Source organism: Paenibacillus solanacearum (genome assembly GCF_910593845.1).
Taxonomy (GTDB): Bacteria; Bacillota; Bacilli; order Paenibacillales; family NBRC-103111; genus Paenibacillus_G; species Paenibacillus_G solanacearum.
The window spans coordinates 1-57,671 of sequence record NZ_CAJVAS010000024.1 but is presented as its reverse complement, the minus strand read 5'-3'; the positions used below and the strand labels follow the sequence as shown (position 1 = coordinate 57,671).

Genomic DNA, 57,671 nt, shown 5'->3' with positions numbered 1-57,671 from the left:
CATTTTTGCAGGCGTTAAGGACGGATACGGCAATTGTATTATTCTCGATCATCTGAACGGTTATAAGACGTTGTACGGTCATCTCAGCCAAATTAACACCAGCGTCGGCAAGATCGTAGAAAAGGGCGAGAAGATCGGTTATATGGGAAGTACAGGCGATTCCACAGGTATTCATCTGCATTTCGAAGTGCAGAAGAACGGCTCGCCGGACAATCCGCTCAAATATTTGAACCGCTAATCGGTTTGACCATAAATAAAGGGCATGGAAGATGCAGGAATGCTGCGTTTTTCATGCCTTTTTTGCTTTATTAACGGACGCGAGCGTGTTTGAGGCAGAAGGGAGCGAATGCGTCCGCCGCCGATCTATGGCGTAAAGACGTATAGGGCAATGATCCCCGAAGTGTGGTAAAATAGTAGAGTCGTTGGGATGGTTCCCATTCCTGATAGGATCTGACAGGGCGGTGAAGCGAATGGCCAAAATTCTTGTTGTAGACGATGAACAGCCGATTGCGGATATATTGAAGTTTAATCTGGAAAAAGAGGGCCACGAGGTCATCTGCGCCTATGACGGAGGGACGGCTGTGGAGCTCGCATTCTCCGAGGAACCGGAATTGATATTGCTTGACTTGATGCTGCCGGTAAAGGACGGCATGGATGTATGCAAGGAAGTAAGACAGAAGCTGAATACGCCGATCATTATGCTGACGGCCAAAGATAACGAGATTGACAAGGTGCTCGGACTGGAGTTCGGGGCGGACGACTATGTGACCAAGCCGTTCGGCACGCGAGAGCTGCTGGCCCGGGTGAAGGCGCATTTGCGCAGGCAGGTGAAGGTAGCGCCATCCGCGGCTCCGCAAGCGCTGCAGGAAGAAGAGCAGCGGCAGGGCATTCGGATTCAGAGCCTGTTCATCGACACGGATACGTATGTCGTATACAAGGACGACAATCCGCTCGATCTGACGCACCGCGAATTTGAGCTGGTACAGTATATGGCCAAGAACAGCGGGCGCGTGATGACGCGGGAGCATTTGCTGCAAGCGGTATGGGGATTTGAATATTTCGGCGACGTGCGTACGGTCGACGTGACGATCCGCAGGCTGCGCGAGAAGCTGGAGGATGATCCGAGCCGCCCGGAATATATCATTACAAGGCGCGGACTAGGCTATATGATGAAGAGCGCCCGAACGAATAACGGAAGCTATTGAAGCGAGTGATATGGGGATGAAGTGGATTCGATTTTTCCAATCGATACAGGCGAAGGTCATCATCATTTACGTGCTTCTTATTTTAATTGCGATGCAGTTGATCGGCGTTTATTTTATTAGAACGCTGGAAAGCTCGCTCAAGAAAGATTTTATCGACAACCGCAACAAGCAGGCGCAGCTGCTGGCGCAGTACGCCGAGACGTACCTGATCGAGACGCAGGAGACGAAGGGCAGCGAAACGAAGAAATCGTACGCCGACCTGAATCAGTTCGTCAACAGCTTGTTCGTAATCAGCAAGGCCGAGATTCAAGTGATCGATGCGAACGGGCTGGTGCTGACGACCTCGCTCGATCAGAACCGTTCGGTCATCAACAGCAAGAATACGCAGACCGAAGTGACCCGCGCCCTGCAAGGCATCAAGGATAACCAGCGGATGTTCACCGATTCGGATGGCATTCGGAAGGTCGTCATCGCGAAGCCGATCGGTTCCGGCGTGAAGGTATATGGCGCCGTGTACATCATTTCCTCGATGGAGGAAGTGTACGACACGATGAACCGGATCAGCAGGCTGCTCATTACCGGTACGCTGATCGCACTTGTGCTGACGGCGCTGCTCGGCGTTATTTTGTCGGCGACGATTACGAACCCGATCAAGGCGATCACGAGACAGGCGACGGCCGTGGCGGAGGGCAGCTTCGACGAGAAGCAGGTGCAGGTCAAGGGTAATGACGAGATCAGCCAGCTCGGGGCTACATTTAACTTCATGACTGACCGGCTGCGCGAGGCGCTGTCGCTCAATGAGGAGGAGAAGGAGAAGCTCGCTTCGATCCTGTCGAACATGAACGACGGGCTGATTGCCACCGACGATCGGGGCCGGGTCATTCTAGTGAACCGGCGGGCGAAGCAAATCTTGCAGGTGAACGAGGATGCGACGCTCGGTCTAACGCTGAGCGATCTGCTCGGCATCGCGCCGGACAAGCTGAAGGAAGCGGAAGGCAGCGAAGACAAGACGACGATGCTGCAGTTCTACAACGATTCCGACGAGGAGCCGCTGTATGTACGCGTCACGTATACCGGCATTCACAGCAGGGGCAAAGGATATGGTTCGACCGGAACGATCGCGGTGCTGCAGGACGTCACCGGCCAGGAGAAGCTGGAGCAGTCCCGCCGCGAATTCGTCGCCAACGTGTCGCATGAGCTGCGAACGCCGCTGACGACGATCAAGAGCTACCTGGAGGCGCTGGAGGACGGGGCGCTGGAGGAGCCGCAGCTTGCAAGCAAATTCGTCAATGTAGCGCGCAATGAGACGGAGCGGATGATCCGTCTCGTCACCGACCTGCTGCAGCTGTCCCGGCTCGATTCCAAGCAGGCGACGCTTCATAAGGAGCCGACCGATGTGGTCGAAATGCTGGAGGAAGTGGCCGACCGATTCTCGTTCCAACTGGAGCAGCGATCGATCGCGATTGATATCGACGTCGCACCGGGCGTTATGTACATTATGCTCGATCGCGACCGCATCGATCAGGTGCTCGACAACCTCGTGTCCAATGCGATCAAGTATACGCCGGAGGGCGGGCATATTCGTATTATCGCGGGAAGGCCGGACCCGCAGCAGCTTGAAATTTGTGTGCAGGATAACGGGATTGGCATTCCGCGCAAAGATTTGAACCGGATCTTCGAACGGTTTTACCGGGTGGACAAAGCGCGCTCGCGCAGTATGGGAGGAACAGGCCTCGGCCTGTCGATTGCCCGGGAAATAGTAAAAGCGCACGGCGGAACGATCCATTTGGATTCGGAGTTCGGACAAGGGACGCGCGTGACGTTTACATTGCCTTATCAGCAGGAGGAAGCCGCCGTATGATCGAGAAGCTGAAATCAGCCGCCTTGACGATATTGGTGTTCTTGAGTTTACTGCAAAGTTACTTGCTTGCCTACAGCTATCCGAAGTTCGATCCCGTGACGCCGGACGAATACGTCAAGACAGACTTGCTCGGTACGCAAGGGGCGCTGGACGACATGCTGTTCCCGGACCAGCTCGTGCTTCATTTGGGCAAAGAGCAGCACAGCGTCGTCTACCCGAACAGCGCGAAGTACAACGAGATATGGGACACGGTAAAGCAGCGTTTTCTGGAAGGATTCCGCAAGACGACGACGAGCGCACTAAACTTGAACTGGGACGATGTTCGCGGCAAGCAGCAGGGCGTGGAGGTGCGATTCCGCGACGGGCTTCCGCTTCATGTGCTGCAGCGGACGATGCAGCTCAAGGGCGACTTGCCCAGCGATACCGACCTGATTACGCGCATCTGGATCTTTGCCAAGGATACGAACGAAGTGCGCACGATTTTATTTACCGACACGGCCAACACCGTCTATGAGGTCGTCAAGGCGAACTTCACGACCAAAGATATTGAACGGTTCGCAACCGTTGAAGCCGACTATACGCCGTATAAAGTGACGGCTGGCGATTACTATTTGCCTATGAAGCCGATCAACGTATCGAGCTATAAGATGGGCTACACGCAGTTTACGGTCGATCAGATGAAGCTGACGTTTTTCGTCGACCCGGCGATTACGCGAAACTTGATGGAGCGGGACGGCACGGAAATTTATACGGACGGGAAGCGGGGGCTGCAGCTGAAAAACGAGCAGCACTGGATGACGTATTCCGACCCCGTGGCGCCTTCGCCGGACAACAAGTTCGACATGCGCGAGAATCTGCTGTCCGCCGTTCAGTTCATTAACCAGCACGGCGGCTGGAACGGAACGTACTCGGTGCAGAAGGTGCCGCAGCAGCGTCTGCTGCTCAGCAGCCAGGCATTTCTGTTCCGGCAGTATTACGACTCGTTCCCGATCATTAATCCGCGTTCGGAAAATATCGGGTTTATCCGGATCACGCTGCAAAAAGGGATCGTATCCAGCTATGAGCGCTCCATTATGACGCCGGACCCGCGCAATATGATTCGAACCGAGGTTCAGCTCGCAGGCGGCGAAGCGCTGGACGAGCTGCTGAAGCAGTTCAGCACGCAAAAGACGCAGTTCTACAGCGTATTCCCCGCGTACCGGCCGGTCGTGATGAGCCAAACGATCGAGCTGGTGCCGGCGTGGGCCGTGGAGCTGCGGGACGGCACCTATGAATTTCTGGAATAAGGAGGGACGGCGATGGATTGGGGCCGGGCAAAGACGATCTTAATATTGTCCTTTCTGCTGCTGAACGCAGTGCTCGGCTTCCAGCTGTGGTCCAGCCGTTCCGACCTGCTTGATCAGGAGGCGAATCCGAATGGCGCCGCAGAGGAAATCCAGAGGCTGCTGAAGAGCAAAAACATTCAGGTGCCTTCAGACATCCCGAAGGATGTGCCGAAGCTGAAGGAGATCGTCGCCAAGTTCGACGATAAGCTGACACCGGGCAAGCCGATGCTGCTGCTAACGCCGTTCAAGTACGATCCGCTCATCAATAAAGGTGCGATAAAGGATCTGCTGGGCAGAACGGGCATCGCCAAAATCGAAGCTTATCAATGGGACCCGCTGGAAAGCATGAACGGGACGTACGTCTTCCATCAAATGTACGGCAATTTGCCGATGTTCGAAGTACAGATCGAGCTGTACGAGAAAAGCGGCATGATCAGCACATACCGGCAAGGATATGTGGAAGTGCAGTCCGAGGGCGAGCAGAAGGAGCAGAAAGTCATTTCTGCGTATATCGCGCTGCGCAGCCTGATCGAGAACTTTTTGCCGTCGGGTTCGATCATTACGGGCGTGCAGCTTGGTTATCACGGACAGGTGTATAATTCGCAGACGCTGAATATGTGGCCCTCGTGGCGGGTGACGCTGGCGAGCGGCGACCAATATTTCGTGCATGCGTTTAACGGAGCGGTGGAAGAGCCGCAGCGCAACAAAAAGTAGCAAGTAAGGAGTTTTGGGGAATGGGCATAAGGTTTAGTGTACTTGCAAGCGGATCGACCGGCAATGCGATGGTCGTCGAATCGGACGAGGGCAAGGTCTTGATCGATGCGGGGCTGAGTGCGAAGAAGGTGGAGCAGCTGCTTAAGGAGCGGGGGACTTCGGCCGCGGAGCTGAATGCGATTCTGGTCACGCACGAGCATGCGGATCATATTAAAGGGCTCGGCGCGATCGCGCGCAAATACGATCTGCCGATCTATGCGAATGAGAAAACATGGGCGGCGCTTGATCAGCAAATCGGCGATATTGCCGAAGCGAACCGCTGCGTGATGCAGACCGGCGAGATGCGCGAGTTCGGCTCGCTCCAGGTCGAGTCGTACGGCATTTCGCACGATGCGGCGGAGCCGGTCGGCTACTGCTTTTACGACGGCGAGGAGAAGCTGAGCCTGGCCACTGATTTGGGCTACATGAGCTCGAAGGTGAAGGAGAAGATCCAGGACAGCGACGCGCTGGTGCTGGAATCGAACCACGATGTCGAGATGCTGCGGATGGGCAAATATCCGTGGAACATCAAGCGGCGCATCCTGAGCGATGTCGGCCACTTGTCCAACGAAGCGGCCGGAATCGGGCTGTTCGACGTCATGACGACGAAGACGAAGCGGGTGTATCTGGCCCATCTGAGCCGGGATCACAATCTGATGGATTTGGCCAGGCTCACCGTGAATAATATGTTAGAGGAACGGTTGAACCCGGACGACCACCGGCCGAAGCTGATGGATACATACTACGATCGAGCCACGATGTGGGATCGTTTGGATGAGGAGTAAGGGCGCCGCTGTCTGATGACCGGCTTTATGGCAGTACAGCGGAGGCGGAGGCCGTATCGGCCGCTTCGAGGGCATGAGCTTTGGCGGCGATTTCCTGCGCGGAGAGGATGCCTTTCTCCACGAGCAGCTCGATGACGGCGCTAAGCATCAGCGACTGCTGGTAGTGCGCTTCTTTGAGGTCGGCCAGCTTGCCGATCCATTCGATTTGTTCCAGATGTGAGGAAACCCGGTTTGCATTCATGTTCATTGCTTTCATCCCTTCACAGCTTTATGTTGTTCCGTGCGCTCGGTCGGTACGTTTTCCGGATTGGCGAACGAAGGAGCTATGATTCTATTCTAGTCTTGCGCTATGAAAAACATTCCTGATTTTTCAAAGTTTTTTTCGGCGATTTGGTTTCGCAGTTTGCCAGTTTGTGAGGTACAATAGAGGAAGCGTTAGTATCGGGAAGCAGCGGTGTGGCAAGTTAGAGGGGAGCGGGGAACATGAGCTTGTTTGACGACGATTTTTATTCGACCAAGGCATCGCGGCGGGATACGTGGCGAATGCCCCGAAGGTTCCCTGGTCAGCTTCCGGGCTGGCTGCTTCCGGCGGCAAGCGGTGCCGTGGCCATGGCTGTATTGTTCCTGCTGATTGGCGGCGGTTCGGCGGAGAAGTCGGCTGAGCCTGTAGCCGTCACCGCTATGGCGCCTCCGTCTTCGGGGGCGTCGGCAGCGGACGGAGGCACGGAGCGGCGTATGAGCGATTCGGTGGTCGTCGCTGCGGAGAAGGTGTCTCCAACGGTCGTGAGCATCCTCGGCTCCAAACGGGAAGGCGAGAAAGAAACGGCCCGCGGCGGGGCGATGGGACTCGGCTCCGGCGTCATCTTCGAGCGTAACGGTGATAAAGTCCGGATCGTCACCAATAACCACGTCGTCGAGGGGTTTACCCAGCTGGACGTCATAACGGTCGCAGGCGAACGCCGGAAGGCGACGCTGATCGGGCGCGATCAAATTACGGATCTGGCCGTGCTGGAGACGGACGGGAGCGGCCTGAAGCAGGTTGCCGAATTCGGCGATTCCGACGGGTTGAAAGCCGGGGAGACGGCGATTGCGGTTGGGTTCCCGCTGGGCCTCAGCTACACGCCGACCGTGACGAAGGGCATTATCAGCTGGCCGAGCCGCACGATTCCGGTGTCGCTCGGACGCGAAGGCGAGCCGGATTGGGAGATGGACGTCATCCAGACGGATGCGGCGATCAATCAAGGCAACAGCGGGGGCGCGCTGGTCAACCTGGACGGCAAGGTCATCGGCATCAATACGTTGAAGGTGGCCGATATGGGCGTCGAGGGGCTCGGTTTTGCAATCCCGATCAATCAGGTCAAGGTCATTATTCAATCGCTCATTACCGATCATAAAGTGAAGCGGCCTTACATCGGCGTCGTAACACAGAACCTGCAATCGTTTGCCGGAACGGATAGCTTGAAGCTGCCGGCAGGCGTCAAGCGCGGCATTATCGTTATCGATGCAGTCGGCCCTGCCAAGGAGGCCGGGTTCAAGAGCGGCGACGTTATCGTGGAGTTGGACGGCAAGGCGGTCGACAGTACGCTCGCGCTTCGCAAGTATATATATGGCAGCAAGAAAGTCGGCGACAAGCTGGCGGTTACGTTCTACCGCGGATCGAAGAAATCGACCGTGCAGCTTACGCTCGGCGAAGTGACGGATAAGTAGCGGCGGCATGATCGCTGCAACATATAGTTAAGATGCCGAATTTTCGGCTACAATAGAAATAACGATTCCACGGTTTGGCTATGTCCGGGTGTTGGCGCAGGAAGCGCTGCCTGTCATCGGGCGAACGTATGAAAAGGGGTACAGCATGCACGTTGTTTGTAAAGAGCACTTGGAGCTGGCGATCGACATGTTCGTCGATGAATATGAAGAAGCGCCGGATATCGTCGATTTGGAGGAAGTGAAGTTCACCGCATGGGAGCCTCCAGCACATTGCGAACGCTGTGCGGAGCGGGGACGTTTCCTGGTCGTGTGAATGAAGGTGGAAGGGGAAGGCAGGCCTGTGATTCGAGCGGGCGGCCTTCTCCTTTTGTTATTAGACAGGAAGCTGCGAAAAGCGGGTCAGGGCATGGTGGTACGAAGTATTGCCGAGTAATACCGATGATCGATATAAGAAGGCTCAGAAGGCGGCAGAAAGGGGAGTTGGCGATGCACATACAGATCATCGCAGTGGGGAAGTTGAAGGAGGCGTACCTGGTCCAAGGGATCGCCGAGTATGTCAAGCGACTTGGCCCGTACGCCAAGGTGCAGATGGTGGAGGTGCCGGACGAGAAGGCGCCGGAGACGATGAGCGCCGCCGAAGAGGCGCTCGTGAAGCAGCGCGAGGGGGAGCGTATCCTCGCGCATATCAAGAGCGACGCGTACGTCGTCGCGCTCGCGATTGACGGCAAGCCGCTATCGAGCGAAGAGCTCGCGCGGCAGGTGCAGGAGCTGGCTACGTACGGGCGCAGCCACGTGGCGTTTGTAATCGGGGGCTCGCTCGGGCTGGCCCCCGCGGTTCTGGCTCGCGCTGAACTGAAGCTCTCGTTCGGGCGCATGACGCTGCCGCACCAGCTGATGCGGCTGGTGCTGGTGGAGCAGGTGTACCGCGCGTTTAAGATTATGCGGGGGGAACCGTATCATAAGTGACGGCAAGTTTTAGGTAAAAAGCATTTCGTTAATACTGAAAACAACGAAATTTCACTTCCCTATTTGTGTTAGAATTAAGAAGAAACCATTGGGAGGAGCTGATGAGTAAATGTACTCTCCAAAATTTGAATATACAAACTTAATGATCAGGGACTTAATGTCAATAGAGCGCTCGAAAGCAATTGTTGATATATTGCCTATTCCTGCTGATGTTGAAAAAGAACTTAGAGAAAAGGCACGATTAAAAATGACTCATTATTCAACGAGGATAGAAGGTAATCCGTTGAGTATTGAGCAGGTTTCACAAGTTGTAAAAGCAAAGCGTGATAATTCTCGAATTAGGGCAGAAGAAGAGGTTAGGAATTATTGGGATGCACTGTCCTTTTTAAATACAGCAAGAAAATTAAAATACCCAATCAATGAACCATTTATTAAACGATTGCACGCGATTATTGAAAGAACAGGAGTTGGTAGAAAAACAGTAACAAGCTCTTATAGAGGACAGACACCTCCTGGAACACTGTTTGCAGTTTATGATGCTGAGACCAAACAGCCTGAATATATCCCCCCTGAATGGACAGACGTTCCACAGTTAATGGTTGATCTAGTGGATTGGATTAACAAAGAGCAAGAACTCCCTGTTCCGATTAAAGCAGCTATTGCGGCATATCAATTACTGACCATTCATCCTTTTGAAGATGGGAATGGGAGGACTTCTAGGGCATTGGCATCCTATATACTATCTACCGGAGGTTACAATTTAAGAGGATTTAATTCAATGGAGGAATATTATTTTGCAGATTTGTCAGGCTACTATAAAAACATACAAATGGGGTTGCCTGTTTTATATTATGACGGTCGAAACAACCCGCGGAGTTTATCACCATGGATCGAATACTTTACACGAATCATGGCATATGCCTTCGAGCAAGTGGCGATTTCTGCCCATAAAAATAGCAAGAGTTTAATTCATCCTATAATAGGGAAACTTGAGCCAAAAGAGATAGTATTGCTACGTATGTTAATTAAAAATAACGGCTTAATAAAGCCTGGAGATATTGCAGAGGCCTTTCAAGTAACTGGGAGAACAGCAACCAACTGGACAAAAGAATGGTTAAAGAAAGGTTTGCTGAAACCAGCAAGTGGTGCAAAGCGAATCACTTCCTATTGTATAGGTGATTTATATTCAAGCATAGGGCTATCAGATCTTGGCTACTTAGATCAATAATAAAATAGTACTTAATGTGTGAATAGCGAAATTAATTTTCATTAATAAAGAAATTGGATTTCCTTAATGACTATATTAAAAACTTGCCGTTACAGACAGCGCGGAGAACCGTATCATAAATGATGGCTAAAAATAGACGACAACGCTTAATGTCAAACTCATTACAGAAAATCTAGCTGATGAGTTGATTGCTGGTATGCAAAATGCATCCGGCATCTACAATAAAGGGAGCATGACTCGCTTCGAGGATGGGATGTTTAGTCTAAGAATTGAGCCCGCTCATGAGCATCGTCTATCCTATATCACTGGACAAAATAAATTTGCCTTTATAGGCTGCACCATCATTTTGAACGTAAAGAGCAGAAGCAAGGGCCCCATCAATAATAATGGGGTCTTTGCTGTACGAAATTGATGGCCTCTAGCTCCATGCATTTCTCCGCGCCGCATTCCTACGGTTAAAGCCACAACATCATCACCGCCAGTGGTATGGATCCATCAGAAGGGATTGTACCTTGTCTTCTTTACTTATACTAAATTGCTTTAGATTAACCGATAGTATCATAATATAGGGAAGCTAGAAGCTCATAGGAAGGGGGCGAGCGGTATGATACGTGCGATTCTTATCGATGATGAAGAGAGCGCTTTAGATTTATTGGGTATTTTGCTGAACCAGATCGGCGGTTTCACTATAGCAGGGCGATTTATGAATCCTCTCCAAGCTTTGGATGCGCTTGAAGTGTTGAAGCCTGATGTCGTGTTTCTGGATATTCAAATGCCCGGCATGTTAGGTATAGAGGCTGCGAGACGAATTAAGGCGGCATTGCCTCGCATCCAGCTAGTTTTTACGACGGCATATTCGGAATATGCGCTGGAGGCTTTTGAAATCCATACCGTGGACTATTTTTTGAAGCCCTTTACGATCGAAAGATTGCAAGAGACAGCTTCACGTCTTGTGAAACTGGAACTGGAAGTAGAAACCGATGCTCCCACTGACGTTTCCATGAAGGCGGCGCGCACTTATGTTCAATGCTTCGGTGGGTTTCATATACATACGGAAACAGGATTGCTGCCTTGGAAAACGAACAAGGTCAAGGAGCTTTGCGCTTTTTTGGTCCAACAGGAGGGCAAATACGTAGACGCCGCCGCTATGATCGAATCCATATGGCCGGAATCCGAGCTTAAGAATGCCAGAACCTATTTTTATACGTGTATTTCTTTCCTGCGGAAAAGCTTTCAAGATTACGGCATTCCGGCAAGCGTGAATAAGATGGGCAGAGGCTACGCTATAGATATGAGCGGCTTGGACAGCGATGTGTCGGAATTTTCCTCGATGGCTGACAAGGTGTTAGCGGGAGATGGCATAAACGAGTCCCACTATGAACGGTTGACGTCTCTGCACGCAGGGGAATACTTGGAGGATATCGATTCCAGATGGGTTATATGGCGGCGGGAAGAGCTTCAATCGAAGTATGTAGGTACCTTACGGACGATGTATGCTCATTTTGAGCGAGTTGGAAACTTGACGCTTGCGGCAGAGTGCTTGCAGCGTATTCTGACCCTTGCGCCGGATTCCGAGAAGGATGGCCGTGAACTGATCCAGCTCTACATCAACATGGGAAAGCGAAGCGAGGCTGTCAAAGTGTATCGGCAATTGGACCAATCGGTTCGGCTGAATCTGGGCTTGGAGCTGGAAGAGGAGACTGTCCGGCTTTTCAACAGCATTGCTCCGGGCAGGTCAGGAGAACGTGATGACTAAGAAACTGGCGGCAGCGGCCGTCACCTTCATTCTGTTGGCAGCTACCTATGGACTTCTATTTCAAGTATTCAGATCAATCCCCGCGAACATGCCCACCGCCTCCCAGGGCTTGATGGATTTGACGGACTGGAACTTTGCGGAGGATGGCGATGTGACGTTGGACGGCCAATGGGAGTTTTACCCTGGCGCTTTGCTCGGTCCTGAGGATTTTCAAGCCAGCCACGGCTCGGACGATTCCCCTGCTTGGACGCGGACGCTGCTTCAAGTGCCCGGATCATGGACCGAGCATACGGATACGTTTGGCGTTGTCACCTACAGGCTGCAAATCCGAGTAGCGGAAACGGATAAAACCTATGGACTCAAGACTTCATCCATTCAGATGGCCAATCGCATCTTCGTGAATGGTATAGAGATCGGCGCAAGCGGCGAAGCGGCGAACGAACCGGCGTATCAGGCAGGCAACAAGCCGTACGTCAGCTATTTTCCCTTGAGGTCGGGATGGAACGAAATGATCGTTCAAGCGGCGAACTTTGATTTTAAAGTCAGTAGCGGCATTATCAATTCGATTGTATTCGGTTATTCAGAGCAAATTTCCAGCTTACGCGATCAAGCGTTTGCCCACGATTTGATCTCCATTTGCAGCTTTCTTATTATGGGCTTGTATTTTATCGGCCTGTATACCCAGCGTACTAGCGACCGGTCGCTGCTTGTATTCGGATTACTGTGTATTTGTATTTCTCTGTTCTTGGCGACACGCGGAGAAAGGCTGCTGCTTGTACTATTCGACGATGTTCCGTACTGGCTATACATTCGCGTTCAGACGATTTCCGTTTTTGCGGCAGGCGTGATGCTGCTGCTGTACATTTATACCGGATTTCGCCCCTTTAGCTCCAAACGGCTCGTGTATACAGGAATCGGATTCGGCTTATTCCTGACGATATGGGCAGCGGGGGTTATTGATGTGCCCTATAACAAAACCCTGCAGCATCTAACGACAGCGTATGCCACCCTTCCCTTTCTTTACGCGACGTACGTTTTCGTGCTGGCTGCTTTTCACCGTGTAGAGGGGAGCCTGTATCTGGTTATTGCCGCCATTGCCTTAAATTATCATTCGATGCTTCAAAGCACGAATGTATATTCCAACGTGCCTCTGCATTCGTTTGTGCCTGTTGAGGTCATTATTTTCCTGCTGATGCTTGCCCTGCTCATATCACACAGGTTTTCCAACGCCTTCAAAAAGATCGAGCAGCTTTCCGTCCAACTGCTGAAAGCCGATCAATTAAAGGACGACTTTCTCTCCAGAACGTCGCATGAATTCAAAACTCCGCTGCATAGCGTGATCACCATTTCGCAATCGATGCTGGATGACAAGCATAATCCGCTCCCTGTCGAACAGCAGGAAAAGCTGGGGCTTGTCCTGGCTGTTAGCAAAAGGCTCTCGCAGCTCGTGCTGGATATTTTGGATTTGTCCAAGCTCAAGCAGGGCGACTTGATTGTGCAGCCCGTACCGGTTGAGGTTCGTTCGACGGTGGATCTCGTCTTGCGGATCTTTTCTTTCTCGACTGCCGATAAAAACGTTCGTTTAGTAAACCATGTTCCTGAGGGTTTACCTCATGTTTATGCGGATGAGAACCGCTTTCGACAAATCTTGAACAATTTGCTCGATAACGCGATCAAGCATACGGAATATGGGAGCATCGAGGTAGCGGCCGCGTATAAGGATGGAAACATCGAAGTTTCTGTCCAAGACACCGGAGCAGGAATCGATCAGCAGGAGCTTGAGCATATTTTTGAACCGTTTCGAACATTCGATCATGCCGGAGGACAAAACTTCGGGCTTGGACTTTCCATTGTCAAGCAGCTCCTTGAGCTGCAGAACGGGGACATCTCGGTTGCCTCTGTGAAAGGCGAAGGGACTGTATTCACGTTCCGCCTCCCTTCCGCCGAAGCTCCGGTCAGCACGAAACAGGTCAACAAAACCGAAGTTCAACCGAATAACGAGTACGAGTCGGATTATTCATTTCCTACCCCCTTGTACGTGAACCGTGCCGGCGATCATACGATTCTTATCGTAGACGACCAGTTTTCAAACTTAAAAATAGTAATGGATGCGCTGGCTCCGCTTGAATATAACATCATAGCTGTCAAAAACGGCTTCGAGGCTGCCGAACTGATCAATAAGCCGAATTCGGTCGATCTGGTTGTGCTGGACCTCATGATGCCCGGGATGTCCGGTTATGAGGTATGCCAAACGATCCGCCGTACGTACACTCTGCTCGAAATGCCTGTTCTTATGGTCACAACGGCAAATCAGACGCAGGATAAGCTTGCCGCTTTCGAAGCGGGAGCGAACGACTTTTTGCCTAAGCCGTTCGATACGATGGAGCTAAAGGCCCGGATCAAGGGTTTGCTGCTCATGAAGGACTCGCTCGGCAAAGCGATCAACATGGAGGTTGCCTTTCTTCAGTCGCAGATCAAGCCCCATTTTTTGTATAACGTATTGAACGCGATCGTTTCTTATAGCTACACCGACATAAGCAAGTCCCGCAAGTTAACGACCGACTTGGCGCATTATTTGCGCGGAAGCTTCCAATTCAGCAATGTTCAGAAGCGGACCTCCTTCAGCAAGGAACTGGAGCTCATCCAGTCATATGTGGAAATTGAATTGGTGAGATTTAAAAACCGTCTGCGCGTTGAGTACGATATCGCACAGTCGATGTACAGCGCAATCATTCCCCCGCTTCTTATCCAGCCGTTGGTGGAAAATGCGATTCGCCATGGCCTCAGCGGACGTATCGAAGGCGGTACGGTAAAGATTACAGCTAGCGAAGCAGACGGGTACTACTGCATTCAAATTGAAGACGACGGAATCGGGATCGGGCAGGATCGGCTCCAGCAGCTTCTTTCTGATGACACCGAGGCTTCGCCCGGCGTTGGGTTGAGAAATATCAGGAAGCGATTGAAATACGAATATCATACGGAGCTTCGGATTGACAGTGTTGCCGGCGAAGGAACCCGAATCACGGTTAGGATTCCATCTGGAAGTGTGAATTCATGACGAAAATTGTCGTCTTTATAGCATGATATTCCTTGTTTAAGATTTTTTTAAGATCGTTTGTCGTATGATGGTCCAATGATTATGAAACGACCAGAATGCTGCTGCAATAGCCTACGTATTCGACAGTAATTTTATGAGCAGGAGTGACGAAACGATGCTTAAACGATTTTTATTTATTATTACTTTAGTATTACTTGTAGCAGGGATCTCCCCCGCTTATGCGGCTTCTTTTGACAATTGGAAAATAGGAAGTCCGCTGCCTACAGGCAACAACCTCTACAGCTCGGCCTATGGTCCGGGCAAGCATATAGCGGTAGGAGATTATGGTACGATCATCACATCCAGTGATGGAGCAAACTGGACAAGTCCCGACTCAGGTACCACCCAGGCTCTATACGGTGTTACATACGGCCCTGGCCTTTATGTCGCAGTGGGCACTGGAAGTACGGTCCTCACCTCCATTGATGCCGAGAGCTGGACGAGTCACAAGGCGGCGGGCAATGTCGGGTTTCAAGCAGTCGCATACGGGAACGGAGTGTATGTGGCGGTTGGGGGCGGTGGCGTGATCCAAACCTCCGCTAACGGCACGGGTTGGACAAGTCGCACCTCGAATGTGACCGGAGTGCTTAGAAGCGTCGCCTATGGCGTCGTCAACGGCGTCGGCAAGTTTGTAGCGGTGGGAGCAAATGGAACGATCCTCACCTCTACGGATGGAATAGGGTGGACGAAACGTGACTCGGGTACTACGACCCAGCTCTTTTATGGCGTCACCTATGGTAACGACTTATATATTGCGGTAGGCCACGGCGGAATGATTGTGACTTCCACGGATGGCGAGACCTGGAGCGGCAGCAGTATGCCAGGAATGACAGTTACTCTCAATAGCGTCACCTATGGCACTGGCACGTACGTAGTCGCCGGCAGAGGAGGAACCCTATTGACTTCCACGGACGGCAAGACCTGGATGAAGCAGACATCGAGTACCACGGAGGGCTTTAATAGGGTCTCCTACGGAAACGGAGTTTATTTGGCTGTGGGGGATTTGGGCACTGTAGCAACCTCCAGTGACAGTTCGGCAGAGGTCTGGGTAACCCACAGTTCGGGCACGAGCTCCTCGCTTTATGGTATCGCGCACGGAAACGATAAGTATGTGGCAGTGGGAATGACTGGGACAATCATGAACCTTGTGGAAGGGGGTTCCACCTGGCAGCGCGTTTCTTCAACTACGACGCAGACTCTTTATGGCGTCACTTACGCGAACGGCCGCTATGTTGCAGTCGGAAACGGGGGAGTAGTTGTGACCTCCAATGACGGAGTGAACTGGACAAGCAAAACATGGGGCTCAACAAATTCTTTCAGGGGTGTTGCCTACGGCAACAGCACTTATGTTGCAGTCGGGACCACCGACACGGTCATAACCTCTAATGACGGCACTAGCTGGCAGATGAACTCTAGCTATACGAATGGATATAGGGGTGTCGTCTACGGGAAAAACATGTTTGTCGCGGTGGGAATTAACGGTACGATCAGCACGTCTAGTGACGGTGTCAGTTGGATAAGCCGTTCGTCGGGCACTATGGCTAATCTATTTAGCGTGTCATACGGGAACGGCATCTTTGTTGCTACTGGGACCGGCGGAACGATTGTAACCTCCAGTGACGCAATAACCTGGAAGAGCCCCACATCAAATTCTACGGTACTGCTTATTGGCTCCACTTACGGCGATGGTTATCATTTAGCTGTTGGATCCGACGGATCGACTGTAAGCTCCATGGACGGAGTGAACTGGACTAACAGTACGACCGTCCCTTCGATTATGCTTAATGCCGTCGCGTATGGCAAAGGCATGTTTGTGACAGCAGGAAACTCAGGCATCATTTTGCACCATAAAACACCGCCGCGGAACAGCACGATTAACCCGACGACCGCGAACTTTGATAAGTATGCTGCGGCGACGGATTACGCAGATGTTGCGGTGTCGATGAGCCTGAATGGCAATTCGCTGGATAGCGTCAAGAACGGCGCAGCTACGTTAGTTTCGGGCACCGACTACACAGAGTCAGGCAGTAGCGTGACGATCAAGAAGGAATACTTAGCAACACAAGCGGCTGGCTTGGTGAACCTGACGTTCAAGTTCAGCGCAGGTGCGGATCAGACGCTGGCTGTAACGGTGAGCGATACGACGCCGCAGAACAGCGCGATTAACCCGACGACTGCGAACTTTGATAAGTATGCAGCGGCGGCGGATTACGTGGATGTTACGGTATCGATGACGTTGAATGGCAATACGCTCGCTAGCATCAAAAACGGCACGGCGACGCTGGTTTCGGGCACCGACTATACGGTGAGTGGCAGCTCGGTGACGATTAAGAAAGAATACTTGGCTGCTCAAGCGGCTGGGTTGGTGAACTTGACGTTCAAGTTCAGCGCAGGTGCGGATCAGACGCTGGCTGTTACGGTGAGTGATTCGACGCCACAGAACAGCACAATCAACCCGACGACTGCGAACTTTGATAAGTATGCAGCGGCGGCGGATTACGTGGATGTTACGGTATCGATGAGCCTGAATGGCAATTCGCTGGATAGCGTCAAGAACGGCACGGCGACGCTGGTTTCGGGCACCGACTATACGGTGAGTGGCAGCTCGGTGACGATTAAGAAAGAATACTTGGCTGCTCAAGCGGCTGGGTTGGTGAACTTGACGTTCAAGTTCAGCGCAGGTGCGGATCAGACGCTGGCTGTTACGGTGAGTGATTCGACGCCACAGAACAGCACAATCAACCCGACGACTGCGAACTTTGATAAGTACGCTGCGGCGACGGATTACGCAGATGTTGTAGTGTCGATGACGCTGAACGGCAATACGCTCGCTAGCATCAAAAACGGCGCGGCGACGCTGGATTCGGGCACCGACTATACGGTGAGTGGCAGCACGGTGACGATTAGGAAAGAATACCTGGCGACTCAAACCGCTGGCCTAGTGAACCTGACGTTCAAGTTCAGCGCAGGCGCGGATCAGACGTTCGCTATTACGGTGAGTGATACGACGCCACAGAACAGCACGATTAATCCGACGACCGCGAACTTTGATAAGTATGCTGTTGCGACGGATTACGCAGATATTGTAGTGTCGATGACACTGAACGGCAATTCGCTGGATAGTATCAAGAATGGTGCCGCGACGCTGGATTCGGGCACCGACTATACGGTGAGTGGCGGCTCGGTGACGATTAAGAAAGAATACTTGGCTGCTCAAGCGGCTGGGTTAGTGAACTTGACGTTCAAGTTCAGCGCAGGTGCGGATCAGACGCTGGCTGTTACGGTGAGTGATTCGACACCGCAGAACAGCACGATCAACCCGGCGACTGCGAACTTCGATAAGTATGCTGCGGCAACGGATTACGTGGATGTTGTAGTGTCGATGGCGCTGAACGGCAATACGCTCGCTAGCATCAAGAACGGCTCGACGACGCTAATCTCGGGCACCGACTACACGGAATCAGGCAGCAGCGTGACAATCAAGAAAGAATATTTGGCGACTCAGGCGGCTGGCTTGGTGAACCTGACGTTCAAGTTCAGCGCAGGCGTGGATCAGACGTTCGCTATTACGGTGAGTGATACGACGCCGCAGAACAGCACAATCAACCTGGCGACTGCGAACTTTGATAAGTATGCTGCGGCGACGGATTACGCAGATGTTGTAGTGTCGATGACGCTGAACGGCAATACGCTCGCTAGCATCAAGAATAGTGCCGCGACGCTGGATTCGGGCACCGACTATACGGTGAGTGGCAGCACGGTGACGATTAGGAAAGAATACCTGGCGACTCAAACCGCTGGCCTAGTGAACCTGACGTTCAAGTTCAGCGCAGGAGCGGATCAGACGCTGGTCGTTACGGTGAGTGATTCGACGCCGCAGAACAGCACAATCAACCCGACGACCGCGAACTTTGATAAGTACGCAGCGGCGACCGATTACGCAGATGTTGCGGTATCCATCACGTTGAACGGCAATACGCTCGCTAGCATCAAGAATAGTGCCGCGACGCTGGATTCGGGCACCGACTATACGGTGAGTGGCAGCTCGGTGACGATTAAGAAGGAATACTTGGCTGCTCAGGTAGCTGGCTTGACGAACCTGACGTTCAAGTTCAGCGCAGGTGCGGACCAGACGCTGGCTGTAACGGTGAGTGATACGACGCCGCAGAACAGCACGATCAACCCGACGACTGCGAACTTTGATAAGTACGCAGCGGCGACCGATTACGCAGATGTTGCGGTATCGATGACGCTGAATGGCAATTCCCTGGATAGCATCAAGAATGGTGCCGCGACGCTAATCTCGGGCACCGACTACACGGTGAGTGGCAGCACGGTGACGATTAAGAAGGAATACTTGGCTGCTCAAGTGGCTGGCCTGGTTAACCTGACGTTCAAGTTCAGCGCAGGAGCGGATCAGACGCTGGCTGTAACGGTGAGCGACTCAACTCCTCAACATTCAGTACCATCGGCTCCAACTGACTTGAGAGCAACTATGGGTGACAGCCAAGTTCATCTAAGCTGGAGCAGCGTGGTGCAGGCCACTTACTATAATATCTACATGAGCAACGAAAGCGGCTCTTATGGCGGAACTCCGACAGCGACCGTTTTCGGTACAATGAGCACACAAACGGGCTTAATAAACGGCAGCACCTACTACTTTGTGGTGAAGGCCGGCAATTCCGTAGGTGAAAGCGTATATTCCCAAGAGGTCAGCGCTATTCCAACGGCGGAAATCCTTCCGTCTTTGACCTCGGTTACTATGGTCAGCATGAACCCGAACGCGGCCTTTGCCAAAACCGGCGATACCGTTACGCTGACATTTACTGCGGATACGGCGATGGGCGGCATTCCGACGGCAACGATTGCAGGTCGAACCGCTAACGTTAGTGCTCCAGGAAATCATACCTACGTCGCTTCCTACACGTTTGACGGAAGTGAAAACGAAGGCATCATACTTTTTACCATTGATTTTACGAGTGTTACAGGAATCCAAGGAACGCAGGTAACGGGTACAACTGACAACCGCACCGTACTTTTTGACAAAACCGAGCCGACAGGCAGCTTGAGTATTAACGGAGGAGCAGCCTCGACTCATTCGGCTTCCGTTAATTTAACCGTAACGAGTGACGATGGTTCTGGAGCTGGCAGCATTCAGATGCGCTTCTCTCATGATAATGCGACTTGGAGCGCGTGGGAGGCCTCAACCCTGACCAAAGCTTGGACGCTTGTCCCAGGTGATGGATCGAAAACCGTCTACATGCAATTGATGGACGCGGCGGGCAATATGACGACATCCATCATCTCGGCTTTCATACAGCTGCAGCATTCGTACGAGTCAATAGGCTCTGACAGCAGTTCATCTTCGCCAGCAGAAACCATATCCGTCAATGTGAATAATGGCAAAACCGGCGATAGCTGGCTCGTCTCCACTACGATTATTCAGCGAACAACCGATGCGGAGGGGCGCAAAAAAGATGAATTGACATTTACGGCTCAAGAAGCGGCGAAAGCAGTCGAAAAGCTAGCGGCAACCGGCTCCAGTCTGGCAAAAATCGTCATTCCGGATTCCAACGATGAAGTCCATGAGTTGAAAGCGACCTTACCGGTGGTATCGACTGAATTACTGGCAAAAGCAAACGTAAGCCTCGAGCTTGCTACCCGTAATTCGCGTATTATCATCCCGCCCGCTTCGCTGCAAGGTATGGAGCAAGACATGTATTTCCGTATCGTACCGATCAAAGAGGAGAGCGAGCGCAACGAAGTCGAGCAGCGGGTGAAATTGGAACAGCTTATGCGCCAAGTTGCCGGCAGCAACAATGTCGAAATTATAGGCCGACCGATGACCATCGAAACGAACATGCAGAACCGTGAAGTGGAGCTTGTACTTCCCCTCGGAAATACAACGCTCAATGAAACACAGCTCAAAAACTTAGGCATTTTCATTGAACATAGCGATGGAACAAAAGAATGGCTTCCAGGGCAAATCGTTTCGTACGATGATAGCGAAAAAAACGGTATCCGCTTTAAAGTAAATAAATTCAGCACGTTTACGATTGTTCATATCGAAGGCTTGCAGCAACCGACATCGGATCAGCCAAAACTAGTCCATAACGCATATATGAATGGATACGCCGATGGAACGTTCGGAGCTAACAACCCGATTAAACGTGCTGAGATGGCGACGATTCTCTCTCGCGTTTTAACCAAAGAAAAGAAGTATCCGGCACTATCTTTCACCGATGTCACACTCACTCACTGGGCGAAAGAGAGCATTCATCAAGCTGCTGAGATGGGTGTGATGAACGGCTATCCAGATGGCAGCTTCAAGCCGGAAGCGTCAATCACTCGCGGCGAGATGGCGGCTATTGCAGCCCGTCTGATAGACAACGAAGAAAAAAGTGACAACGGAAGCTTTCTTGATATCGACGGACACTGGGCGCAAGCTATGATCGAAAAAGCAAAAGCAGGGGGAATCATAAACGGATATGAGGACGAAACGTTCCGTCCCGAACAAACGTTGACCCGAGCTGAAGCTGTTACGATGATGAACAAGATCTTGGGCAGGGGGCCATTACTCGGTGCAGCATCCAACTGGAAAGACGTTTCCGAGAAGCACTGGGCACACGATCAGATTCAGGAAGCTTCCTTGGATCATCATTATGAGAAAACGACAATTGGCGAAAAATATGTTCCGGTAAATTAATCTAAAAAAACAGTAGAACTAGGTCAAATTAAAACACCTTTAAGTTGAAAGTACGAGTGTTGTAAAATACTTGTACAACTTGGAGGTGTTTTTACAATATGTTGCTAAAGAGATATTCAGAAGTTTCGATTGATAAAATTCATAAGTACAAGGAAGGGTTCACATCTTATCAGTTTTCGCAAGTCATCTTACGGAATGCGCCAATAGATGTTGCAACAGAAGTATCTGTTGTACAGTATTACGTTTCGAGGGGGGCAGTCAATGAACAAAACAGATCGTTTGTTGGCCATCGTGCTGGAGCTGCAAGGCAGACAAGTGGTACGTGCCGAGGATTTGGCGGCACGATTTGAAACCAGCGTAAGGACCATCTATCGCGACATTCAGGCGCTCAGCGAAGCAGGCGTGCCGATTATAGGCACTACAGGCACAGGGTATTCTTTAATGGAGGGATATTTTCTACCTCCGATCAGTTTTACAATAGAGGAAGCCGTGACCTTGCTCATAGGAACAGAATTTATCGAGCAACGATTTGATGATGATTATCGTGATAGAGCTCATGTGGCTAGGAGGAAAATCGAGGTCACTCTATCAGACGGTGTCCGCAGTGAGACCTCCCGTATACGCAAGTCGCTGCGATTGCTCGCTCCTGGCAAACAAGCAGCTCTGTCTAACGAAAGGGAAAATCTCGATAAGATCCGCCGAGCTCTACTAGATGGGCGAAAGATCAGATTTCATTATTCAAAAAAAATTACGGATTCGACGGGGAGCCGCCATAGCGAACGTACCGCCGCCCCCTATGGCCTTGTACTCGTTGAAGGGTCTTGGATGCTTGTGGCCCGGTGTGATCTACGCCAAGACATCCGCCATTTCCGGTTGTCCCGAATGGCTGAACTTATCGAACTGGACGAACGGTTCGAACTCCCGGCGCATTTTGACTTAAGGGAATATACCCCTTTAGATGATCGCCACTTGCGAGTCCGACTTCGATTTAACCATGACATTGCAGATAAGGTGAAGGAATCGAACTACCATTACATAGAGGATATGAAAGAGCATCAAGATGGATTGGATGTGGTCTTACGCGTTCGTCAGCTGGATGAATTGCTGCAATGGGTGCTTGGCTGGGGAGCGGGCGTAATCGTGTTGGAACCCGAATCACTCCGAAATCGGATTCGTGAGGAAGCCCAAAAAATTGTAAACCGCTACTGACATAACGTTGTCAGTAGCGGTTTTTTATAATTGGACATGTAAATGTAAAGGAGATAAGTAAAAAGTATGTTTTGCAACGGCTGTAGGACACAGGCAAACCTATTAATAGGAAGGATGATATCTTGTGAATTTCGCTTCTGTACGCATCATTACTGATGACGTGGATCGTCTCGTCGCGTTCTATGAGAAAGTCATGGGGGTTTCGGCGGAGCGACCCGCGCCTGTATTTGCCGAACTCGTTGCGCCATCATGCACTCTTGCAATCGGCCACTCCCAGACTGCGCAGCTATTCGGCGCCGGTTCCGTAATGGGAGCCAATAATCGCACTGTCATTATTGAATTTCGTGTCGACGATGTTGAGGCCGAATATGTGCGCTTGAAGCCATTTGTCGATCATTGGGTAAAGGAACCGACTACGATGCCGTGGGGGAACCGTTCTATGCTGTTCCGCGATCCCGACGGAAACCTTCTGAACCTCTTCGAGCCGGTGACAGAGGATGCGATTAAACGGTTTAGAGGTAGACATTGACGGGTAGTAAAGGATGGTCTTCAAACTTACTCAGGTCACGTTAAAGCCCTTGCTGCGTATATAATCGGTTATGCCGGTGAGCGGAAGTTTCATTTTCAGCAAGTCGATATGCTTCCGCGACCAACCGGTGTCGCGATTGTTGGCGCCGCGGGCTAGGTAGTAGCGGTTCATGTCGCGGTCGTAAGCTTGAACGCGTTCGCGCTGCTCAGTCTCGGACGCGTAACGGTTCTCGAAATAGACGGCTTCCAAGGGGAGGCGGGGTTTTACGTCCGGCTGCTGGTCGGGCACGCCGACGGCGATGCCGAAGAGCGGAATGACGTACTGGGGCAGACCCAGCATGCGGTCAAGCCGGTTGATGTCCTTGTTGATCGCGCCCATAATGACGGCGCCGAGTCCGAGCGACTCCGCGGCAAGTACAGCGTTCTGGGCTGCGAGCGCAGCGTCGATAACGGCGATTTGATAAAAAGCGGTGCTCTCCATCATCATTTTCATATCCAATTTCTCCTGCTCGGTGCCCATGACCGTCAACCGTTGAAGGTCCGCGCAGAAAATGAACAGATGCCCGTTCTCCCCCATATACGGCGTCTTCGTGATCTCGCGCAGCTCGTATTTCAATGCGGGATCGGTAAGACCGATAATCGAATAAGCTTGCATGAAGCTGGAGGAAGAGGCCATTTGGGCGGCACGGACGATGGTTTCGATCTGGGAGGGGGCCAGCGTATCGTTCGTAAACTTGCGTATCGAGCGATGGTTCATGATGGTTGCCACCACTGGATTCGTCATGAAGGGGGATTGCGTCGTCATAAGGCGGTCACTCCTTATTTTATGGTTTCTTGGAAACAATATAGCATGACAAATGGAGTGAGTCAATATTGTTTCTTGGAAATAATATTTACGGGCAGGAGTTGGATTGCTATACTTAGAAGCATAAGAATCGGATGAAAGGCGGCGCGGAAGGATGAAGCAGGTTCACGACGAACGGTTGCTGCAGGAAGTGTTTGAAGCATTTACGCAATTTGCGGCGAAAATACAGCAGGATGACGACGAAGAGAAAGCTTGGCTGCTGGCGCAATGCTCGGATCCCCAGGTACAGTCCGTATTGCGCGAGATGACGCCTACGATGCTCCATGTTCTGGATGCGATCGGCAAGATCGGCCGGGCGAACGGCAGCATGTTGTCTAGCCGGTTCGGCCTGCTGAAGGGTACCGTCTCTAAGTTGACGAAGCGCCTTGCAGCGCACGGTCTGATCGTGACCGAGACGATTCCAGGGAACAAGAAGGAATTGCATTTTGCGATTACGCCTCAGGGCGAGAAGATCTACAAGCTTCACAAACAGCTTGACGAGCGCATTCGGATCGGCGCTTCACGGTTCATGGCAGACTATACGGAGGAGCAGTTGATGTTCGTCCGGGATTTCATGCATAAGCTGGTTGCCAACTCGTTTCTTCAATTTGAAGAATAGCCGACGGCCTCGAGCTGGAACAAGAAGAGCAAATCGCAGATATGGATAAGCGGGAGCTTGTATTAGCCATGATGATTCCTTGAAGAAGTCATGATCAATGATTCACTCCATAGCGTGAACTATGCAAATCAGGAAGTTACTTGCGAACATCAGACAAAATCCGGTTAAAATAATAACAAAAAACGACGGCTACGATATTAGCCGCTAACAGCATATAAAGCCCCCGAAAGTGCTCTAAATGCAAGATACTTAAATGAATGAGCAGGAGTTCGCCCCCAAAAAGTAGCAAGGGAATCGAAGCGAGGATTGCCCAATGAAATCTGTAAAAACAAACGACTGCAATGATTAGACTCTGTGCCTGAAGGATAAGAATAAGCGTAAATAAACTATCCCTTGCTGGTTCGCTGAAGAAGCCGCATGTAATCCGAAATAAATCAAACATGAGAGGAACGGCAAAGAAGTGTGCTTGTAGGCCGTAGCTTGCACACTGCAGCGTGATGATTCGAACAAGGCGTGAAGAGGCTTGCATCAGCCATTTGATCCATACTTTTCCTATATAGAAAAAAATACATACGCCTACTAAGGTATAAACGGGATTCCACCAGTTGAGTTTATAAATTCCAAGTGCGATGAACAGATACTCGATGCCCATAAACATGACGGAGAAAAAAACCATCCAAGCAAATCCGAGATGGAAAGCAGCGATAAACACAGCAACGACAGGGACATAAAACCCTTGAGAAAGGTATGTTCCAAATGCCTGGTCGTACCAGGGGATATCCCATATTCGGGGATAATATTCATAGCTCCGAAAACAAAGAAAAATTACAAAATCCAACATATACGCCAGCGTAGTCATGAATAAATAAAACGCCACAAGTTTCAGATCCTTTTTACGCCAAAACGTATAGGCGAGAAGAAGAATGCTCAGGATCGCAAGTATAATAAACCAGAAAGCCGTTGCAGGGATATCATGTCTTAACTGAAGTGGCATCGCATTCAATAGGATATCATACCTTTCACATATGAACTCGACTACATAACTCCTATTTTTAACAAAAGGCAGCATATCTATAATTGATAACATGCCATCATCATACATCGGCGTATTGTGGACTTATCTGATCACGATTCAGCGTATCGAACCTCTTCTAATATTTTTAGATTATTAACTCGTGATATACTTTAAGTGAAAGAGGTGGAATGCGTGGCAAGACGACGAATTTACATGCAACTGTCAGATGGGCAAAACGAAGAAATGAGCTCAGGTCATATACCACTGGATCGGGAACGGATACTGGGTACGGCTCTTGGGGTATTGAATGATGTTGGATTAAAGGATCTAAGCATGAAGAAGATAGCGGATAAATTACAGGTGAAAACAGCCTCTTTATATTATCACGTCAAAGACAAGGAAGAATTAATGCAGCTTCTTTCGGATCGAATATGCAGAGGCATGGTGTGGCCTGAGTCATCCTTGGCTTGGGAAGAACAAATCTTTCAGTGGGCTGAGCAATTTCGGCGGGTCCTGCTTTCCCACAGAGATGCGGTTGAATTGTTTACGCAGACGATTGCGAGAGGCGTGGACAGACTAACGCAGATAGAAAAGTTATATGAGCTGCTTGTCTTGGCCGGGTTCTCAGATTCCCATATTCCATGGACCGCATCTCTATTCAAAAATTACGTGCTTGGTTTTGTAGCTGATAATGTTCGAATTATGGCTATTGCAAGTGGTCAATTTACTTCTTCTGACGATATGAGCGAGCAGTATGAGCAGTTTTATCGCCAGCTGCCTGAAGAGAAATTCCCGAATACGATTCGGTTAGCTCCTTATACAACGAGACCCGATTGGGAGAAGGAATTTCAATTTGGTTTGAGAGTGTTAATAGACGGTTTGGCTGACAAGCGAAAACAGGAATAACTTGCCGTTACAGAGAATACAGGTGCGCCACCTCGTTTCTGGTGTATAATGCAAGAAGTGACTTCCGCATCGACGGTGGTATGACAAAGGAGATTTTATGACATTTGAACAATTGAAACTGAGTCCCCCCATTCTTAAAGCGTTGGCCAAGGAAAATTATACACAGCCCACTCCCATACAGGAGCAGGCGATTCCGCCGGTGCTGGCGGGCCGTGATTTGTTCGGCTGCGCTCAGACGGGGACCGGCAAGACAGCGGCGTTCTTGCTGCCAATTATCCAACTACTGAGCGCGCAGCAGGGACGACCGAGCGGCAAGCGCGTCATTCGATCGCTGATCCTGACGCCTACGCGAGAGCTGGCCATTCAGATATCCGACAACTTTAGATCGTACGGACGTTTCTTGAATCTGCGAAGTGCCGTGATTTTGGGCGGCGTCCCGCAAAAAGCACAGGAGCAGGCGCTGGAGCAAGGCATGGATATACTGATCGCGACGCCGGGCCGACTCATCGACCTGATGAACCAAGGGTTCGCCGATCTGCGTCACGTGCAGATTCTCGTGCTGGACGAAGCAGACCGCATGCTGGATATGGGCTTCATTCATGACATGAGAAGGATCATTGCCAAGCTGCCTGCCAAACGACAGACGCTGTTCTTTTCCGCGACAATGCCGCCCGAGATTACGTCTCTGGTAGACTCACTGCTGACGAATCCAATGAAAATCGAAATTACGCCCGTTTCCTCGACGGCGGAGCGGATCAAACAGACACTCTACTTTGTGGACAAGCCGAATAAGCTGCCGCTGTTGATCGATCTGCTGCAAGACCCGTCGATCGAGAGCGCGCTTGTGTTCACGCGCACGAAGCATGGCGCGGATCGGCTGGTGAGAGGCTTGACGAAGGCGAAGATTACCGCGCAGGCGATTCACGGCGACAAGTCGCAGAACGCGCGCCAAGCTGCGCTGAATAACTTCAAGCAAGGTGTGACTCGCATGCTGGTGGCGACAGACATTGCAGCCCGGGGCATCGACATCGAGGAGCTGTCGCACGTCATTAACTACAATTTGCCGAATATTCCGGAGACGTATGTACATCGGATCGGCCGCACCGGACGAGCGGGATTAAGCGGAATCGCGATTTCGTTTTGCGAGTACGAAGAGATTCCTTATCTGAAAGATATCGAGAAGCTGATCAAGCAGAATATTCCGGTGATCGGGGATCATCCGTATCCGATGACAATGAAGGAGTCGACTCCGACAGCTGTTAGGGAGACCAAAACCAGCGTCACCTCTTCCGAGGGTAGTGTCACCCGCGGCGCTCGCAAGGGCACTAATCGAAACGACGCTGCCGGCAGAAAAGAAACCTCCGAAGGTCCCGGCCGCCGCTGGAAACGGCGCTCCTAAATCAACGTAAGGACAAGTTTTCCAATAGAGGAATTAATAATAATGGAGTGAATGTACATGATACAAATAACGATTCCAACACCGGATGTTACCATACACAAACAGAAAGACCCGGAGGCAAGCAATATTTATGGGTTTACGGATTTTCACCTGATTTCAAGAGATAAAGCGGGGATTTTTATGTTTTACAATGATCGGAATGAACTTCTGTTCGTTGGCAAAGCACGCAAGATAAGACCCCGAATCAAAAAACATTTTGAAGATACAGTATCTGTCATGAAAGACCACAGGGAAGAGGTTTCCAAAATCGAGATTTGCATTGTCGAGGACCCCGTTCATAGAGAAATTTATGAAACATTCATTATTAACGAACTCAAGGCCAAATACAATGTAGATAAAGTGCTATACAAATAAGGATAAACGATACGTAAAACATATGTGGACCTCTCCTAATCGGGCTCTTTGCTAATTAGTGAGAGGTCCTCTTTGCGCATTTTTAGCCGTTATAGTGTGTAAGGAGAACCGGACGACAAGTGACGCTGATTTGAACTATTTACGATACAAACAAGGCGCTTGCCGCTACTAGGTCAAGTGTCCCTACATAAGCTGATAAGAAAGGCTTATGCCATGAACAGGGATGTGTAAAGTGGATGACACCACACCGGAAAAAGACAGGTACACGATTAACCGGAAGAATCGTATTTCCGGGCAATCCGTCATATCATGCGGCCAGAATGGAGTTCAATAGGCGATTTTCCAAATTTCCAAAGGTTATTGTTTTTTGTAGGCGAACTCAGGATGTGATCAACGCAGTCAAGTGGGCTCGTGAGCAGGGTGTACGACTGCGCGTGCGCAGTGGGCGGCACAGCTATGAAGGTTTTTCGGCTGTAAATGGCGGAATTATTATCGATGTAAGCGCGATGAATAAGGTTAAGGTGGATCGAAAAAATAGGGTGGCCATTGTACAGGCGGGAAATCCGCTTGCCCGTGTGTACAAAAAGCTGTGGAATAAGCGCGTGACACTTCCGGCTGGGACTGCGCCCGACGTTGGCGTAGCCGGGCTTACCCTGGGAGGCGGGATTGGACTTCTGTCCCGCAAATATGGACTAACGTGCGATAACTTGAAACAAGTGAAGATGGTCGTAGCTTCGGGGCGGTATGGAGCAAAGACGATTGTGGCAAACAGGAGGAAACATTCCGATCTATTGTGGGCTTCACGAGGTGGCGGGGGAGGAAACTTTGGCGTTGCTATAGCCTATACTTTTCGGGTTAGACCCATTTCAACGGTTTCTATATACCGCGTCACTTGGAAATGGGGTGACTTGGAGAAGGTGTTACCGGTCTGGCAGCGCTGGGCCCCGTCGGTTACGAACCGCTTAACCTCAACCATTGAGGTGGCCGCTAAGAAGGTGGGAACGATTGAATCTACCGGGCAATTACTTGGCGGTGCAGAGGAGCTGCGTCGACTGATTAGACCGCTCTTGCGAGCAGGCACTCCGGTGAAGGTGCTGGTGAAGACCGTGCCCTTTATTAAAGCAACCCAATTTTTTGCCGAAACGGACCTAAACTTGGAGCCGAAGTTTAAAATCAGCGGGGCTTACGGGTTTCAACCATTGCCTCGTGAAGGAGTACGAATGATACGCGACTTTTTATCCAAAGCACCCAACAGGCATTCTACCGTGTGGAGTCAAAGCTTAGGTGGTGCGGGAAGCGCGGTGAGTCGAGTATCGCCTACTGCAACGGCTTATCCTCATCGGAAGGCTGAGACAATCTACGAACTGTCAGCACGCTGGAGGAACAACGGGGAGCAGCGGCGGAATATTCAGTGGGTGAAAAGGTTCCGCAGAGCGCTAAGTCCTTTTGTTAAGGGGGATTATGTGAACTTTCCCGATTTGCTGATTAAGAACTGGCCCAAAGCGTATTATGGCGTGAACTTTGGCAGATTGAAGCAGGTGAAACGAAAGTACGATCCACATAATGTGTTTCGTTTTGCGCAGAGTATTCCAGTGGGGAAACAGTCTAGGCATTCGTATTCCCAGCCAGATCGCCGAAAAGATTGCCGTCAGCCAAGGTTCGGAGGTTGACTTAATTGTGGGTGATGATCATTCGCTCATCATAATACCCAAAAAGAAAAAGCCGACATTGGAAGAATTGTTGGCCCAATGCAAGCCGGAAAATCGCCACGATGCAATGGATTTTGGTGTAGAAGGGAAGGAATTGCTTTAAATGAGTGCAGATCGAGGAGATCTAGTATGGATCAGCTTTAATCCCCAAGCGGGTCATGAGCAAGCCGGTAGAAGATCTGCAATCGTACTTTCACCAAAAGCGTTCAATGAAACGACGGGTTTTGTTTCTGTTTAACGGGGTCATTTTAACGGATCAGATCAAAAATCTTGATTGGCGGGCTAAACGCGTTGATGTTGTCGGAAAAGCGCCGGTTGAAGTTGTCAATGAGTGTTTAGATAAAATACACACATTTTTGTAGCGGGTCTCATTTAAGGGGCCGGCTTTTTTATTTTAAGCAAAAATAGCGTGCAAGGTCATCATTTGGAGATCTGCAATGGTACGGATCGGGTGAAAATGTTACTATTTAGGAATACTAACACCGAATAATTATTTTCAGAGAGCAGGTTAATGTTTAAATGACAGTTCAAAACAAACAACGTTACCGCTTTAGCGAAGCGCCGATATGGAACATCCAGCGGAAGTATTATGAAGAAGAGGGCATGAAGGCGTGGAACAATGACCAAGTTCCTCAATATATCACGAGTAATCCGATGATCGCTACTGCATATGCAGAAATGATCTTTGGGTTTCTTCAAGATCGAGCCCATAAGGACCAATCCGAACCTGTATTCATTGTGGAGCTTGGAGCAGGAGCGGGACGTCTGGGTCACCATGTGCTGCAAGAGCTGTGTCAGTTGAGAGACTATGCGGGGATATCACTGCCTCCGTTCCGTTATATCATGACGGACTTGGTGATTAACAATGTTTTGGCTTGGAGGGAACATCCTGCGCTGCAATCTTTTATTGCCGAGGGGTTGTTGGATTTTGCACGATTTGATGCAGTGCATGATACAGTTCTGAACCTTGTTGAATCAGGCGTAACCATTAGTGAAGGAGATCTAAAACAACCGTTGATTATTGTCGCCAACTACTTCTTCGATAGCATCCCACAAGAATTACTTTACATTGGCGATGGGGAAATGTATGAAGCAGAAGTTTTTGTCGAATATCCCAAGGGTACGGATGTGCTTAAACCGTCAAAATGGTTAGATCAAATATCTTTAAATTATGAGTATCGGCGGGCGCCCGAGTACGAACAAGAAAACTACCCCTATCGGAATGTCATCGCCATGTATCAGGAAGAACTAGAAGATTCGCATATTTTATTTCCTGCCGCTGGATTAACTTGTTTGGAACGATTAAATCAGTTGTCTCAGGCGGGGTTCCTATTAATAACTGCAGACAAGGGAGATCACTTGCTTGATCAATGGAAATTTGCAGAACCGCCAGAGTTGATCTTGCACGGAAGCTTTTCCTTAACTGCGAACTACCATGCGATCCAGCATGTCTTTGAACAAAGGGGAGCCGCAGTATTATTTCCCCCCCATCATTATAAAAATATAAATGTTGGATGTATTTTCAATATAGACAAACCGATGGATTATGCCAATACAAGATTAGCTTATCGCCGAAGTATTGAACGCTTTGGTCCGGACGAATTTTTTAGTCTGAAGGAATGGGTAGATCTCAATCTTGAAAGCATGGGACTGCAGCAAATATTAAGTTTTTGGCGTTTGGGTAAATATGATGCGGAATTTTTGATTCAGAGTGCGAAGCAAATCTCTAGCCTACTGCCAGATGCGAACGATGAAGAAAAGCAGGATCTGTTGAGAGGCATGCAGTTGATGTGGTCATCGTACTACGTCATGGAGCAGCGTTATGATCTGGCGCTCGATGCTGGTTTGTTACTGTTCGAGATGGACTTATACGAAGAATCCAAAAACTTTTTAGAAATATCGTTACATCAAAGCCAAGATGAGGTCGAGTCAACCGTATATTATTGTCTATCCATTTGTTGTTTTGAGTTAGAGTTAGACGAAGAGGCGTTGAAATACATTAGAAAATTTTTAGAGCTTGAGCCTGACCATAAAGAGGCATTGGCTTTGTTAAGCCACTTTGAGTTGCAGCCAGATCTAACATAAAAGACAAGCGGCAGTCTGGAATGCATGAAGAGCGAAGGTATCCCAACTTCGGGCATCATGACCTTTATACCATTATGTAAACCGTGTATATAATTAGAGAGATTGATAAGCAAAAACAAACGGACAAGCCCCGATAATTCCGTAGGGGCTTGTCCGTTTGTCGTAATAGTTGAAATGTACGGCCTTGCCGTCTCATTTCTTCGCACCTTGCGCTAACGATTTTCGGTCGATGGCCTCCGGCTGTTTTTCCATCCATCCGTGTTTGACCATAATATTGAAACAAAGCGCGCCGGCCTGCATCGCATGGTTGGATACATTGGTGTAGTTTACAATAACGTCCGAACGCAAGCTGGAACCTAATGCCGCACCGTAATAAGAAAGAGCCGCATTGACTAAGAACGCTGCATGGAACATCATCAATTTGTCGGAAAACGGACTTACAGTGGAATTCGTGATATCCGCGTCCCATTTCTCGGGTATGGGCAAAAGATCTTCTTGCAATATCGCGTTAAAGCTCTCGGCGTCCGCCCCCGCAAGTTTGACGTTTTTCTGCATGAACTTGCGAACGTCTTCCGTTTCTGCGACTTGACTGAAAGCAAGGCTGAGCGATTTGATAAATCCGGTTTTTTTGGAGTTAAAGAAGAGGTTCGTGATCTCGGAGGTACTGAGCGGCCGTTTGTCTCCGAATAAATTCGACAAGATCCCCATCGTATCCATGAACTCTACCCCGTGGGGTGAAGGGACGGAGGGAACACTTGAAAACTCCGGTTTGTTTTTAGCGTAATCCATCGTTTTTTGGAACAATTCCTTCGATTCTGCCACGCATTCGAAATAATAATTTTGGATATCCTTCCGCTCCGAGTTGGTGATCGCCAAGCTATAAGCGGTGAGCCCATGGATCGTCATCATATTCGAGTAAAAAAGCAAAAACGAGTCGGAAAACAGCCGCGGCGCCTTAAGATTCACATCACTCGCTGTAAACCCTTTGGGAATTTGAAAGTTTGCGTTGTTAAAGAATTCGACGATTTTCGTAATATGGCTCTCAGCTAATTGCAATGCAAAAGCGAGTATGGGTTTGATTTGTTCGTTCTCTACAATGGTCAGGAAATATTTGTAAATACATACGGCCATACTGTCGCCTGAATATTGAAACCAAAGCGCGGACACCTCTGCAGCGGTTAAATCAGACGAAGTAGGTTTGTTCGTTGTTGTATTCAAAGAAAGTACCTCCAAGTGTGGTCATGTTTCGTTCCATTAGGTTGCCATTATTTTATGGTATTTGGTACGAAGTATACGCGTTAATCGGAAGCGCTATTTGTATGAAAGCGTAACCTGGGTTCGTGTAATGATGTCCATATGCACCAGGATGCCAGCTGCGACGCCGCATCGGTATACATACAGGTCGCGTCTGTCATTCCGTGCTAAGCAAGGTATGGTACAATACGGTGAGAGTCATTTTATGTAGGCGCCGGTACGCTATAGTCCGCCTCGGGAATAGAGGTTCTTCTTGCGCCAAGCGGTATTACCATCTAAATGAATAATAAAGGAGAGACCTATGGAGAAACTGGATGTCCGGAACCACGTGGTCCAAACGAGCGAGGAGCTTAGGGAGCTGGTGGGAACCCCGCATGAAGCCGTCGTGAAGAAAAGCATTGCCATGATCAGCGAACAAGCCCAATCTTTCATCAAGCAGTCTCCGATGCTATTTATGTCCACCGCAAGCCGAAGCGGACAATGCGATGTTTCCCCGCGAGGCGACGAGCCTGGGTTTGTGTATGTGGCCAATTCGCAGCAGCTGATCATCCCCGATCGCCCAGGCAACAAGCGAGTTGATTCGTTAAATCATATTGTAGACAACCCGCATGTGGGATTGTTATTTGTCATTCCGGGCATGGAAGAAGTATTGCGCGTGAATGGACGAGCGGTCATCATCCGGGAGCATCCGGTATTGGAACATCTCAAGTTTAAGGGCAAGGCGCCCTTGCTGGGTATCCTCGTTGACGTAGAGGCATGTTTTATCCATTGCCCCCGGGCATTGAAGCACGCCGGCATTTGGAACCACGAAAGCTGGCCGCCGAAGGATCAGCTCCCGTCGTCTATGGACATATTTCATGCTCATTTGAGAATAAACGGCTACAAGGTCGATTAAGCCGGGAGTCCGACCCTGCAGATCAGAAAAGGCCCGTATCAGCGTATAGTGGAAGCTGAGGGCCTAGCATAATGTCCCATTCCCAGCAAGCAGGTAGGCAAACCCTTGGTTTTTTAAGAATTCTCGCGGTTTTGCTGCCGGTTTCTCGGTTTTTACCTTGAGCGGCGCGACATCACTTAATTTTCCGGCTTTAAAATCGCATATAACTATCATATAATAATAGATAAGGAATTGATCCGTAATCAAAGCGATACCCTTGAATAGGTTTTCCTGAAAAGATGTGTGACGGAGGTCGCACCTTGTTTGCTGTGGAGCGCCTACATCTTTTCCTTCAAATATATCGTGTTAGGACGGTAAAAATGAGTAACAGACAAATGAAAACAGACGTTATCTTAATTGGTGCCGGAGTCATGAGCGCGACGTTGGGGTCACTGCTGAAGGAGCTAGTGCCGAGCTGGAAAATTACCGTGTTCGAGAAGCTGTCGAGTGCAGGCGAGGAAAGCTCGAACGAATGGAATAACGCAGGGACGGGTCATGCCGCATTGTGCGAGTTGAACTACACTGCGCAGAAACCGGACGGGTCCATAGATATTAGTAAAGCGATCAGCGTGAATGAGCAGTTTCAAGTGTCCATGCAATTCTGGTCTTATCTCGTAAAGAGCAATCTGATCCGCAACCCGCAGGACTTTATTATGCCCATCCCTCATATGAGCTTAGTACAAGGGGAACAAAATGTAGCGTTTTTGAAAAAACGCTTTGAAGCCATGACCAGCAATCCGCTGTTTCAAGGGATGGAATTCTCCGATGATCCGGCGAAATTGAAGGAATGGATTCCGCTGATCATGAAAGACCGCCCGGCGAATGAACCGGTTGCAGCGACTCGAATCGAATCCGGCACGGATGTCAACTTTGGCGCTTTAACGCGCATGCTGTTCGATCACTTGAAGAGCAAAAATGTCGACATTAAGTTTAAGCATCAGGTCGACGATTTGAAACGCACGAGCGACGGCTTGTGGGAATTAAAAGTGCGGAATCTCGATAGCGGGGCCGTCGAGCGCCATACGGCAAGATTCGTCTTCATCGGCGGCGGGGGAGGAAGCCTTCCTTTGCTTCAAAAGACGGGCATTCCGGAAGGAAGACATATCGGCGGCTTCCCGATTAGCGGCTTGTTCATGGCATGCAACAATCCGGAGGTTGTCTCGCAGCACCATGCCAAAGTATACGGCAAAGCGAAAGTGGGCGCGCCACCGATGTCCGTTCCGCACCTGGATACGAGATTTATCGATAATAAGAAATCGCTGCTCTTCGGGCCGTTCGCGGGCTTCTCACCGAAGTTTCTGAAGACTGGCTCCATGTTCGATCTGCTCGGTTCGGTGAAGACGGATAATGTGATGACGATGCTGGCGGCAGGCGCCAAAAATCTCGGCTTGACCAAGTACCTGATCCAGCAGGTCATGCTTTCCAAAGAACAGCGCATGGAAGAACTGCGCGAGTTTATCCCGAACGCCAAGAGCGAAGATTGGGATTTGCTGGTGGCGGGTCAGCGTGTGCAAGTAATCAAGGATACGGCTGCCGGCAAAGGAACGCTTCAGTTCGGTACGGAAGTGGTGAGTGCCTCGGACGGATCGGTTGCTGCTCTGCTCGGCGCTTCGCCGGGCGCTTCTACGGCGGTTTCCGTTATGCTGGAAGTTATCGAGAAATGCTTCCCGCAGCAGTTGAATGCTTGGGCACCGAAAATAAAAGAAATGATCCCTTCGTATGGCGTGTCGCTCGTGAAAAATCCGGAGCTGGTTGAGAAAATCCATACCTCCACGGAGCGGACGCTCGGATTGAGCAGTGAGCCTCGATCCGCCAAACGAGCATAAAATGTAAATAGCACGGTGTGAAAAACGGCCTTCGTCCTGAAATTTCAAGACGGAGGCCGTTTCGCTTTTGTGGACAATCCCCGGATCGGATATTTGTATTTCGGTAAAAGGCTCAAGGCACATAAGCGCCTACAACTTCAAATTTCGGCTCATTGTCTATCGTCATATATTTCACTTCGATCACTTGGCCTGCTTGGAATGCAGGGATATGAACGATCGGGATCACGGTGCGCACGACGGTATGGATTACTGCGCCGTCCTGCTTCGTCACGGTCAGATCGAGCAGCACTTCCGGCTGGTCGTCAAGCTGCGCGTTCGTTGACCGGATCGAGTTGATGACCGCTTGCGCGGATGTCCCGCCATCCAGAATCGCCTTGCGTTGAGAGAGCTTGCGGCTTCGGCTTCGCAGTTCTCTGACCACGATTGCGATCGTCAGAAACGTCGTAATAACGGAACAGATGATGATCATCGCGATGATAAGGCTCAACGGAATACACCTCGCAGTCCATCGGTAGTGGGAAATGGAAGGAATGCCCTTTGCTTGGTTTTAAGTTTAATGTACCGGCATTCGCAAGTCTATGCTATTGAAGAAAATAGGGGATTTGGCCTATAAGCGCGTCGAAATATCCCACTAGGGACAAACTTGCATCTGCGGTTTCTTCATGATACCTTCATGATATGAACGTCTTTCTGTGGTATCATTACTACATAAAGAAATTTCACCCAAACCAAGGAGGAACATATCCATGTCTCTTATCGGAACAGAAGTAAAACCATTCAAAGCATCGGCTTACCAGAACGGCAAATTCATCGATGTGACAGAAGCTGAATTCAAAGGGAAGTGGAGCGTCGTTTGCTTCTACCCTGCAGACTTCACGTTCGTATGCCCGACGGAGCTTGAGGATTTGCAAAACCAATACGAAACATTGAAAAGCCTCGGTGTGGAAGTATACTCCGTTTCCACGGACACGCACTTTACGCATAAAGCATGGCATGACAGCTCCGAGACGATCGGCAAAATCACGTACATCATGATCGGCGACCCTTCGCATACGATCTCCCGCAACTTCGACGTGTTGATCGAAGCTGACGGTCTGGCAGACCGCGGTACGTTCATCATCGACCCGGACGGCGTGATCCAAGCGGTTGAAATTAATGCAGGCGGCATCGGCCGCGATGCAAGCATTCTCGTGAACAAGGTTAAAGCTGCTCAATACGTTCGGAACAACCCGGGCGAAGTGTGCCCTGCGAAATGGCAAGAAGGTTCCGCAACGCTGAAACCGAGCCTTGATCTTGTCGGAAAGATCTAAGGAGCGATAACTTATGGCACTGGACGCAGAGATAAGAGCACAGCTAACTCAGTACCTGCAGCTCATGGAAGGCGATGTGCAGATCAAAGTGAGTGCGGGGTCCGATGCCGTATCCCAGGATATGCTGGCGCTGGTGGATGAAATCGTCAGCTTATCGTCCAAGATCACGGTGGAGAGAGCAGAATTGTCCCGAACGCCGAGCTTCAGCGTGAATCGCGCGGGAGAAGACACGGGGATTGTGTTCGCCGGCATCCCGTTAGGACATGAGTTCACTTCTTTGGTGCTTGCACTGCTTCAAGCCAGCGGCAGACCGCCCAAGGTGGAGCAAGATCTCATTGATCAAATCAAGGGAATCCGCGGCGAATACCGCTTCGAAACCTACGTCAGCCTGAGCTGCCATAACTGCCCCGACGTCGTACAGGCGCTGAACATCATGAGCGTCCTGAATGCCGGCATCTCGCATACGATGATCGACGGTGCGGCATACAAGGACGAGGTGGAGAGCAAGAACGTCATGGCCGTGCCTTCGGTCTACCTCAACGGCGAATTTTTCGGCAGCGGACGTATGTCGCTCGAAGAAATTCTCGCCAAGCTGGGAACGGCTCCGGACGCATCGGAACTGGCCGGCAAAGATCCGTTCGACGTGCTCGTCATCGGGGGCGGCCCCTCCGGCGCCAGTGCGGCGATCTATGCGGCGCGCAAAGGCATTCGCACCGGCATTGTCGCTGAACGGTTCGGCGGTCAAGTCATGGATACGATGGGCATCGAGAACTTCATCAGCGTCAAGTACACTGAAGGTCCGAAGCTCGTGGCGAGCCTGGAGGAGCATGTCAAGGAATACGGCATCGATGTGATGAAGCTGCAGCGCGCGAAGCGTCTGGAGAAGAAGGAGCTCATCGAAGTCGAGCTCGAAAGCGGCGCTGTGCTGAAGAGCAAAGCTGTCATTGTCTCCACGGGCGCGCGCTGGCGCAATGTCGGCGTCCCGGGCGAAGCGGAGTTCAAGAACAAGGGCGTGGCTTACTGCCCGCATTGCGACGGTCCGTTGTTTACGGGCAAAGATGTAGCCGTCATCGGCGGCGGCAACTCCGGCATCGAGGCGGCCATTGACCTGGCCGGTATCGTCAAGCACGTGACGGTACTCGAGTTCATGCCTGAGCTGAAAGCCGACGCCGTCCTGCAGCAGCGTCTCTACAGCTTGCCGAACGTGACGGTTCATAAGAATGTGCAAACCAAGGAAATTACCGGTACGGACAAAGTCGACGGGATCACCTTTATCGATCGCGAGACGGGGGCGGAGCAGCACGTCGAATTACAGGGCGTGTTTGTTCAGATCGGCCTTGTACCGAACACCGATTGGTTGGGCGATACGGTGGAGCGCTCGCGCTTCGGCGAAATCGTCGTAGACCGTCATGGCGCTACGAACGTCCCGGGTGTATTTGCTGCGGGTGACTGCACCAACAGTGCCTACAAGCAGATCATCATTTCCATGGGATCGGGTGCAACGGCTGCCTTGGGCGCATTCGATTATCTCATTCGAAATTAACCGGTTCGGTTGTGTTATATAGTAAAAGAGCCCCTTCTCGGGGCTTTTTTTTGCATCGCTTTGTCTTTTACCGTTTCTGGAAAAGGCAGGGCTATTAGCCGTTTCTACATCCAGCCGGTGGAAGGAAGTCGAGACCGTCATTTGCTTGGACCGGTAAAACCTGACTAACCACCCGCTGCCGCATTTTCCCATTGATCCTTCTGTATTCGTAAGCATAAACCATAAGCAGTTGAACTTGTGCGGAAATCCGGCTGCATTCATAATCTTCTTAAATGTTGTCAACAGTATGATTGACAAAACGTAGTTTTCCTTTTGTTGTTTCGAATGGCCGGATTGATTTACGATGATATCGATCCGGTTCGCCAGATCGAAAAAAAGAAAGCGATTTTCTAAACAGGAGGAACCCAATATGCAACAGGTGCCAAACAACAACGCTTCGTCTGGGGGAATTCGCGTCGGCGTCCAAAAATTTGGACGTTTTCTCAGCGGCATGGTGATGCCCAATATAGGGGCTTTTATCGCATGGGGGATCATTACGGCATTGTTCATTCCTACGGGATGGCTGCCGAACGAAACGTTAGCCAAGCTCGTCGGCCCCATGATTTCTTACCTGCTTCCGCTGCTGATCGGGTATACTGGCGGTACAATGGTGCACAAGCAGCGCGGCGGCGTGATTGGCGCGTTGATGACGATGGGTATTATTATCGGTACCGATATTCCGATGTTCTTGGGGGCCATGATTTGCGGTCCGCTGGCGGCATGGGTGCTGAAGCAGTTCGATAAATCGATCGAAGGGAAAATCAAGTCCGGCTTCGAAATGCTGGTGAACAACTTCTCGCTCGGCATTATCGGCGCCATTCTTACCTTGATTTCGTATTCCGGGGTCGGTCCGCTCATCGAGCAGCTGACACGAATTTTATCTTCCGGCGTGCAGTTTATGGTCAACCATAATTTGATTCCGCTCGCTAATATTATTATCGAGCCGGCCAAAATATTGTTTCTCAACAACGCGATCAACCACGGGGTACTGAGTCCGATCGCCCTGGAAGAGGCATCGAGAACGGGCAAGTCGATTTTGTTCATGCTGGAGTCCAATCCGGGCCCGGGACTGGGCATTCTGCTCGCTTACATGGTTGCCGGCCGCGGTACGGCAAAGCAATCCGCTTCCGGCGCAGCGATCATCCACTTTTTTGGCGGGATTCACGAAATTTACTTTCCGTACATCTTGATGAACCCGCGTCTCATCTTGGCCGCGATTGCGGGAGGCGTAGCCGGCACGTTCACCTTCACGCTGTTCGGCGCCGGCCTCGTCGCTCCGCCTTCGCCAGGCAGCATCTTTGCTTACATGGCCATGGCGCCCAAGGGCGGGCTGCTTCCGGCACTCAGCGGCGTGATCGTTGCGGGTATCGTCTCGTTCGCCATCGCTGCCTTGCTGCTGAAAACGACGAAGAGCAGCGCCGAAGACAGCGGCGATCTGGAGCAGGCCTCGGCCAAGATGAAGCAAATGAAAGCCGCAGGCACGCCAGCGGCAGCCGCTGCCGCCGTTGCGGAAGCAAGCGATCGGCTCGCCGACAGCGACAGCGGGGTGCACAAAGATCGGACGAACGTGCATAAGATTGTTTTTTCCTGCGATGCCGGGATGGGGTCCAGCGCAATGGGCGCATCGGTACTTCGTAAGAAAATGAAGGCGTCCGGTTCGGAGATTACGGTAACCAATACGGCGATCAGCGATATTCCCACGGATGCCGATATCGTCATCACGCATAAGACGCTAACCGATCGCGCCAAGCTTCAGGCGCCACAGGCCGAGCATATTTCGATCGACAACTTCTTGAAGAGTCCGGAATATGACAAATTGGTAGATCGCCTCACGTAAAGCGTCCTTTCAATCAAGGCTGCTGGCGCCGGAACCTCGTTTCCGGCGTCAGGGCCATTCTATCGTTATAGGAAGGTTATGGCGAATGTCTATGTCCAGCCGCACCCGCCGAATCATCGAATTGCTGCTTCAGAGCGATCAAGAGCTGACGGCGGCGCATATTGCAGAAGAAATACAGGTGAGCTCAAGAACGGTCCACCGTGAATTGGCGACGGTGGAGGACTTCCTGCAGAAGCATGGAGTCGAGCTGCTGAAGAAGTCCGGCTCCGGTATCCGGCTGCATGGAGACGAATCCGCGTTAGCGCGGCTTGCCCAGCTCGTCGCCGTCTCGGAAGGCGTCGAGTTCTCTCCGGAAGAAAGGCAGCTTTATGTATTATGTCTGCTGCTCGAAAGCGACGAACCGATCAAGTTATACGCGCTGGCGCATGAATTGAAAGTAACCGTTCCTACGATAAGCAGCGATCTGGATGAGCTTGACGGCTTCGTGTACAAGTTCGGGACCGTCTTGACCCGCAGAAGAGGCTACGGGGTGGAGCTCTCCGGTTCGGAGGAGCAGCTCCGCAATATGATCCGGCACCTTATTCGGTGGCGCATCGACGATACGGAGTTGATTGCCTCCCGGGAAAAGCAGCCGGCTCACCCGCTCGATCGGCAGTTATTCGAGTTGGCGGGAAAATCGGAGATGGAAGCGGTCGAGACGATTTTATGGAGCTGGGAAGAAGCGTGGGCCGGCGGGTTAAGCGAGAACTCCTATACGGAATTGTTAATCCGGCTGTCTATCGCCCTGCGGCGCATACAGGCGGGCAAGGCCATGGAGGCGCATCAAACGGCAGAGCAGGAGAGCAGCTTCGTATCGCATCGCGAACCCGATGCGGTGTACCTGACGGGATTATTATCGGAGCGAATGCGGCTGGCCTTGTCTTCCGCGGAGTCGGCTTATATATCGAGACTGCTGCGCTCGGCCCAGGCGGAGGATTTGTCGCTGCTGCCTGCGGACGATTTGGCGCTCACCGACAAGGTGCGCTCGCTGATCCACGGCGTACAGGTTGCGATGGGCGTCGACTACGGCAGTGACCGGTCGCTGCGCGAAGGCTTGTTTTTCCACATGAAGGATGCGCTGCCGCGGCTGAACGACGGACATCACATTCGCAATCCGCTGCTGGATCAGATTAAAAAGGACTATGCCGCGCTATTCGGCATTGTACGCCAAGCGGCGGACCGCGTGCTCTCGGGTATCGAGGTGCCGGACGAGGAGATTGGATTCCTCGTGATGCATTTCGGAGCATCCCTGGAGCGGCTGAAGCAGCTGCGGCGGGATGTACGCGCCATTCTCGTATGCTCGAGCGGAATCGGCTCCTCGAAGCTGCTGCAGATTCGGATGCAGAAGGAGCTCCCGCAAATTCAAATTGTCGGGCGCGTATCGTGGTATGAAGCGTTGCGAACGGAGAAAGACAAGTATGACCTTATTATTTCTACGGTCGACCTGCCATTAGAGCCGGGGCAATATATGAAAGTAAGTCCGCTTCTGATGGAAAGCGAAGTCGAACGGCTGCGATCATTCGTACAATCGGTATTGAACCGGAAACGCACAGAGACGTTCATTCCGGAACGGCAGGGGCTGCCGGAGGTGCCGGCGTTCGAGCAGTTATTAAGCTTGAAGACGACGCTCGACGAGATGGTTAGCCTGATGGCGCAGTTCAAGGTTATTCGGCTCGGCGAGTTAAGCGGGGAGCTGCCTCTTATTCTGCACGAGGCTTGCCGGTATGAGGAAACGAGGGGCGTTCTGACGGACGCGTCGTTGGTAGCGGAGCGGCTGGTACAGCGCGAGCAAAGCGGCAGCCAGATCATTCCGGGGACCGAAGTCGCTCTGTTTCATACCCGGAGCGGGGAAATTACGCGATCGTCCCTCTCGTTATACCGGCTGGAGACGCCGCTGACGGTCACTACGGTACCGCCGGCGCGCCTGAGCCAGTTCCTGTTAATGCTTGCGCCGCGCACGCTGCCCCGGGAAATTCTCGAGGTACTCAGCGAAATTAGCGCCATGCTGCTTGATGCGGACATGATCGATTTGCTCGAAGCCGGCGAGGAAGCGGAAATTCGCAACTATATTACGGTTCATTTGAAACGATTCTTCAATACAAAAATGGAAGCGAGTGAGATACAGTGAGTATTTTGTCTGCGGATAAAGTGAAATTGAATGCAACGGCGAAGGATAAATTCGATGCGGTGCGCATGGCTGGACAACTGCTCGTGAGCGCGGGGCATGTAGGCCCGAGCTATGTGGAAAGCATGATCGAGCGGGAAAATTCGTTGTCCACCTATATGGGCGGGGGCCTTGCCATTCCTCATGGGACGAGCGAATCGAAAGGTTCCATTCAGTCGACGGGGCTGTCGATTGTGCAGCTTCCGGAGGGCGTCGACTTCGGCGAGGGCAATATTGCGCATCTGGTCATCGGCATTGCGGCTGTCGGCGACGACCATCTCGACATTTTGACGAACGTTGCGATGGTTTGCTCCGATGACGACAATATGGAGCAAATATTGAAGGCGTCGACGCCGGAAGAAATGATCGCGATCTTCGAAAGTGGGATGGAAGCCTGATGAAAGCATTACATTTTGGAGCGGGGAATATCGGGCGGGGTTTTATCGGATTGCTGCTCTCGCAGTCCGGGTACGAGGTGATTTTCTCCGATGTGAACAAGACGGTCGTCTCCGAGCTGCAGATACGCGGGGAATATACGGTGACGCTGGCCAGTCAGGACCGGGAACAGCTGCAGGTGAACGGCGTCACCGCGATTGACGGGACGGAGGCGGACACGGTCGCTTCGGCGGTGGCGGAGGCGGATTTGATCACGACGGCCGTCGGCGTCAATATCTTGAAGCATATCGCGGCAGGCCTTGCCCGCGGGATTGAGAAACGCATTGCAAGCGGCGCGGGACCGCTACATATTATCGCCTGCGAGAACGCGATCGGGGGCAGCACGCTGCTCAAAGAGCAGGTGTACGCCCACCTGGATGAAGCAGTAAAGGCACAAGCGGCCGAAGTGATCGCTTTTCCCGACGCGGCGGTAGACCGGATCGTCCCGATGCAGCATCACGAGGATCCGCTGGCGGTGACGGTAGAGCCGTTCTATGAATGGGTCGTTGACGAATCGGCGATGCTGCAAGGGTACAGGCCAATCCAAGGCGTCCATTACGTTCCGCACTTGCTGCCGTACATCGAGCGCAAATTGTTTACGGTCAATACCGGACATTGCACGGCGGCCTATCTGGGCAGCCTGAAGGGATACGAAACGATTCAGCAGGCGATGGCCGATGAGGCGATTGCCGGTGAAGTGAAGGCGACGCTCAAGGAAACCGGGGCGGTTCTGGTCGCGAGATACGGCTTTGATCCGGCGGAGCATGACCGCTATATCGATAAAATTATCGGGCGCTTCTGCAACGACCAGCTGATCGACGAAGTGACGCGCGTCGGGCGCTCGCCCATCCGCAAGCTGTCGCCGAATGACCGGCTGGTGAAGCCGGCTCTGCAGGCCCATGAATTAGGGATTGCCCCTGTCCAGCTGGCCAAAGTGATGGCGGCGGCGCTTTACTTCGATTATGCCGACGATCCCGAATCGGCCGAGCTTCAACAGTCGATTCGGGACAAGGGCGTAGAGCAAACCATAACGCAGTATACCGGAATTCACGAGGGACATCCGGTCTATCGCTTGATTATGGACAGCTACGGCAGCATGGCCGCTCAATGCATCTAAGTTAAACCAAGCCAAGAAAGGAGCATGCTGTATGGCCACTACGTTAACCGGTGTTGCGGCATCCCCCGGAATCGCCATTGCCAAGGCGTTCCGGTTTGCCAACCAATCCTATACGCCGCAAAAGCAGACCGCAGCCGATGCCGAGGCGGAAGCCGGGCGTCTCCGGCAGGCGATCGAGAAGGCGAAAGGCGAGATCGAGAACATCCGCCGCCTAACGGAGCAGAAGCTGGGCGCGCAAAAAGCGGAAATTTTCGAAGCACATCTGCTGCTTCTCGAAGACCCTGATCTGGTCGATGCGGTATTCGATAAAATCGCAGGCGAGCGGTTGAATGCAGAATACGCGTTGTACGAAGTGACGTCGGGCGTCGTGGAGATGCTGCTGGAGCTCGACAACGAGATGGTTCGCGAGCGCGCGGCCGATGTGAAGGACGTATCCGGGCGGATTATGAGCCATTTGACCGGCAAGCCGTATGCAACCTTGTCCGGTATTTCCGAGGACACGATCATCCTGGCCGAGGATTTGACGCCTTCGGATACTGCGCAGCTCGATCTGAACTACATTCGCGGGTTCGTGACCGAAATCGGCAGCCGCACGTCGCACTCCGCGATTATGGCGCGCTCGCTCGAGCTCCCGGCCGTCGTTGGCGCGGGCACACTGCCGGCTTCCATCGCGGAGGGCATGCCGGTTATTCTCGACGCGACGGAGGGCCGCGTGTTCGTCGACCCGCCGGAGCAAGTGCTGGCGGAGTACCGCGAGAAGAAACGGCAATACGACGAGCGCCGGGCGGAGCTGAAGCGACTCGCGCAGCAGCCTTCCGTTACGGCGGATGGAGCGCATCTCGAGCTGGCCGCCAATATCGGCAGCATCGAGGATTTGACGAAGGTGCTGGAGAACGGCGCGGACGGGGTCGGACTGTTCCGCACGGAGTTTTTATACATGGGGCGAAATTCGTTCCCTTCGGAAGAAGAGCAGCATCAGACGTATAAGCATGTGCTTGAGAAATTAGACGGCAAGCGCGTCGTCATTCGTACGCTGGATATCGGCGGCGACAAGGAGCTTCCTTATCTGGAGCTGCCCAAGGAAAGCAATCCGTTCCTGGGGCTTCGCGCGCTGCGGTTGTGCTTGAAGCGGGAGGACCTGTTCCGTACCCAGCTGCGGGCGCTGCTGCGGGCGAGCGTGCATGGACGGCTGAACATCATGTTTCCGATGATCGCGGTGCTGAGCGAGCTTCGCGAGGCGAAGCGGGTGCTGGAAGAGGAGCGCGAGAAGCTGGAGCGGGAAGGCGTGCCCGTGTCCGATTCGATCGAAGTAGGCATGATGATCGAGATTCCGGCCGCGGCGCTGGGCGCCGATCATTTGGCGAAGGAAGTCGACTTCTTCAGCATCGGCACGAACGATTTGATCCAGTACACGATGGCCGCGGACCGGATGAATGAATCGGTCGCATATTTGTATCAGCCGTATCATCCTGCCATCTTGAGGCTCGTCGATATGGTCATTAAAGCGGCCAATCGGGCGGGCATATGGACCGGCATGTGCGGTGAGATGGCAGGAGACCCGACGGCGATTCCGCTTCTGCTTGGCATGGGCTTGAACGAGTTCAGCATGAGCGCCGGTTCCGTACTGCCTGCACGCGAGCTGGTCAGCCGGCTGTCCAAGACGGAATGGGCGGCGCTGTCGGAGCAGGCGCTTGCCATGGGAACGCAGGAAGAGGTCAAACAATTTGTAGAGCAAAGGAGCAACCTATAATGCTATCGCAGACGTATACCGTTATTCATCCGTCTGGGTTTCATGCCCGCCCGACGAAGCTGTTCGTGCATGCGGCGACCCAATTCCCTTGCAAGGTCACGCTGATCAAGGGAACGAAAAAAATGAACGGCAAAAGCTCGCTCGGCTTGCTCGCCCTGGGCCTGGCCAAGGGCGACGAAGTGACGCTGGAAGTGGACGGCGAGCGCGAGGAAGAGGCATTGCAGGAGCTCGGCGCGATGCTGACCAAGATTTACGAAGAGTAGACGGAGCTATAGACTATGAGGAAGAACCCGCGGCAGCTTAGAAATGCCGCGGGTTCTTTGTATTATTGGCGTGGAAATTTGCTCCTCCGCCTTGTGAGCCTGGTACATTTCATTGCCTCCCCTTACCGCGCATGCCCCGAGTCAATCACCGCTTGCTCCGCAAACAGGCGGCCCATATCTTCCGCCGATAGCGGCTTGTGGAAGTAATAGCCTTGAATCCAGTCACAGCCATGTTCGATCAGGAAGCGGTACTGCTCCTCTGTCTCCACACCCTCGGCAATCACGGTGAGCTTCAAGCTTCGGGCCATCGCGAGAATCGCTTTGACGATTGAAGCCTTGTCCGGATCGGCGGAAACTTCATAAATAAACGTTTGCGCAATCTTGAGAAATTCAACTTGAAACAGCTTCAAATAGCCAAGGGACGAGTAGCCGGTGCCAAAGTCGTCCATCGAGATACGCACGCCCATCTGTTTGAGCGCGAGGAGCTTCTGCAGCGTCTCCTGCTCGTCTTGAATGGCGGTTCCCTCGGTAATCTCGAGAACGAGCTCTTCCGGCGGAAGCCCGGTCTCTTCCAGGATGTCGGCCACACTGCAGACGAAATTCGGCTCGCTGATTTGCCGGAATGAGACGTTGACCGACATATGGAACAACGGTACCCCCGCATCCTTCCACTGCTTCGCCTGCCGGCACGCGTTGAGAATGACCCATCGCCCGATCGGAACGATCAGGCCGGTTTCCTCGGCAAGCGGGATGAACGCTGCGGGCGAAACCATGACGCCAGACTGCTTCTTCCAACGGATCAGCGCTTCGACCCCGACCAGCTCTTGGCTGACGGCATCGATCTGGGGCTGGTAATACAGGAGCAGCTCTTCTTGCTCCAAGGCGCGGCGCAGTTCCGTATCCATCGCAATTTTCTGCGACAATTCCTGCGTTAACCGTTCGGAATAAAAGACGGCCCGTCCTCTGCCAAGCGCTTTGGCCTGATACAAGGCGATATCCGCATGTTTGAGCAGGGACGTAGCGGTCGTTCCGTCTCGCGGGTACATGGATATACCGATGCTGACGGCCATTCGGAATTCGAGCTGCCCGATGCGAATCGGCTTGCCGATCTGTTCGATGATACGCCCGGAAAGTTCGAGCAGTTCTTGCTCCGATGCCACATCGGCGTACAATATCGTAAATTCGTCTCCTCCCATCCGCGATGCAAAAAAACGGTTATCCGCGAACGAGGACAGCCGGCCGGCAACCGATTGGATGAGCTCATCCCCGACGCCGTGGCCATAGCTGTCATTGACGTATTTAAACCGGTCGAGGTCCAAAAACAGGACGGCAAAGGCCTGTTCATTGCCGCCTAAGCGGCTCGCCCGAGTGATCGCTTCCGTCGTCCGGCGCTCGAACGAACGGCGGTTCGGCAGCATGGACAGCGGGTCGTAGAGCGCCAAATATTCCGCTTGGCGGAGCGCTTGCCGCAGGCGCATCATCAGCGTATCGTTCTCAAGCAGCACCGTCACTTGGCGGATGACGATGAGGACGACAGTGACGATAGCAGTGCTGAGAATGACATCGATGGAACGCCAATGGACTCGGTGCAGCGTGAGCAGCAGCAGCACGATCAAGCCGCTGTAAGGCAGCAGGTATTTGAATTTGGGGCCGGCACCATCCTCGTCTGTTCGGATCTCCTCCGGTTTTGTTTGAACGGCTTGTCTACCTGCGTAAACGAAAAGCAGTACAGACACGCCGTACAGCAGGTCGATCCAGCTGCCGACCTCGTATGTGCCTAAGGCGACCATTGAAAAGTAGAACATATCGCCGAGGATAAAGACGGCAAATCCCAAAACGATCCATAGGAAGACCTGCCTACGATACGGGAAGCGATTGGAGTAAAAAATCATGAACAGGCACACAAACAGGGCCAAGTCGGCGAACGGATACGAGGAGGTAATGGCGACGTCCCACCAGGTTGTCGTGCTGAACAAATCGGCAAGGCGCGGGCGGATCACAAACTTCCAGCTGACCGCCGCGACAATGAGGAAGAGGATGAGCGTGTCGAACAAAAGGCGGATGTTCCGGTAGATGCTGCGATCGCGCATGAGCAAGGAGACGAGCGCGCCCACATAGGCAATGCTCTGCAAATTCCAGAATATATCACCGATGCTCAAAATGGGCGTCTGTACACCGTAAATCAGATCAAGCGCGATCCAAGAGACGATGGCCAGCGTGTAACAAGCGCTGCCGAGTGACAACAAGTTCCAGAACCAGCGGTAATATGCGCTGTGCGCAGCGGCGACGTGCCGGAGAAGGAAGAAGGACAGCACGAAAGGGATCGTTTCCCCGATCAAAATCAGGACGGGGTGCTTGTCCCAAATGAGTGATGCTGCATACTGCAGGCCGACGGTGCCTGCGATTATGGCGAGGAAGCCTTTGCTATGTAACCATGTTGCCATCTTCGGGTTCTCTCCTTGCACGGTAGTGAGTCTTGTTGGTTTAACGAAGCGGTGGGCTTTTGCTCATTGCAGGTGCGGAAAGCAGCAGCCAGGTGGCGTACCGCGCACAAGCGTGTCTGCATCAGCGGGCTGTGTCGACGCATAGCGCGGTCAGCCCGCATGTATCCCCGCTGCCGCATCGGTGCAGCGCAGCGCGGCGATCGGTCGAATCTCAGCCGGCTTCAATCCTGCGGAGCCGCTGGAGCCACCGTATCATCCGGTATAACGAACGATACGACCGTCCCATCATTCGGTTTGCTGACAATCGACAAGCCTTGGCCATAGAGCTGGATCAATCGACGATTCGTATTGGCAAGGCCGATCCCGCGCTTTCCACGGAACGTCGGAGTGAGCAGCTGCGCGATTTTATCCGGTTCGATGCCTTTGCCGTTATCTTTGACCTCGATCCGGGTAAAGCCCTTCTCCCCGGCAATCCGGATATGCACCGTCCCGCCTTTATTTTGGCTCAAGAGGCCGTGCTTTACGGCATTCTCGATGAGCGGCTGAATGGAGAGCGGAGGGAGACGAAGGTGAATGCCGGGCTCAACATCCCATACGACCGTTAGTCTGTCCTCGAAACGCGCCTTTTCGATATATAAGTAGGCTTCGGCAAGCTTCAATTCATGCGTCAGCTCCACCAACTGCCCGGTATTGAGGAAATCGAAGCTGATCCGCAAAAACGACGCAAACGCATCGGCGAGCTTCCGCATTTTGTCCGGATCGGCTATGCTGAGCGCCATAATGGAATTCAGCGTGTTGAACAAAAAATGGGGATGGATTTGCGCCTGCAAGTAAGCGGCTTCCATGCGCAATCTTTCATTGATCGATTGCTTCAGTCCGATCAGCGCGCGAATGCGGTATTTCAATTCTACTGCGTCGACCGGCTTGGTTACGTAATCGCTCGCCCCGGACTGGAATCCAGTATAAATGTCGGCGGGCTGGCTTCGCGCCGTCAGCAGCAGCACTGGGAGCTCGGACAAAGAATAGTGCTCGCGGACGCGGCGGGTCAGCTCGTAGCCCGACATGTGCGGCATCATGACGTCGGCGATCAGCAGATCCCATTGGCCCGTGCCGAGCAAGTCGAGCGCATCGCGGGCGGAGTTCGCCGTGGTGATGGTGTACGGCTCGGAAGAAAGGATGCCGACAAGTACATTCAGGTTGACCGGGTCGTCGTCCACGGCGAGAATATTCAGCTTCGCGTCCAGCAGCAGCGGCGGGACCGCGACGGTGGCCGCCCATTCATGCATTGCCGCATTCGCAAGCGCATCTTCCGGGCAGGCATCTGCGGCATGGGGAGGCGGGCGGTCTTCCGCAAGGCCGGGGGACGGCGGGACGACGGCCGGCTTGGATGCGCCGGCGAGTGGCAGGCCGAAACGGAATACGGAGCCTTGGCCTGGTGCCGAGCGAACGGTCAGCGTGCCGCCGTGCAGCTCTACCCGCTGCTTGCAAATGCTAAGGCCCAGTCCGATGCCTCGTCCGTTGCTCATGCCGTACGCGCCCTGTTCGTAACGGAGAAACACGCGCGACTGCGTGCTTTCGTCCATGCCGACCCCGGTATCCGCAACATGGATAAAGGCTTCGTCATCGCTCCATTCGGCGAATACGGAGATCGATCCTTCGTCCGTATATTTGAGTGCGTTATGCAGCAGGTTGTACAAAATTTGCACGAGCCTCTTTTCGTCGGCCAGCACCGGGGGCATCGATTCCGCAATATCCATACGCAGCTCGATCCGCTTGCCTTGCGCCATATACTCGAGCATGCCGATCACACCTGGAGCGACCGACTGTATATGCACAGGCTCCTGCCGCAGTACGATGCGGTGCTCTTGAAGCCGCGCCACGTCAAGCAGATCGCCGAGCATATGCGACATGCGCCTGCTGATCGTAATGAGCAGCTCCATGTCTTTGTGGCTGCGCTCATGCAATCTGTCCTTCTCGCGGGTCATAACGGTTTCCGCAATGTTCATCATGCCGTGCAGCGGCGTTCGAAGCTCGTGCGACGTATTGGCGAGAAATTGATCCTTCAGCTTGTCGGTTCTCTTCAGCTGCTCCGTCAGCTGGGCGTTTTCCCTGGCTTGCCGGAAATATTTCTTGAACCAGTATGCCGCGAAGCCGATAATGGCGGCCATGATGTCCACGGGGTAGTAGATCAGTGTCGCCGTCAGATGCGAGTTCCACAAGCTCCATAGCAAGCTCGATATAATGCCTATCGCCGATAACAGCAAGAAGATGTTGTCCGCGTCGGTCTGCCGTCCGAATATCATCGTTCCAGCGGTATAAACGAACCAGACGAAAGGGACCAAATAAAACAGGGAGAACAGGCCGTATTCAACAATGCCGTGCACCGCGGCCGCGCTTGCGGCCGTCAGCCCTACGGAGAACGCGACGCTCATCGCGGTGAATAATTGAAACCAACGGTGATTGGCGGGCGGCGCCGCAAATTTACGGAAGAGCAGCAGAATGAAATAGGAATGCCATAGGAGTGCCAGCAGCCTGATCTTGAGCCCCCATGCATAGTTGATCGGCAGCCACAGCAAGAGCAGGTTGTCATAGCCGGCCATGACCGCAATGCCGGTAGTGAGCGTCAGCAGACTGACGATGAGCAGCGCTTTCTCATGACGATTGAACAAGTATAGGATGCAGGCGTACAAGCCGTGCAGCAGCAAGAGAATAAACGTCACCAGCTGAAATCCGATGGAGTACCAGCGCACGTAATCGATCGACGCCTGGGAGCCGAACCGGATGGAGCGTAATATACCGCCTTGGTACGGGTTGTCGAAGTTCGCGGCTTGGATGAGCACTTCGAGCGTTTCTTGCCCCTTCACGGTGTAGGTTGATGTGAAGGACATCTTCATGGGGGTGTACTCGCTTGCCGTTCCGGCGGGTCTTCCGATCTCCCCTTCGGACATTCCGTTGATTTCAACACGAGAGGCGGCTTCTATATTTTGAAGCCATAAGGAGACCGGCTGTTCGAGCGGGTCGATCAAAATGCGCAGCCGGTAGGTCCCGAAGCCGATCGGGGAGCCCGGGTCTTCCGGAAGCGCGCCGCTCCAGTTTCCCGGTACTTGTATAGGGCGGAAGGCGGCTTCCGCCGATGCGATGTCCGGGTAGGAGAGGAGCTTGCCCGGAGAGAAGTCCCACTCGCCATCCAGGTGGATGGAGGGGGATTTCTGCAAATCCCAGCCGCGCAGGTCGAGCACGCCGCGGACAGCTCGGGGATGGTCGGCCGCGGCGAACATATCGAACCAAGCCCAGCGCAGACCGAGGAGCAGGCTGAGAAAGGCGAGCATGACCGCTATATATTTCAAGAGGCTTCGATTTGTCGTTGTCATCATACAAGGACATTTCGACAAATATCGCGTTATTCCTTTATTCCAATTTATATATGGAAATTATAAAGATTGTTAATGATGAAGGAAGGGAAAGGGGGGGCATCCGGGCGGATCGCTCCGGCTAGAAGACGGCAAGCAAGCCTGCGCCGATGCGTTGATCGATGCAGGCTTGCGGGCGTTATTCTCCCCGGATTTGACGCCACAGGGTCATGTGTCAACGTTAGGCCGTAAAAGCTGCTTTGGTTGCTTTGGATGCCATCAATAGGCGGGTCAGGTTCAACAACTGCTCGACCGCGCTTTCAGCCCTGCTGCGTATGCCTTCATCTATAGGACAACCCTCTGCGTCAAAGCGGCCGGACCCCATTCCGATGGACATCCACTCCGGGCAGTTCACTCCGTGCAAGTTGCGCACAATGCTCTGCAGCTGCAGCAGCGAGCTGACCCCCAGAGGGCCGCCTGCGGAGCTGACCGACAGTACCGGTTTGCCCGCAACGTGACCGGCATTCATGTAATCCAACGCATTTTTCAACACACCTGAAATCGATCCGTGGTATTCCGGGGTTGCGATGACCAAACCGTCGGCCAGCGTTACGGCTTCTAGCAAACGGTGGACATCGGGCGGAAGCTCCGGCATATCCGGGGAAAAGAGCGGCAGCGGCAGCTCCCGCAAATCAATCAGCGCGACCGTCACCTGACGGTCGTTCAACAGCGTCTCCATATAGCGAAGCAGGGAAGTGCTCGCCGCCCCCAGGCGGTTGCTTCCTGCGATCAATGTAATGTTCATATCGAATCACCTTTCATTGTGAAGTGGGATGGGTTCTGCATGGTCGCGGTCTGGTTGTCGCCGGCTGACAAACAAACCTTTTTATGATAACATGTGACTATAACGTCACCTTTATAATATGTTACCAATTAGTAACGTGTCAAGGAGAAGTGCGGTTTTTTTCATATGCCGTCAAGAAGGAGGTGTGCCGATTGGAAAATGAAATCTTCAAAGCATTGGCTGATCCCAGCCGCCGCACGCTATTGGATCTGCTCCATGCCTCGGACGGGCAGACGCTAAACGAGCTTTGCGCGCCGCTGCAAATGTCGAGATTCGGCGTGATGAAGCATCTGAATATACTTGAGGAGGCCGGGCTGATCACGACCCGAAAAGTCGGCAGGGAAAAGCTGCATTATTTGAACGCCGTGCCGATCCGTCAAATATACGACCGATGGGTAAGCAAGTACGCCGAACCTTGGGCGATGGAGCTAATATCACTTAAAAATGAATTGGAGCGTGGAATCCCTATGGATAACAAACCTCGGCATGTCAACCGCATCGCCATTAAAGCGACGCCCGAACAAGTATGGCAGGCGATTACGGACCCGGCCCAAACATCGAAGTTCTGGTTTCACTGTTCGATTCGCTCCGACTGGGAAATCGGATCTCCGCTCGAATTATGGGATCAGCAAGGGGAGAAAAAAGCCGAAGGCGTCATTCTCGTTTGCGATCCCCCGCATCAGCTAGCCATGAGCTGGAAGTTCCTTGCATTCCCGGACGCAGCCGGAGAAGCTCCGTCAAGAATGACGTGGGAGATTGCGGCGCATGGCGAATTGCCCGGTGTGACGCTCGTCACGGTCGTGCATGACGAATTCGAAGAGGCGGCCCACACCGCGAAAATTCTTGAAAACGGGCTGCCGATCGTCCTTTCCGGGATGAAAACATTCCTTGAGACCGGATCCACGCTGTCCGGAAATTAGAGCGCTGGCGGAAGGAGCGGGATGCGGAACAATGCGCGGCAGTGCAGGGGCAGCGTAGCGGCGCATCAGCTGCAGGCATGCCCATACGAAAAAACCAGACCGGTTTCGTGCCGGTCTGGTCTTCGTAAGGGTACGTATGCTATAGGTGCTTCGTTACTCTTCCGGTGTGTTTTATCGGCGAGTTTTCGTCAGGTTACAGGCAGCAATAGGCTTTCCTGAAGGGCGCGTTCCCACCACCATATCTCTTGTGTTGTCCGGTGCTCGTTAATAAGGAATACATCCAGATGATCGGGGCGGGATAGCCTGAGCTTGGCCTGATATTCCCTTTTCAACAATAATTCATTGCCGCTGCCGAAGTGAAAAATAACGAGCCGCTTTCCTTCCGCGGCCAAAGCCCGGAACAGCCCGTTGATATGACCGTCATCGCCGCTGAACGAATAGCCGATGATGCAGATCAGATCGGACTGTTGGAACTTATCGTACAGCTCCACATATTTTCGCGACATCGTGACGGAAGTTAACGGTTTCACTCCGCTCTGGGTAAATATAAAAGGAACGACCAGATGCCCGCCGTCGGTCAGGGGCTCATCCGGGTTGGAAGTCGATATACTATTGCAGTACGGATCATACCGTTCGTCCACGCTGCCATTCAGATGGTAAACCGGGATAGGTGGGATGGGGCGGGATTCAAGGACTTGCTCCACGTAGCTGTTATAGTTCGTCGTTCCGATCGCGGTAATGGAAGCATGCTGCGATAGAGACTCCAAATCGTGATAATAGCCGGGACCGTACGCCAGCTTGTCCGCGTCCATACCGTGCTGCGTGCTGATATATCTTCTGACCGTATGAAGAAAGATACTGATTTTGGTGAACTTGGCCCAGTGGGCCCGGGGGTTATACAAGTAGCGAAAGTGACTGTCGATCAGGGCTTGATAATCCATCGCCCTCGAATACAGATCTTCAAGAAGGACTCGGCCCAATTCGATCATGATGTCCGTAAGCGTACTTTGCGATGAGACCGGGTTCGGTTTCTCCTCAAGCACAATTTCCATGCCGGTCTGCCCGACGTTCCGGTAGTCCAGATTGAATATGCCGGATAGATCGTCAAAGACCGACAGTTTCTCGGGGGCCGACTCGAACAGTTCTTCATTCAGCGTAGAAATGAGCCGTTGCCCGCAAGCTCCGATAAGCAATTCAAGAATGGCGCGAAGGATCCGCTGCAGCATCCTGCTTTCCTGTGTCTCCAATAATTTGAGCATAGCGGAGAAAAAATCAGAGTCGAACAGCCGTACGTTCTCAGCCAATCGATTGTTGAGCTTCACCGCTTGTCCGTAGGAGAAATCGCCGATATCGAATCCCATTTCCTCTTTATACTTCGTTCTAACTTCCTCTTCGTCTAACGACCAATATTTTAAAAGCCTATGTACATTTTCATCAAAGTTTTCCAGGTACGTTAACATTTCTTCGCGTCGATACTCCAAGCTCGATGTAACGATTCCCTCGAAGTCCGCTTTTCCAAACACATGAATGCGTTTTTTCAAATAGTTGTTCGGCAGCCATTTTGCAGCGTAGTGGGAAGTATTGCTGATATGTTCAAGCTGCTTTCGAAACTCGGCTTTGTCGTCCTCCACGGGTGTTCTGAACAGATCCAGCGCAAACGTTCCTCCCGAGGGCAGCCCGTAACCGATCTCGGCGCCAGCCCCGAAAAACAATGCGATTTTTGCCCTTGCCATTGCGACGCACCCCCGGCTATAAAATCGAAAGACAACCTCTATTCCATTATAGTCTGAATATGGAAATAGAAGAAGAGCGAAACCTGCTCAGGTACAGAAGAAAAGAAATGTAATTTGTGCTGGATATTGTATGGAACTTGCTGTAAAATGGATTTATATAATGAAACTAATTTTCATCTAATGAAACTAAATCAAAGGAGGAGTCGATATGACATTTCGCTATGCGGGCCTTGACCACGTTCAATTGGCTGCGCCAGTTGGGTGCGAGTCGGAGGCAAGAGCGTTCTATACCGGCGTCTTGGGCTGGAGCGAAATACCGAAGCCCGAACCGCTGCGAAGCCGCGGAGGCGTTTGGTTTTGGTGCGGCGCGCATCAAGTGCATATCGGCGTGCAGCATGGCTTTGTCCCGGCGACCAAGGCGCATCCGGCGTTTCATGTGCACCATATCGACGCGCTACGCGGCCGTTTGCTGGAACAGGGCTTGGAAGTAACGGATGACGATGCGCGGGCCGACGAGGGAGTGAAACGGTTTTATTTGAACGATCCGTTCGGGAACCGGCTGGAGTTTCTTGAATGGCTGTAACCCGCACGGTCTGAAAGCAGGTGCAGGCCTTCCTGCCCGATTGCAACCGAATCGCCTAATTTATTGAGGGAGTGTGGACGTGAATGAACAACAAACAACGATTTTCGGACCGGGTGGATTCCTATGTGAAGTACCGCCCGAGCTACCCGAAGGAAGCGCTCGATTATTTGTACGATCAGGTTGGACTTCGGGGCGGTAAGGAAGTGGCCGATATCGGAGCGGGAACGGGCATTTACTCCAAACTGCTGCTGGAGCGGGGAAGCCGCGTGATTGCCGTTGAGCCGAACCTTGAGATGCGGGAAGCGGCGGTGCACGCGCTGGGAGGGGACCCGAACTTTCGCGCTGTGGCGGGGGCGGCCGAGGCGACGGGACTGCCGGACCAATCCGTATCGTTCATCGTCTGCGCGCAAGCGTTCCACTGGTTCGACAGAAGCGCCGCGCAAGCGGAGTTCGCGCGGATCTTGCAGCCTGGCGGTAAGGTCGTCCTGCTGTGGAATTCACGGCTGACGCACGGCACTCCGTTTCGGGAGTCGTATGACCAACTGCTGCACACGTTCGGCACTGATTATAAAGAAGTGAACCATAAAAACATTTCGCCGGACATTTTGGCCGCTTTCTTCAAACCGGGGACGATGCAAGAGGCCCGATTCGCCCAGCAGCAAGCGTTCGACTTTGAGGGATTGCGCGGGCGGCTGCTGTCGTCTTCCTACAGCCCTCCGCCCGGGCATCCGAAGCATGAGCCGATGATCAGCGAATTGCGGCACATCTTTGATCGCAATCAGCAGGATGGTCAAGTGTTTTTCGACTATGAAACCGAGGTGTTCTGGGGCGAGGTTTAGCAGGCAATCAGCTTGTTCCTCGTGGAACACAAGCATGAACTGTTGGCCGCCGGACAGCAACAAATGGCAGTCGCATAAAGAGCTGTAATGGAACATTTTGTACGAACTTTCTGGGGGTTTTTGCCGGTGCTGGCAAAAACCTTTTTTCATTTCAGCGTGCCCAGCCAAGCACGCATCTTCTAGCCGGTGAAAGTCCGGTCACGGGAGGAGCCAAGCCCCCGTGTAGCTAGGATGCCTGCGTACGGAGAAATCTGTGCGCAGAAGCGCATCGACAAAAGTACCCGTCAGAGACGGGGCGAGCAACCGGTCAGGCCGTAACATAAAGTGAAT

General features: G+C 52.2%; 44 protein-coding genes and 1 pseudogene (1 of these 45 running past the window's edge). 36 read left to right on the top strand and 9 right to left on the bottom strand.

Annotation, left to right across the window (positions count from 1 at the left end; genetic code table 11):
• From KXG62_RS22010 to KXG62_RS21985, 6 genes are all read left to right on the top strand, one after another.
• Window positions 1-238, top strand: partial view of a M23 family metallopeptidase gene (locus tag KXG62_RS22010; RefSeq protein WP_218094165.1) — the 3' portion only. 1,337 nt of this gene lie to the left of the window's left edge; only the last 238 of its 1,575 coding nucleotides appear in the window; its start codon lies beyond the left edge, outside the window; its stop codon occupies window positions 236-238.
• Window positions 239-470: 232 nt separating this feature from the next.
• The gene (gene yycF / locus KXG62_RS22005) at window positions 471-1,205 is read left to right on the top strand and encodes a response regulator YycF (protein ID WP_218094164.1); all 735 of its coding nucleotides are present in this window, start codon (window positions 471-473) and stop codon (window positions 1,203-1,205) included.
• A 16-nt stretch (window positions 1,206-1,221) separates the two neighbouring features.
• Complete coding sequence (gene walK, locus KXG62_RS22000; protein WP_218094163.1) at window positions 1,222-3,066, top strand: cell wall metabolism sensor histidine kinase WalK; 1,845 nt, start codon at window positions 1,222-1,224, stop codon at window positions 3,064-3,066.
• On the top strand, window positions 3,063-4,352 hold the full coding sequence (locus KXG62_RS21995) for a YycH family regulatory protein (protein ID WP_218094162.1): 1,290 nt from the start codon (window positions 3,063-3,065) through the stop codon (window positions 4,350-4,352). The genes walK and KXG62_RS21995 overlap by 4 nt, the downstream gene beginning before the upstream one ends.
• 12 nt (window positions 4,353-4,364) lie before the next feature.
• Window positions 4,365-5,105, top strand: coding sequence for a two-component system regulatory protein YycI (gene yycI, locus KXG62_RS21990; RefSeq protein ID WP_218094161.1), 741 nt, complete (start codon window positions 4,365-4,367; stop codon window positions 5,103-5,105).
• A gap of 20 nt (window positions 5,106-5,125) precedes the next feature.
• The gene (locus tag KXG62_RS21985) at window positions 5,126-5,929 is read left to right on the top strand and encodes an MBL fold metallo-hydrolase (protein ID WP_218094160.1); all 804 of its coding nucleotides are present in this window, start codon (window positions 5,126-5,128) and stop codon (window positions 5,927-5,929) included.
• A gap of 25 nt (window positions 5,930-5,954) precedes the next feature.
• On the opposite strand, the gene KXG62_RS21980 is transcribed toward KXG62_RS21985, so the two are convergent.
• Window positions 5,955-6,176: a hypothetical protein gene (locus KXG62_RS21980; protein WP_246627580.1), complete on the bottom strand. Its 222-nt coding sequence runs from the start codon at window positions 6,174-6,176 to the stop codon at window positions 5,955-5,957.
• Between the two features lie 236 nt (window positions 6,177-6,412).
• On the opposite strand from KXG62_RS21980, the gene KXG62_RS21975 reads away from it, so the two are divergent.
• The 9 genes from KXG62_RS21975 (at window position 6,413) to KXG62_RS21915 (ending at window position 23,127) form a co-directional block, all read left to right on the top strand.
• The gene (locus KXG62_RS21975; protein ID WP_218094159.1) at window positions 6,413-7,636 is read left to right on the top strand and encodes a S1C family serine protease; all 1,224 of its coding nucleotides are present in this window, start codon (window positions 6,413-6,415) and stop codon (window positions 7,634-7,636) included.
• Between the two features lie 145 nt (window positions 7,637-7,781).
• Window positions 7,782-7,949 carry a CxxH/CxxC protein gene (locus KXG62_RS21970; protein ID WP_218094158.1) on the top strand — a complete coding sequence of 56 codons (168 nt, stop codon included), beginning with the start codon at window positions 7,782-7,784 and terminating at the stop codon, window positions 7,947-7,949.
• A 173-nt stretch (window positions 7,950-8,122) separates the two neighbouring features.
• Window positions 8,123-8,602 carry a 23S rRNA (pseudouridine(1915)-N(3))-methyltransferase RlmH gene (rlmH, locus tag KXG62_RS21965; RefSeq protein WP_218094157.1) on the top strand — a complete coding sequence of 160 codons (480 nt, stop codon included), beginning with the start codon at window positions 8,123-8,125 and terminating at the stop codon, window positions 8,600-8,602.
• 109 nt (window positions 8,603-8,711) lie between these two features.
• Complete coding sequence (locus KXG62_RS21960) at window positions 8,712-9,830, top strand: Fic family protein (RefSeq protein WP_218094156.1); 1,119 nt, start codon at window positions 8,712-8,714, stop codon at window positions 9,828-9,830.
• Between the two features lie 604 nt (window positions 9,831-10,434).
• Window positions 10,435-11,586, top strand: a complete 1,152-nt coding sequence (locus tag KXG62_RS21955) for a response regulator (protein ID WP_218094155.1) — start codon at window positions 10,435-10,437, stop codon at window positions 11,584-11,586.
• Window positions 11,579-14,644, top strand: coding sequence for an ATP-binding protein (locus KXG62_RS21950; RefSeq protein WP_218094154.1), 3,066 nt, complete (start codon window positions 11,579-11,581; stop codon window positions 14,642-14,644). The genes KXG62_RS21955 and KXG62_RS21950 overlap by 8 nt, the downstream gene beginning before the upstream one ends.
• A 154-nt stretch (window positions 14,645-14,798) precedes the next feature.
• Window positions 14,799-21,389, top strand: coding sequence for a X2-like carbohydrate binding domain-containing protein (locus KXG62_RS34160; protein ID WP_246627579.1), 6,591 nt, complete (start codon window positions 14,799-14,801; stop codon window positions 21,387-21,389).
• 261 nt (window positions 21,390-21,650) lie between these two features.
• Window positions 21,651-22,598, top strand: coding sequence for a helix-turn-helix transcriptional regulator (locus tag KXG62_RS21920; protein WP_218094153.1), 948 nt, complete (start codon window positions 21,651-21,653; stop codon window positions 22,596-22,598).
• Between the two features lie 124 nt (window positions 22,599-22,722).
• Entirely contained in the window at window positions 22,723-23,127 is a 405-nt protein-coding gene (locus tag KXG62_RS21915) for a VOC family protein (protein WP_218094152.1), read from the top strand.
• 30 nt (window positions 23,128-23,157) lie between these two features.
• On the opposite strand, the gene nfsA is transcribed toward KXG62_RS21915, so the two are convergent.
• On the bottom strand, window positions 23,158-23,931 hold the full coding sequence (gene nfsA, locus KXG62_RS21910) for an oxygen-insensitive NADPH nitroreductase (protein WP_246627578.1): 774 nt from the start codon (window positions 23,929-23,931) through the stop codon (window positions 23,158-23,160).
• A 154-nt stretch (window positions 23,932-24,085) separates the two neighbouring features.
• Between nfsA and KXG62_RS21905 the strand changes: the two genes are divergently transcribed.
• Window positions 24,086-24,589: a MarR family transcriptional regulator gene (locus KXG62_RS21905; RefSeq protein WP_218094151.1), complete on the top strand. Its 504-nt coding sequence runs from the start codon at window positions 24,086-24,088 to the stop codon at window positions 24,587-24,589.
• A 136-nt stretch (window positions 24,590-24,725) separates the two neighbouring features.
• Here KXG62_RS21905 and KXG62_RS21900 read toward each other — a convergent pair whose 3' ends face one another.
• Entirely contained in the window at window positions 24,726-25,592 is an 867-nt protein-coding gene (locus tag KXG62_RS21900) for a hypothetical protein (protein WP_218094150.1), read from the bottom strand.
• 204 nt (window positions 25,593-25,796) lie between these two features.
• Here KXG62_RS21900 and KXG62_RS21895 point away from each other — a divergent pair, with 204 nt between their 5' ends.
• The 7 genes and pseudogenes from KXG62_RS21895 (at window position 25,797) to KXG62_RS21865 (ending at window position 32,117) form a co-directional block, all read left to right on the top strand.
• On the top strand, window positions 25,797-26,510 hold the full coding sequence (locus KXG62_RS21895) for a TetR/AcrR family transcriptional regulator C-terminal domain-containing protein (RefSeq protein ID WP_218094149.1): 714 nt from the start codon (window positions 25,797-25,799) through the stop codon (window positions 26,508-26,510).
• A gap of 97 nt (window positions 26,511-26,607) precedes the next feature.
• Complete coding sequence (locus KXG62_RS21890) at window positions 26,608-27,909, top strand: DEAD/DEAH box helicase (protein ID WP_218094148.1); 1,302 nt, start codon at window positions 26,608-26,610, stop codon at window positions 27,907-27,909.
• 57 nt (window positions 27,910-27,966) lie between these two features.
• Complete coding sequence (locus tag KXG62_RS21885; RefSeq protein ID WP_218094147.1) at window positions 27,967-28,323, top strand: nucleotide excision repair endonuclease; 357 nt, start codon at window positions 27,967-27,969, stop codon at window positions 28,321-28,323.
• A gap of 236 nt (window positions 28,324-28,559) precedes the next feature.
• Window positions 28,560-29,993 (top strand): FAD-binding oxidoreductase, encoded by a 1,434-nt coding sequence (locus KXG62_RS21880; RefSeq protein ID WP_246627577.1) that lies wholly within the window; start codon window positions 28,560-28,562, stop codon window positions 29,991-29,993.
• Window positions 29,887-30,135, top strand: coding sequence for an AbrB/MazE/SpoVT family DNA-binding domain-containing protein (locus KXG62_RS21875; RefSeq protein ID WP_218094146.1), 249 nt, complete (start codon window positions 29,887-29,889; stop codon window positions 30,133-30,135). Before KXG62_RS21880 ends, KXG62_RS21875 begins: the two co-directional genes overlap by 107 nt.
• Window positions 30,136-30,394: pseudogene (locus tag KXG62_RS21870) on the top strand (type II toxin-antitoxin system PemK/MazF family toxin).
• A 157-nt stretch (window positions 30,395-30,551) separates the two neighbouring features.
• The gene (locus KXG62_RS21865) at window positions 30,552-32,117 is read left to right on the top strand and encodes an SAM-dependent methyltransferase (protein ID WP_218094145.1); all 1,566 of its coding nucleotides are present in this window, start codon (window positions 30,552-30,554) and stop codon (window positions 32,115-32,117) included.
• 192 nt (window positions 32,118-32,309) lie between these two features.
• On the opposite strand, the gene KXG62_RS21860 is transcribed toward KXG62_RS21865, so the two are convergent.
• Window positions 32,310-33,335 carry a DUF3231 family protein gene (locus KXG62_RS21860; RefSeq protein ID WP_246627576.1) on the bottom strand — a complete coding sequence of 342 codons (1,026 nt, stop codon included), beginning with the start codon at window positions 33,333-33,335 and terminating at the stop codon, window positions 32,310-32,312.
• A 337-nt stretch (window positions 33,336-33,672) separates the two neighbouring features.
• Between KXG62_RS21860 and KXG62_RS21855 the strand changes: the two genes are divergently transcribed.
• Both KXG62_RS21855 and KXG62_RS21850 read left to right on the top strand, forming a co-directional pair.
• The gene (locus KXG62_RS21855) at window positions 33,673-34,266 is read left to right on the top strand and encodes a pyridoxamine 5'-phosphate oxidase family protein (protein WP_218094144.1); all 594 of its coding nucleotides are present in this window, start codon (window positions 33,673-33,675) and stop codon (window positions 34,264-34,266) included.
• A gap of 278 nt (window positions 34,267-34,544) precedes the next feature.
• Window positions 34,545-36,131 carry a malate:quinone oxidoreductase gene (locus KXG62_RS21850; RefSeq protein ID WP_218094143.1) on the top strand — a complete coding sequence of 529 codons (1,587 nt, stop codon included), beginning with the start codon at window positions 34,545-34,547 and terminating at the stop codon, window positions 36,129-36,131.
• Window positions 36,132-36,243: 112 nt separating this feature from the next.
• On the opposite strand, the gene KXG62_RS21845 is transcribed toward KXG62_RS21850, so the two are convergent.
• Complete coding sequence (locus KXG62_RS21845; RefSeq protein ID WP_218094142.1) at window positions 36,244-36,618, bottom strand: hypothetical protein; 375 nt, start codon at window positions 36,616-36,618, stop codon at window positions 36,244-36,246.
• Between the two features lie 259 nt (window positions 36,619-36,877).
• Here KXG62_RS21845 and ahpC point away from each other — a divergent pair, with 259 nt between their 5' ends.
• The 8 genes from ahpC to KXG62_RS21805 all read left to right on the top strand — a co-directional run bounded on the left by ahpC (window position 36,878) and on the right by KXG62_RS21805 (window position 46,628).
• Window positions 36,878-37,441: an alkyl hydroperoxide reductase subunit C gene (gene ahpC / locus KXG62_RS21840; RefSeq protein WP_218094141.1), complete on the top strand. Its 564-nt coding sequence runs from the start codon at window positions 36,878-36,880 to the stop codon at window positions 37,439-37,441.
• A 13-nt stretch (window positions 37,442-37,454) separates the two neighbouring features.
• On the top strand, window positions 37,455-38,984 hold the full coding sequence (ahpF, locus tag KXG62_RS21835; RefSeq protein ID WP_218094140.1) for an alkyl hydroperoxide reductase subunit F: 1,530 nt from the start codon (window positions 37,455-37,457) through the stop codon (window positions 38,982-38,984).
• A gap of 409 nt (window positions 38,985-39,393) precedes the next feature.
• Window positions 39,394-40,860, top strand: coding sequence for a PTS mannitol transporter subunit IIBC (locus KXG62_RS21830; protein ID WP_218094139.1), 1,467 nt, complete (start codon window positions 39,394-39,396; stop codon window positions 40,858-40,860).
• Window positions 40,861-40,945: 85 nt separating this feature from the next.
• Window positions 40,946-43,027, top strand: coding sequence for a BglG family transcription antiterminator (locus tag KXG62_RS21825; protein WP_218094138.1), 2,082 nt, complete (start codon window positions 40,946-40,948; stop codon window positions 43,025-43,027).
• Window positions 43,024-43,461 (top strand): PTS mannitol transporter subunit IIA, encoded by a 438-nt coding sequence (locus KXG62_RS21820; RefSeq protein ID WP_218094137.1) that lies wholly within the window; start codon window positions 43,024-43,026, stop codon window positions 43,459-43,461. Before KXG62_RS21825 ends, KXG62_RS21820 begins: the two co-directional genes overlap by 4 nt.
• Window positions 43,461-44,615, top strand: coding sequence for a mannitol-1-phosphate 5-dehydrogenase (locus tag KXG62_RS21815; RefSeq protein WP_218094136.1), 1,155 nt, complete (start codon window positions 43,461-43,463; stop codon window positions 44,613-44,615). Before KXG62_RS21820 ends, KXG62_RS21815 begins: the two co-directional genes overlap by 1 nt.
• A 31-nt stretch (window positions 44,616-44,646) precedes the next feature.
• Entirely contained in the window at window positions 44,647-46,365 is a 1,719-nt protein-coding gene (gene ptsP, locus KXG62_RS21810; protein ID WP_218094135.1) for a phosphoenolpyruvate--protein phosphotransferase, read from the top strand.
• The gene (locus KXG62_RS21805) at window positions 46,365-46,628 is read left to right on the top strand and encodes an HPr family phosphocarrier protein (protein ID WP_218094134.1); all 264 of its coding nucleotides are present in this window, start codon (window positions 46,365-46,367) and stop codon (window positions 46,626-46,628) included. The genes ptsP and KXG62_RS21805 overlap by 1 nt, the downstream gene beginning before the upstream one ends.
• A gap of 122 nt (window positions 46,629-46,750) precedes the next feature.
• Here KXG62_RS21805 and KXG62_RS21800 read toward each other — a convergent pair whose 3' ends face one another.
• From KXG62_RS21800 to KXG62_RS21790, 3 genes are all read right to left on the bottom strand, one after another.
• Window positions 46,751-49,072, bottom strand: a complete 2,322-nt coding sequence (locus KXG62_RS21800) for a putative bifunctional diguanylate cyclase/phosphodiesterase (protein ID WP_218094133.1) — start codon at window positions 49,070-49,072, stop codon at window positions 46,751-46,753.
• Between the two features lie 221 nt (window positions 49,073-49,293).
• Window positions 49,294-52,446 (bottom strand): hybrid sensor histidine kinase/response regulator, encoded by a 3,153-nt coding sequence (locus KXG62_RS21795; RefSeq protein WP_246627574.1) that lies wholly within the window; start codon window positions 52,444-52,446, stop codon window positions 49,294-49,296.
• 217 nt (window positions 52,447-52,663) lie between these two features.
• Complete coding sequence (locus tag KXG62_RS21790; RefSeq protein ID WP_218094132.1) at window positions 52,664-53,227, bottom strand: NADPH-dependent FMN reductase; 564 nt, start codon at window positions 53,225-53,227, stop codon at window positions 52,664-52,666.
• A 191-nt stretch (window positions 53,228-53,418) separates the two neighbouring features.
• Here KXG62_RS21790 and KXG62_RS21785 point away from each other — a divergent pair, with 191 nt between their 5' ends.
• Window positions 53,419-54,186 carry an ArsR/SmtB family transcription factor gene (locus KXG62_RS21785; protein WP_218094131.1) on the top strand — a complete coding sequence of 256 codons (768 nt, stop codon included), beginning with the start codon at window positions 53,419-53,421 and terminating at the stop codon, window positions 54,184-54,186.
• Between the two features lie 188 nt (window positions 54,187-54,374).
• On the opposite strand, the gene KXG62_RS21780 is transcribed toward KXG62_RS21785, so the two are convergent.
• Entirely contained in the window at window positions 54,375-55,919 is a 1,545-nt protein-coding gene (locus KXG62_RS21780) for an SIR2 family protein (protein ID WP_218094130.1), read from the bottom strand.
• 208 nt (window positions 55,920-56,127) lie between these two features.
• Between KXG62_RS21780 and KXG62_RS21775 the strand changes: the two genes are divergently transcribed.
• Both KXG62_RS21775 and KXG62_RS21770 read left to right on the top strand, forming a co-directional pair.
• The gene (locus tag KXG62_RS21775; RefSeq protein WP_218094129.1) at window positions 56,128-56,502 is read left to right on the top strand and encodes a VOC family protein; all 375 of its coding nucleotides are present in this window, start codon (window positions 56,128-56,130) and stop codon (window positions 56,500-56,502) included.
• A gap of 83 nt (window positions 56,503-56,585) precedes the next feature.
• Window positions 56,586-57,341, top strand: a complete 756-nt coding sequence (locus KXG62_RS21770) for a class I SAM-dependent methyltransferase (protein ID WP_218094128.1) — start codon at window positions 56,586-56,588, stop codon at window positions 57,339-57,341.
• Window positions 57,342-57,671: the final 330 nt, after the last annotated feature.

Bases quoted from the DNA above. Each gene is read 5' to 3' on its own strand.
- yycF (WP_218094164.1), top strand. From the start codon at position 471: ATGGCCAAAATTCTTGTTGTAGACGATGAACAGCCGATTGCGGATATA.
- walK (WP_218094163.1), top strand. From the start codon at position 1,222: ATGAAGTGGATTCGATTTTTCCAATCGATACAGGCGAAGGTCATCATC.
- KXG62_RS21995 (WP_218094162.1), top strand. From the start codon at position 3,063: ATGATCGAGAAGCTGAAATCAGCCGCCTTGACGATATTGGTGTTCTTG.
- yycI (WP_218094161.1), top strand. From the start codon at position 4,365: ATGGATTGGGGCCGGGCAAAGACGATCTTAATATTGTCCTTTCTGCTG.
- KXG62_RS21985 (WP_218094160.1), top strand. From the start codon at position 5,126: ATGGGCATAAGGTTTAGTGTACTTGCAAGCGGATCGACCGGCAATGCG.
- KXG62_RS21980 (WP_246627580.1), bottom strand. From the start codon at position 6,176: ATGAACATGAATGCAAACCGGGTTTCCTCACATCTGGAACAAATCGAA.
- KXG62_RS21975 (WP_218094159.1), top strand. From the start codon at position 6,413: ATGAGCTTGTTTGACGACGATTTTTATTCGACCAAGGCATCGCGGCGG.
- KXG62_RS21970 (WP_218094158.1), top strand. From the start codon at position 7,782: ATGCACGTTGTTTGTAAAGAGCACTTGGAGCTGGCGATCGACATGTTC.
- rlmH (WP_218094157.1), top strand. From the start codon at position 8,123: ATGCACATACAGATCATCGCAGTGGGGAAGTTGAAGGAGGCGTACCTG.
- KXG62_RS21960 (WP_218094156.1), top strand. From the start codon at position 8,712: ATGTACTCTCCAAAATTTGAATATACAAACTTAATGATCAGGGACTTA.
- KXG62_RS21955 (WP_218094155.1), top strand. From the start codon at position 10,435: ATGATACGTGCGATTCTTATCGATGATGAAGAGAGCGCTTTAGATTTA.
- KXG62_RS21950 (WP_218094154.1), top strand. From the start codon at position 11,579: ATGACTAAGAAACTGGCGGCAGCGGCCGTCACCTTCATTCTGTTGGCA.
- KXG62_RS34160 (WP_246627579.1), top strand. From the start codon at position 14,799: ATGCTTAAACGATTTTTATTTATTATTACTTTAGTATTACTTGTAGCA.
- KXG62_RS21920 (WP_218094153.1), top strand. From the start codon at position 21,651: ATGAACAAAACAGATCGTTTGTTGGCCATCGTGCTGGAGCTGCAAGGC.
- nfsA (WP_246627578.1), bottom strand. From the start codon at position 23,931: ATGACGACGCAATCCCCCTTCATGACGAATCCAGTGGTGGCAACCATC.
- KXG62_RS21905 (WP_218094151.1), top strand. From the start codon at position 24,086: ATGAAGCAGGTTCACGACGAACGGTTGCTGCAGGAAGTGTTTGAAGCA.
- KXG62_RS21890 (WP_218094148.1), top strand. From the start codon at position 26,608: ATGACATTTGAACAATTGAAACTGAGTCCCCCCATTCTTAAAGCGTTG.
- KXG62_RS21885 (WP_218094147.1), top strand. From the start codon at position 27,967: ATGATACAAATAACGATTCCAACACCGGATGTTACCATACACAAACAG.
- KXG62_RS21880 (WP_246627577.1), top strand. From the start codon at position 28,560: ATGACACCACACCGGAAAAAGACAGGTACACGATTAACCGGAAGAATC.
- KXG62_RS21875 (WP_218094146.1), top strand. From the start codon at position 29,887: ATGTGTTTCGTTTTGCGCAGAGTATTCCAGTGGGGAAACAGTCTAGGC.
- KXG62_RS21865 (WP_218094145.1), top strand. From the start codon at position 30,552: ATGACAGTTCAAAACAAACAACGTTACCGCTTTAGCGAAGCGCCGATA.
- KXG62_RS21855 (WP_218094144.1), top strand. From the start codon at position 33,673: ATGGAGAAACTGGATGTCCGGAACCACGTGGTCCAAACGAGCGAGGAG.
- KXG62_RS21850 (WP_218094143.1), top strand. From the start codon at position 34,545: ATGTGTGACGGAGGTCGCACCTTGTTTGCTGTGGAGCGCCTACATCTT.
- ahpC (WP_218094141.1), top strand. From the start codon at position 36,878: ATGTCTCTTATCGGAACAGAAGTAAAACCATTCAAAGCATCGGCTTAC.
- ahpF (WP_218094140.1), top strand. From the start codon at position 37,455: ATGGCACTGGACGCAGAGATAAGAGCACAGCTAACTCAGTACCTGCAG.
- KXG62_RS21830 (WP_218094139.1), top strand. From the start codon at position 39,394: ATGCAACAGGTGCCAAACAACAACGCTTCGTCTGGGGGAATTCGCGTC.
- KXG62_RS21825 (WP_218094138.1), top strand. From the start codon at position 40,946: ATGTCTATGTCCAGCCGCACCCGCCGAATCATCGAATTGCTGCTTCAG.
- KXG62_RS21815 (WP_218094136.1), top strand. From the start codon at position 43,461: ATGAAAGCATTACATTTTGGAGCGGGGAATATCGGGCGGGGTTTTATC.
- ptsP (WP_218094135.1), top strand. From the start codon at position 44,647: ATGGCCACTACGTTAACCGGTGTTGCGGCATCCCCCGGAATCGCCATT.
- KXG62_RS21805 (WP_218094134.1), top strand. From the start codon at position 46,365: ATGCTATCGCAGACGTATACCGTTATTCATCCGTCTGGGTTTCATGCC.
- KXG62_RS21800 (WP_218094133.1), bottom strand. From the start codon at position 49,072: ATGGCAACATGGTTACATAGCAAAGGCTTCCTCGCCATAATCGCAGGC.
- KXG62_RS21795 (WP_246627574.1), bottom strand. From the start codon at position 52,446: ATGATGACAACGACAAATCGAAGCCTCTTGAAATATATAGCGGTCATG.
- KXG62_RS21790 (WP_218094132.1), bottom strand. From the start codon at position 53,227: ATGAACATTACATTGATCGCAGGAAGCAACCGCCTGGGGGCGGCGAGC.
- KXG62_RS21780 (WP_218094130.1), bottom strand. From the start codon at position 55,919: ATGGCAAGGGCAAAAATCGCATTGTTTTTCGGGGCTGGCGCCGAGATC.
- KXG62_RS21775 (WP_218094129.1), top strand. From the start codon at position 56,128: ATGACATTTCGCTATGCGGGCCTTGACCACGTTCAATTGGCTGCGCCA.
- KXG62_RS21770 (WP_218094128.1), top strand. From the start codon at position 56,586: ATGAACAACAAACAACGATTTTCGGACCGGGTGGATTCCTATGTGAAG.